Annotated in this window: 42 protein-coding genes and 1 pseudogene (1 of these 43 only partly in view); 23 read left to right on the forward strand and 20 right to left on the reverse strand. The window is 46.2% G+C overall.

The features are described from left to right. Nucleotides 1–7 precede the first annotated feature (7 nt). From rpe to rpsO, 5 genes are all read right to left on the reverse strand, one after another. The gene (gene rpe / locus BST85_RS01385) at nucleotides 8–682 is read right to left on the reverse strand and encodes a ribulose-phosphate 3-epimerase (RefSeq protein ID WP_104811625.1); all 675 of its coding nucleotides are present in this window, start codon (nucleotides 680–682) and stop codon (nucleotides 8–10) included. A 135-nt stretch (nucleotides 683–817) separates the two neighbouring features. After that, nucleotides 818–1,681: a sigma-70 family RNA polymerase sigma factor gene (locus tag BST85_RS01390; protein WP_104811626.1), complete on the reverse strand. Its 864-nt coding sequence runs from the start codon at nucleotides 1,679–1,681 to the stop codon at nucleotides 818–820. A 152-nt stretch (nucleotides 1,682–1,833) separates the two neighbouring features. Then, the gene (locus BST85_RS01395) at nucleotides 1,834–2,769 is read right to left on the reverse strand and encodes a hypothetical protein (protein ID WP_104811627.1); all 936 of its coding nucleotides are present in this window, start codon (nucleotides 2,767–2,769) and stop codon (nucleotides 1,834–1,836) included. 109 nt (nucleotides 2,770–2,878) lie between these two features. Continuing rightward, on the reverse strand, nucleotides 2,879–5,101 hold the full coding sequence (locus BST85_RS01400) for a polyribonucleotide nucleotidyltransferase (RefSeq protein WP_104811628.1): 2,223 nt from the start codon (nucleotides 5,099–5,101) through the stop codon (nucleotides 2,879–2,881). Between the two features lie 191 nt (nucleotides 5,102–5,292). Next, the gene (gene rpsO / locus BST85_RS01405; protein ID WP_104813850.1) at nucleotides 5,293–5,562 is read right to left on the reverse strand and encodes a 30S ribosomal protein S15; all 270 of its coding nucleotides are present in this window, start codon (nucleotides 5,560–5,562) and stop codon (nucleotides 5,293–5,295) included. 180 nt (nucleotides 5,563–5,742) lie between these two features. On the opposite strand from rpsO, the gene BST85_RS01410 reads away from it, so the two are divergent. Further along, complete coding sequence (locus BST85_RS01410; protein ID WP_146090618.1) at nucleotides 5,743–6,579, forward strand: hypothetical protein; 837 nt, start codon at nucleotides 5,743–5,745, stop codon at nucleotides 6,577–6,579. A gap of 52 nt (nucleotides 6,580–6,631) precedes the next feature. On the opposite strand, the gene accD is transcribed toward BST85_RS01410, so the two are convergent. The 3 genes from accD to tamL are packed head-to-tail and all read right to left on the reverse strand — an operon-like array spanning nucleotide 6,632 to nucleotide 11,203. After that, nucleotides 6,632–7,498, reverse strand: a complete 867-nt coding sequence (gene accD / locus BST85_RS01415) for an acetyl-CoA carboxylase, carboxyltransferase subunit beta (RefSeq protein WP_104811630.1) — start codon at nucleotides 7,496–7,498, stop codon at nucleotides 6,632–6,634. A 12-nt stretch (nucleotides 7,499–7,510) separates the two neighbouring features. Further along, the gene (fbaA, locus tag BST85_RS01420; protein ID WP_104811631.1) at nucleotides 7,511–8,584 is read right to left on the reverse strand and encodes a class II fructose-bisphosphate aldolase; all 1,074 of its coding nucleotides are present in this window, start codon (nucleotides 8,582–8,584) and stop codon (nucleotides 7,511–7,513) included. 42 nt (nucleotides 8,585–8,626) lie between these two features. Further along, nucleotides 8,627–11,203 (reverse strand): translocation and assembly module lipoprotein TamL, encoded by a 2,577-nt coding sequence (tamL, locus tag BST85_RS01425; protein ID WP_245917609.1) that lies wholly within the window; start codon nucleotides 11,201–11,203, stop codon nucleotides 8,627–8,629. Between the two features lie 12 nt (nucleotides 11,204–11,215). Between tamL and BST85_RS01430 the strand changes: the two genes are divergently transcribed. After that, nucleotides 11,216–11,944 carry a TrmH family RNA methyltransferase gene (locus tag BST85_RS01430; protein WP_181039933.1) on the forward strand — a complete coding sequence of 243 codons (729 nt, stop codon included), beginning with the start codon at nucleotides 11,216–11,218 and terminating at the stop codon, nucleotides 11,942–11,944. Here BST85_RS01430 and porT read toward each other — a convergent pair. Together porT and ubiE are read right to left on the reverse strand one after the other, a co-directional pair. Further along, nucleotides 11,931–12,641 (reverse strand): type IX secretion/gliding motility protein PorT/SprT, encoded by a 711-nt coding sequence (gene porT / locus BST85_RS01435; RefSeq protein WP_104811633.1) that lies wholly within the window; start codon nucleotides 12,639–12,641, stop codon nucleotides 11,931–11,933. The genes BST85_RS01430 and porT overlap by 14 nt on opposite strands. Nucleotide 12,642: 1 nt before the next feature. Then, nucleotides 12,643–13,374, reverse strand: a complete 732-nt coding sequence (ubiE, locus tag BST85_RS01440) for a bifunctional demethylmenaquinone methyltransferase/2-methoxy-6-polyprenyl-1,4-benzoquinol methylase UbiE (protein WP_104811634.1) — start codon at nucleotides 13,372–13,374, stop codon at nucleotides 12,643–12,645. 129 nt (nucleotides 13,375–13,503) lie between these two features. Here ubiE and trkA point away from each other — a divergent pair, with 129 nt between their 5' ends. Further along, nucleotides 13,504–14,853: a Trk system potassium transporter TrkA gene (trkA, locus tag BST85_RS01445; protein WP_104811635.1), complete on the forward strand. Its 1,350-nt coding sequence runs from the start codon at nucleotides 13,504–13,506 to the stop codon at nucleotides 14,851–14,853. After that, on the forward strand, nucleotides 14,853–16,358 hold the full coding sequence (locus tag BST85_RS01450; protein WP_104811636.1) for a TrkH family potassium uptake protein: 1,506 nt from the start codon (nucleotides 14,853–14,855) through the stop codon (nucleotides 16,356–16,358). Before trkA ends, BST85_RS01450 begins: the two co-directional genes overlap by 1 nt. 2 nt (nucleotides 16,359–16,360) lie before the next feature. On the opposite strand, the gene BST85_RS01455 is transcribed toward BST85_RS01450, so the two are convergent. From BST85_RS01455 to BST85_RS01470, 4 genes are read right to left on the reverse strand one after another with little or no spacing between them, the layout of a single operon-like run. Further along, nucleotides 16,361–16,687, reverse strand: a complete 327-nt coding sequence (locus BST85_RS01455) for a cupin domain-containing protein (RefSeq protein ID WP_104811637.1) — start codon at nucleotides 16,685–16,687, stop codon at nucleotides 16,361–16,363. Next, entirely contained in the window at nucleotides 16,684–17,844 is a 1,161-nt protein-coding gene (gene purT / locus BST85_RS01460; protein WP_104811638.1) for a formate-dependent phosphoribosylglycinamide formyltransferase, read from the reverse strand. The genes BST85_RS01455 and purT overlap by 4 nt, the downstream gene beginning before the upstream one ends. A 10-nt stretch (nucleotides 17,845–17,854) precedes the next feature. Then, the gene (locus BST85_RS01465; protein ID WP_104811639.1) at nucleotides 17,855–19,045 is read right to left on the reverse strand and encodes a pyridoxal phosphate-dependent aminotransferase; all 1,191 of its coding nucleotides are present in this window, start codon (nucleotides 19,043–19,045) and stop codon (nucleotides 17,855–17,857) included. A gap of 2 nt (nucleotides 19,046–19,047) precedes the next feature. Continuing rightward, nucleotides 19,048–20,154, reverse strand: coding sequence for a fatty acid desaturase family protein (locus BST85_RS01470; RefSeq protein ID WP_425427908.1), 1,107 nt, complete (start codon nucleotides 20,152–20,154; stop codon nucleotides 19,048–19,050). Nucleotides 20,155–20,252: 98 nt separating this feature from the next. On the opposite strand from BST85_RS01470, the gene rsmG reads away from it, so the two are divergent. Then, nucleotides 20,253–20,873, forward strand: coding sequence for a 16S rRNA (guanine(527)-N(7))-methyltransferase RsmG (gene rsmG, locus BST85_RS01475; protein WP_104811641.1), 621 nt, complete (start codon nucleotides 20,253–20,255; stop codon nucleotides 20,871–20,873). 45 nt (nucleotides 20,874–20,918) lie between these two features. On the opposite strand, the gene pruA is transcribed toward rsmG, so the two are convergent. Further along, nucleotides 20,919–22,544, reverse strand: coding sequence for an L-glutamate gamma-semialdehyde dehydrogenase (gene pruA / locus BST85_RS01480; protein WP_104811642.1), 1,626 nt, complete (start codon nucleotides 22,542–22,544; stop codon nucleotides 20,919–20,921). A gap of 205 nt (nucleotides 22,545–22,749) precedes the next feature. On the opposite strand from pruA, the gene BST85_RS01485 reads away from it, so the two are divergent. Next, nucleotides 22,750–23,772, forward strand: a complete 1,023-nt coding sequence (locus tag BST85_RS01485; protein ID WP_104811643.1) for a DUF6695 family protein — start codon at nucleotides 22,750–22,752, stop codon at nucleotides 23,770–23,772. On the opposite strand, the gene apaG is transcribed toward BST85_RS01485, so the two are convergent. The 3 genes from apaG to BST85_RS01500 are packed head-to-tail and all read right to left on the reverse strand — an operon-like array spanning nucleotide 23,735 to nucleotide 26,635. Then, entirely contained in the window at nucleotides 23,735–24,121 is a 387-nt protein-coding gene (apaG, locus tag BST85_RS01490) for a Co2+/Mg2+ efflux protein ApaG (protein ID WP_104811644.1), read from the reverse strand. The two genes, BST85_RS01485 and apaG, sit on opposite strands and share 38 nt — an antisense overlap. 1 nt (nucleotide 24,122) lies before the next feature. Next, the gene (locus BST85_RS01495) at nucleotides 24,123–25,328 is read right to left on the reverse strand and encodes a DUF3667 domain-containing protein (RefSeq protein WP_104811645.1); all 1,206 of its coding nucleotides are present in this window, start codon (nucleotides 25,326–25,328) and stop codon (nucleotides 24,123–24,125) included. Between the two features lie 53 nt (nucleotides 25,329–25,381). After that, nucleotides 25,382–26,635 carry a type IX secretion system plug protein gene (locus BST85_RS01500; RefSeq protein WP_104813852.1) on the reverse strand — a complete coding sequence of 418 codons (1,254 nt, stop codon included), beginning with the start codon at nucleotides 26,633–26,635 and terminating at the stop codon, nucleotides 25,382–25,384. A 192-nt stretch (nucleotides 26,636–26,827) separates the two neighbouring features. Here BST85_RS01500 and BST85_RS01505 point away from each other — a divergent pair, with 192 nt between their 5' ends. From BST85_RS01505 to BST85_RS01580, 17 genes and pseudogenes are all read left to right on the forward strand, one after another. Further along, entirely contained in the window at nucleotides 26,828–28,180 is a 1,353-nt protein-coding gene (locus tag BST85_RS01505; protein ID WP_104811646.1) for a Na(+)-translocating NADH-quinone reductase subunit A, read from the forward strand. Nucleotides 28,181–28,183: 3 nt separating this feature from the next. Next, nucleotides 28,184–29,393, forward strand: a pseudogene (locus tag BST85_RS01510) (NADH:ubiquinone reductase (Na(+)-transporting) subunit B). Between the two features lie 3 nt (nucleotides 29,394–29,396). Then, nucleotides 29,397–30,146, forward strand: coding sequence for a Na(+)-translocating NADH-quinone reductase subunit C (locus BST85_RS01515; RefSeq protein WP_104811647.1), 750 nt, complete (start codon nucleotides 29,397–29,399; stop codon nucleotides 30,144–30,146). 4 nt (nucleotides 30,147–30,150) lie between these two features. Continuing rightward, nucleotides 30,151–30,798, forward strand: coding sequence for an NADH:ubiquinone reductase (Na(+)-transporting) subunit D (locus BST85_RS01520; RefSeq protein WP_104811648.1), 648 nt, complete (start codon nucleotides 30,151–30,153; stop codon nucleotides 30,796–30,798). Between the two features lie 21 nt (nucleotides 30,799–30,819). Beyond that, the gene (gene nqrE / locus BST85_RS01525; RefSeq protein ID WP_104811649.1) at nucleotides 30,820–31,545 is read left to right on the forward strand and encodes an NADH:ubiquinone reductase (Na(+)-transporting) subunit E; all 726 of its coding nucleotides are present in this window, start codon (nucleotides 30,820–30,822) and stop codon (nucleotides 31,543–31,545) included. Between the two features lie 3 nt (nucleotides 31,546–31,548). Continuing rightward, complete coding sequence (gene nqrF, locus BST85_RS01530; protein WP_104811650.1) at nucleotides 31,549–32,856, forward strand: NADH:ubiquinone reductase (Na(+)-transporting) subunit F; 1,308 nt, start codon at nucleotides 31,549–31,551, stop codon at nucleotides 32,854–32,856. A gap of 162 nt (nucleotides 32,857–33,018) precedes the next feature. After that, nucleotides 33,019–34,035 carry a S8/S53 family peptidase gene (locus tag BST85_RS14375; RefSeq protein ID WP_219842107.1) on the forward strand — a complete coding sequence of 339 codons (1,017 nt, stop codon included), beginning with the start codon at nucleotides 33,019–33,021 and terminating at the stop codon, nucleotides 34,033–34,035. After that, entirely contained in the window at nucleotides 34,032–37,799 is a 3,768-nt protein-coding gene (locus BST85_RS14380) for a T9SS-dependent choice-of-anchor J family protein (RefSeq protein ID WP_219842108.1), read from the forward strand. Before BST85_RS14375 ends, BST85_RS14380 begins: the two co-directional genes overlap by 4 nt. A gap of 18 nt (nucleotides 37,800–37,817) precedes the next feature. Next, the gene (locus tag BST85_RS14220; protein WP_146090619.1) at nucleotides 37,818–38,012 is read left to right on the forward strand and encodes a hypothetical protein; all 195 of its coding nucleotides are present in this window, start codon (nucleotides 37,818–37,820) and stop codon (nucleotides 38,010–38,012) included. A gap of 239 nt (nucleotides 38,013–38,251) precedes the next feature. Then, the gene (locus BST85_RS01545; RefSeq protein WP_146090620.1) at nucleotides 38,252–39,496 is read left to right on the forward strand and encodes a hypothetical protein; all 1,245 of its coding nucleotides are present in this window, start codon (nucleotides 38,252–38,254) and stop codon (nucleotides 39,494–39,496) included. Between the two features lie 242 nt (nucleotides 39,497–39,738). Beyond that, complete coding sequence (locus tag BST85_RS01550; protein ID WP_104811652.1) at nucleotides 39,739–42,048, forward strand: hypothetical protein; 2,310 nt, start codon at nucleotides 39,739–39,741, stop codon at nucleotides 42,046–42,048. A 113-nt stretch (nucleotides 42,049–42,161) separates the two neighbouring features. Next, nucleotides 42,162–43,706: a beta propeller repeat protein gene (locus BST85_RS01555; protein WP_146090621.1), complete on the forward strand. Its 1,545-nt coding sequence runs from the start codon at nucleotides 42,162–42,164 to the stop codon at nucleotides 43,704–43,706. Between the two features lie 50 nt (nucleotides 43,707–43,756). Then, nucleotides 43,757–46,300 carry a T9SS type A sorting domain-containing protein gene (locus BST85_RS01560; protein WP_104811654.1) on the forward strand — a complete coding sequence of 848 codons (2,544 nt, stop codon included), beginning with the start codon at nucleotides 43,757–43,759 and terminating at the stop codon, nucleotides 46,298–46,300. Between the two features lie 163 nt (nucleotides 46,301–46,463). Beyond that, a complete protein-coding gene (locus BST85_RS01565) occupies nucleotides 46,464–50,480 on the forward strand; it encodes a T9SS-dependent M36 family metallopeptidase (RefSeq protein ID WP_104811655.1) in 4,017 nt (1,338 codons plus the stop codon). A 292-nt stretch (nucleotides 50,481–50,772) separates the two neighbouring features. Beyond that, complete coding sequence (locus BST85_RS01570; protein ID WP_181039934.1) at nucleotides 50,773–55,410, forward strand: T9SS-dependent choice-of-anchor J family protein; 4,638 nt, start codon at nucleotides 50,773–50,775, stop codon at nucleotides 55,408–55,410. A gap of 74 nt (nucleotides 55,411–55,484) precedes the next feature. Next, complete coding sequence (locus tag BST85_RS01575; protein ID WP_104813854.1) at nucleotides 55,485–55,844, forward strand: Na(+)-translocating NADH-quinone reductase subunit F; 360 nt, start codon at nucleotides 55,485–55,487, stop codon at nucleotides 55,842–55,844. A gap of 20 nt (nucleotides 55,845–55,864) precedes the next feature. After that, nucleotides 55,865–56,869, forward strand: a complete 1,005-nt coding sequence (locus BST85_RS01580; RefSeq protein ID WP_245917612.1) for an FAD:protein FMN transferase — start codon at nucleotides 55,865–55,867, stop codon at nucleotides 56,867–56,869. Here the strand turns inward: BST85_RS01580 and BST85_RS01585 are convergent. Both BST85_RS01585 and map read right to left on the reverse strand, forming a co-directional pair. Next, nucleotides 56,840–57,610, reverse strand: a complete 771-nt coding sequence (locus BST85_RS01585) for a class I SAM-dependent methyltransferase (protein WP_104811658.1) — start codon at nucleotides 57,608–57,610, stop codon at nucleotides 56,840–56,842. The two genes, BST85_RS01580 and BST85_RS01585, sit on opposite strands and share 30 nt — an antisense overlap. Nucleotides 57,611–57,613: 3 nt before the next feature. Continuing rightward, nucleotides 57,614–57,671, reverse strand: partial view of a type I methionyl aminopeptidase gene (map, locus tag BST85_RS01590; protein ID WP_104811659.1) — the 3' end only. Its footprint extends 761 nt past the window's final position; 58 of the gene's 819 nt are visible here — the last part of the coding sequence; its start codon lies off the right edge, out of view; the stop codon is at nucleotides 57,614–57,616.

Genomic DNA, 57,671 nt, shown 5'->3' on the forward strand with positions numbered 1-57,671 from the left:
TCTGTAATTAGTGGGTTCCCGAGGTGGCGTTGGTCAAGGCCTTCAAATTGGCAACCGTAGCTACAGGATCCTGGGCCCGGAATACAAAGCTACCGGCTACCAGCACATCGGCTCCCGCATCCACCAGGGCCTTTGCATTTTGATCGGTTACACCTCCGTCGATCTCGATTCGGGTAGAGGCTCCCTTGGCCTCGATCATTTGACGCAGTTCCCTAACCTTACTGTAAGTGTTTTCAATGAATTTTTGCCCACCAAAGCCGGGATTCACACTCATCAGACAGACCAGATCGATATCCTGGATCACGTCCTGTAGCAAATGCACAGGGGTATGGGGATTCATGGCTACACCAGCCTGCATGCCTTCGGCTTTTATAGCCTGAAGTGTTCGGTGTAAATGGGTACAGGCTTCGTAATGTACAGTCAACACATTTGCTCCCAGTTTGGCAAAGGTTTCTATGTATCGATCCGGGTCCACGATCATCAGGTGAACATCCATGGGTTTGGTCGCGTGCTTCACAATATCACGAAGAACCGGCATCCCGAACGAGATATTAGGAACAAAAACACCGTCCATAATGTCGATATGGAACCAATCTGCCTCACTGCGATTGATCATTTCTACATCGCGCTGAAGATTGGCAAAGTCCGCTGCAAGAACAGAGGGGGCTATAAGGGTTTGCATAGGGAAATGGATTAGTGTTGCAAAAATACGACCTTCCCTTGGATAAAGAAAAAACCTCCGGTAATCAGCCGGAGGTCATTCATCAATCAAAAAACGAACAGTTATCTTTTAACTGTTGTAGCCGTAATATAGGAATTATCCTAGATATGTCTTCAAAATTTTACTTCTTGAGGTATGTTTTAGCCTTCTGATGGCTTTTTCCTTGATCTGACGAACACGTTCCCGGGTCAGATCGAAGGTCTCCCCAATTTCTTCCAAGGTCATGGGGTGTTGATTACCTAAACCGAAATAAAGGCGGATCACATCGGCCTCCCTGGGAGTAAGTGTTTCTAACGCACGCTCGATCTCAGTACCTAGGGACTCGTGCAACAAGGTGCGATCCGGGTTTGGCGACTCTCCACTGTTCAGTACATCATATAGATTAGAATCCTCACCCTCTACCAAAGGTGCATCCATGGATACGTGACGTCCGGAATTCTTCATGGATTCCTTCACATCATTGATCGTCATATCTAATTCCTTGGCAATCTCTTCTGCAGATGGCGGACGTTCGTGTGCCTGCTCCAGGAAAGCATAGGTCTTGTTGATCTTATTGATGCTACCTATCTTATTGAGCGGAAGACGAACAATTCTGGATTGTTCTGCTAACGCCTGAAGGATAGACTGTCGGATCCACCAAACCGCATACGAAATGAACTTAAACCCACGGGTCTCGTCAAATCGTTGTGCAGCTTTGATCAATCCAAGATTTCCTTCATTGATCAGATCGGGCAAGGTCAAGCCTTGGTTCTGGTATTGTTTGGCCACAGAAACCACGAAACGAAGGTTAGCCTTGGTCAACTTCTCCAACGCGCGCTGATCTCCGGCTTTTATACGCTGAGCCAATTCCACCTCTTCTTCGGCGGTAATCAGATCAACTTTTCCTATTTCTTGAAGGTATTTGTCTAGCGAAGCAGTTTCCCGGTTGGTAACCTGCTTGGTGATTTTAAGTTGTCTCATTTACAGTAATGCGCTAAGTAAGTTAATGTTCTGCCTGTGATTTATTATACGCAGTTAATAACCCAAATGTTACAAAATGGTCAAAAAAATATTATCCGGACCGAGTTTGACTTCATCATTAGCCAATCGATCCGGATAATAAAATGTCTTGATTATTGCTTGGTCAACCTGTAAGTGGTGTCTTCTGGAGGTGCACAATCTGATTGAACATCATTCTCAAAAGTCAACAGGAATACTGAATCGTCAGTTAGATCGTAGCTCGCCGGATTGTCAGATGGGCCAAAATAATCAGCTCCGGACCCGCAGGCACAGTTACTCTCCTGGATAGGTACAACGACAGTTCCACAGACCAAGGTAAAGCGGAAGTCGTTTGGAGTGGTACAATAGTCCGGGTAGTTAGAGGTCAGGAAGTAACGCTCTGTACTGAAGTCTCCAACAAACACCTCGGTTACTGAACCGTCATCGAAGGTAGGACCATCAACATATGGAGTGATCTCCTCTAACAAATACATACCGGTTAAGTAGGTATCCGGGATTGGACAAATAACTGTAGCAGTATATTGGAAAGGAGAGTTAAAGAATCCTCCCGTAATGATACCTCCGGCGTTATCAACGCTAAAAGTACGTCCATCCGTCAAATTCAATGCCAATCGCACGGTGAAGGCATCACCACCAAAAAGATCTCCTTGCTGAAGCCCTAGAGCACCTAGAATTTCATCCAAGGAAGCATCGATCACACCTCTTGGCAATCCGAAGGGTCCTTCAGTAAAGGCATCTCGACCAACGGTTTTCAGCGCAACTTCAGATTTGGAAGCATCACCATTCTCTGGCGAGTTATCTGTAAAGGCCACGAATACGTCAACGTTATCCAGCAAGGCACCATCCTGACTATCTTGTTCCTCGACCTCGACTGCAAATCCGGCTCCTTCAGTCCCTAGTGGAACTTCACCCGAGATAATGGAGAGCGTACGAAGGACAGCCCCACTGTCTACTCCGTCCAGTACGGCATCAATAGTATTGTCTTTCTCTGTACATGCCTGAAAGCCAACGGTTAAGGCAACAAGTAATAGAACGTAAAGTTTTTTCATAGGGACTGTTTATTGGTTCGGTTATATTAAATCAGTGTTAAAAATAAACTAAATTTCCAAACAAAAAAAAAGCCGCGGATTTCCGCGGCTCTTTTATATGCAAGGAAGACTACTCTTCTCTTCTTCTTTCTCTAGGTCGGTTATCGCGATTATCGCGACGTCTGTTATCCCTTCCTCGGTTGTTGCCACCGTCTCTTCGGGGAGGACGTTCTTTGTACCCTTCTGGCTTCGGAAGAAGCGCCTTACGGGAAACCTTGTCCTTCTTGGTACGACTATCAACACCCAGATATTTGATATCTAAGACATCACCCATATTCACGATATCGGTAACATTTTCAGTTCGTTTCCAATCCAATTCTGAAACGTGAAGCAGAACTTCGTTCCCCGGAGCTTCCAGGTATTCCACGACCGCACCAAATTCAAGGATCTTGATCACTTTGACCTCGTAAACACTGCCTAATTCTGGCTTGAAGGTCAGGGCCTCAACGGCTTTGATCACATCTTCTATACCTTGTTGGTTGGTTCCGAGGATCTCCACGATTCCTTTACCATCCTCCTCGTTTATTACGATGGTGGTCTCGGTTCGTTTCTGCAGTTCCTGGATGTTCTTACCACCAGGGCCGATAAGTGCTCCAATATAATCTTCAGGAATTGTCGTAGTAACGATCTTCGGTGCATGAGGCTTAACAGACTCATTAGGCTGAGCAATGGTGTCGGTTAATTTCTCCATAATATGAAGACGTCCATCTCTCGCTTGCTTCAGGGCCTTGACCAGGATCTCATAACTAAGACCTTTGATCTTGATATCCATCTGGCAGGCTGTGATACCGTTTGCAGTTCCGGTCACTTTAAAGTCCATGTCTCCAAGGTGATCCTCATCTCCAAGAATATCACTTAAGACTGCGTAGTTCTCTCCGTCACTGATCAGTCCCATAGCTATTCCGCTAACAGGAGCTTTCAGTTGGATACCAGCGTCCATCAGGGCCATGGTACCACTACAAACGGTCGCCATGGAAGAGGAACCGTTAGACTCAAGTACTTCACTAACTACACGAACAGTATAAGGACAATCGTCTGGGATCATACCTTTAAGGGCTCGCTGGGCCAGGTTTCCGTGTCCAATCTCACGTCGGGAAGTACCGCGCAATGGGCGGGCTTCACCAGTTGAGAAAGGAGGGAAGTTGTAGTGCAGGTAGAAGGTCTCTTCGCCTTGAATTGTTGGCAGGTCAATGATGTTGGCCTCTCTGGAAGTTCCCAAGGTAACCGTTGCCAATGCCTGAGTTTCTCCCCGGGTAAAGATGGAAGAACCATGAGTAGACGGCAGATAATCCACCTCGCACCAGATCGGTCTCACATCTGTCGTCTGACGTCCGTCCAATCGGATACCTTCTTTCAAGACTACATCCCTTACGGCATCTTTGTGAGCTGCAGAGAAATATTTCTTGATCATGGCTCCGCGTTCTTCAAGGGTTTCCTCGTCAAACATAGCCAGGACCTCATCCTTTACAGCAGAAAAGGCCTCACCTCGCTCTTGCTTTCCAAGACCTTGTTTGGCGATGGCATAACACTTATCGTATACGGCATCGTGAATCTTTTTCTGAAGATCTTCATCTTCTTCACTTCCTTCGTAGTCTCTGGTTTCTTTTTTACCAACAGCGGCTACCAAGCGTTCCTGAGCAGCAACCTGCACTTTGATCGCTTCGTGAGCGAAGCGGATAGCATCTGCCATTTCTTCCTCAGATACCTCGTCCATTTCACCTTCAACCATGGCAACACTGTCTGCAGAGGCACCGACCATCAGGTCAATATCTGCATTGGCTACTTGTTCAAAGCTTGGATTGATGACGAACTCACCATCAATACGGGCCACTCGGACCTCTGAGATAGGACACTCAAAAGGAATGTCACTCAATTGGATCACTGTAGAAGCGGCAAGTCCGGCCAAGGCATCCGGCATGACATTTTCGTCATGGGACATCAATTGGATCATTACCTGGATCTCGTAGCGGTAATCTTTAGGAAATAAAGGTCTGAGCACACGGTCAACAAGACGCATGGTCAGAATTTCGTCTGTACTTGGTCGTGCTTCCCGTTTAAAGAAACCTCCAGGGTATCGCCCAGCTGAGGCGAATTTTTCACGATAATCTACTGTTAATGGCAGGAAGTCGAAAGGACTTTTGTCTCGGGACGAAACCACCGTCGCTAACAGCATGGTGTTACCCATCTGGATAACTGCAGATCCGTCAGCTTGCTTGGCCAATTTTCCGGTTTCGATAGAGATCTCCCTACCGTCACCCAGGTCTATGACCTCTTTGTACGTTTTTGGAATCATTTGTTTTTCATTTGTCCCTTCTAAGCCGGGACGTTTGTCTGATCATTATCCGGTTTTCAGATAACGGTTGTGTTGTGTGTGATCGACCAATGAAAAACTAAAAAGTAGCTTTTTTGATTGTTCCTTTAAGGAAACAAATTACAAAAAGTGAAGATCAAATAAAAAAGGGGCTAAATGCCCCTTTTTTCATATTATTTACGCAGTCCAAGCTCTTTAACGATCGCACGGTAGCGCATGATGTCCTTTTTCATAAGGTAATCAAGCAACGCACGACGCTTACCTACCAGCTTAACCAAAGAACGCTCAGTGTTGAAGTCCTTGTGGTTTTGCTTCAGGTGCTTGGTCAGGTGTTCGATACGGTGAGTGAATAGTGCGATTTGACCCTCGGCCGAACCAGTATCCGATTCTCCCTTACCGTGTTTTTTAAAGATCTCCTTTTTTACTTCTGGTGATAAATACATGCCAATATTATTTAAATGATTTTTATGTATCCGATAACCCTCGTGGTAATCGAGCGGCAAAGATACGTAAAATTCATTATTGAGCCGCTCGAGGATCAAAAAATTAAATATCCGCATACGTATTAAACCATTGATTGTTAAGGGTGTCTTAAAGACATGAACCTATAAAACAATTCAATTATGAGATCACATGTAATGAAATTAGCTATGGTGTCCCTGGTCTTTGCGACCCTCTTGGCTTCCTGCTCGGAGGATGATGGAGCAACCGACCCGGTTCAGGATGAGCAATCGGCCCAGCTGACCGCGGAAGATTCTCAACTATCCGCTGAAGCAGATGAAGCGTCCGATATGGCTCTGGATATGATCGACATCGCCTATGCTGAACGGGAGGAGTGGGCAGCACAGCAGGAGAGTTTCTTCTCAGACTGTGTGACTGTGATCGTAAGTTCAGAGAATGATGTAACCTTTGTCACCCTGGATTTTGGACTTGGTTGCGAACTCAGGAACGGTGCAATTATCTCCGGGAAGATCAATTTTTCCTATGGGCCACTTGTGGCTGAAACACGAAGCATCACCTATCAATTTGAAGATTTCGTCTACAACGACAAGACAGTCGCAGGGGGAGGTTCTATCTTCCGCGAGCGCGGCAATTTAAACGGTAACCCCCAATCTACCGCCAATAAGGATCTGGAAGTAACATTATCTGACGGGATAATTGCCCAAGTCCGGGGTACCCGTGTCCTGGAATGGATAGAAGGAGTTGGTAGCGGAGTATGGAGAGACAATGTCTACCTGATCACCGGAAACAGAAATGTAGAGGTGTCTACAGGTTTCACTCACCAAGCTGAAGTCATTGTCCCCTTGCGCAAGGAGGCAAGCTGTCCGTTTATTGTCAGTGGTGAGGTCTCCTTGCTTCGCAACCAGAAGGAGGGAACCTTGAATTTTGGCGACGGAACTTGTGATCGCCGCGCCACATTAAGTGTTAACGGAGAAGATTTTGTTATTATCCTGAGGTAAGCAAGCAGGATAAGTTTTCTCGATGGTTGAGGCCGCCCGTAAGGGCGGTTTTTTATGCTGTCATCTCCCGGATAGGCCGGTTAAGGATCAGATCCAGGTACAGGTTGATCTGTCGCTTCAGGTCTTTCCGGTGGCTGATAAAATCCAGGAATCCATGATCCAGGACAAATTCGGCTGTTTGGAATCCTTCAGGCAATTCTTTCCCGGTAGTGTCACGAACAACTCGAGGGCCTGCAAAACCGATCAGTGCTCCGGGTTCGGAAACATTGATATCTCCCAGCATGGCGAAAGAAGCTGTAGTTCCTCCGGTAGTTGGATCGGTGCACAACGAAATGTATGGAATACCAGCCTTGGCGAGTTGGGCAAGTTTTGCACTGGTCTTGGCCAACTGCATCAGTGAGAGTGCGGCTTCCATCATTCGGGCGCCACCACTTTTAGAGATGATCATAAAAGGGGTGTTATTCTTAAGCGCATAATCGGCTGCACGAGCAATCTTTTCTCCAACCACACTACCCATAGAGCCACCGATGAACTTGAAATCCATACAGGCGACAACCAGGTCTTCTCCCATAGACTTTCCCACTGCGGTTCTTACCGCATCTTTAAGTCCTGTCTTCTCAATGGCGGTTTTTAGCCTGTCCGAGTATTTCTTGCTGTCCTCAAATTTCAACGGATCCTTGGAGACCATATTCTTGTCCAATTCCTTGAAGGTATTGTCGTCAAACAGGATCTCAAAGTATTCTTTACTCCCTATTCGGACGTGATATCCGTCCTCTGGGCTCACATAGAAATTCTTCTCCAACTCGTCGGCATCGACGATCTTACCGGTTGGGGATTTATACCACAGTCCTTTGGGTACATCCTTCTTTTGTTCGGTGGGAGTTTGAATTCCCTTTTTTGTTCGTTTAAACCAAGCCATGAGGATAGTTGTTTAGTTAGCCAGGGTGTTGATATTATTCAGGTCTTCGAAGGCCTTTTTCAATCTGGCCTTAAAGGTGAGTTCACCTTCCCTCAACCATTTTCGTGGGTCGTAATATTTCTTGTTTGGAATATCGTCCCCCTCCGGGTTACCGATCTGGGTCTTTAAATACTCCACATTGTTCACCATATAATCCCTGATACCTTCATTGAAGGCGAATTGCAAATCTGTATCGATGTTCATCTTTACAACTCCATAGCCAATGGCTTCTCGGATCTCTTCTACGGTCGATCCACTTCCGCCATGGAAAACAAAATCGATGGGATTGTGTCCCGTTCCGTGTTTCTCCTGCACATAGGTTTGCGAATTGAGCAGAATCTTTGGGGTCAATTGCACATTTCCTGGTTTGTATACCCCGTGAACATTTCCAAAAGCGGCTGCAATGGTGAATTGATCACTTACGCTCTTAAGTTGCTGGTATGCGAAATCAACCTCTTCAGGCTGGGTATAGAGGCGGGAAGAATCCACATCGGTGTTATCTACCCCGTCTTCTTCACCCCCGGTGATCCCTAATTCGATCTCGAGTGTCATGCCCATCTTGCTCATGCGCGTCAAATAGCGATGACAGATCTCCAGGTTCTCTTCTATCGGTTCTTCCGACAGGTCGATCATATGAGAGCTAAACAAAGGAGAGCCAGTCTTTTCAAAATGAGCCTCACTCGCGTCTAGTAAACCGTCAATCCAAGGAAGCAATTTCTTGGCACAGTGGTCGGTATGTAAGATGACCACAGCTCCGTACGCCTTCGCCAATTCATGCACATGCAACGCTCCTGCAACAGCTCCTGCGATTGCTGCTTTTTGATCTTCATTGGACAATCCCTTCCCGGCATTGAATTGGGCTCCTCCATTGGAGAACTGTATGATGACCGGAGAGTTCAACTCGACCGCTGTCTCCAGGACTGCATTGATACTGTTGGATCCCACCACGTTGACAGCGGGCATGGCAAAACCTTTTTCCTTGGCTAGTTGATGGATACGTTGAACATCTTGTCCGGTGGCTACCCCCGGTTTAAATTGGTGGCTCATAATGCGTAAGATTAGAAGGCAAAAATAATAAAATAATACAGCCTAAAATGGATAATTGATACCGATGTTATAGACGGCATTTCCGAAATTATAGTCCTTGAACCATCGGGCTCCTTCTGGTAATCCCGGATCATAAGTCTTAAACCCGATATCCAGTCTGAAAACGAAGAATCCGAAATCATATCTCAAGCCGAAGCCGGTCGCAAGTGCGAGTTCTGTCAAGTCTTCTATACCTGTAAACCGGAAGGATTCTACCTGCACGTCGTCAAGCACGTTCCAGATGTTACCGGCATCAGCAAAGATTGCTCCTTTCAGATCCCGAATGAGTGGAAAACGTAGTTCGGCATTGAATGCCAATTTAAAGTTGGCTTCATTGAAGTCCAAGATACTACCACTGCTTCCGGGACCTAGATCGTAAGCTCTCCAACCTCTGTTGTCGTTTGCACCCCCAGCAAAGTAATTACGGGTAAACGGCATACTTCCACTGTTTCCGTAAGGTAGTGCTAAGCCTATAAATGCCCTTGTCGCAAAGACAGAACGATTGGCAACTTGCCAGTGTTTTTGGTATTCGATCTCTCCTTTGGCATATTGAGAGAAAGCAACGCCGAAGATCTTCTCACGCCCTTGCTCGTCCTCTTCCAGGTTGAAGTAACTGGTGACCAACGATAAAAAGTTCCCTGCGAACTCCACTTTCCAACGCAGCCTGGAGAAACTTCTGTCTGCCAATCCCTGCCTGGTATCTCGGATCCATTGGAAGTTGGTGGCAAAGATCAGATTGTCCTCACTCAAACGAACCTGTCTTTCGGCTATTCCCAAAACCTCCTGTTGCTGGCTGCTATTTAGGTCCAGAGGATTATTTGGGTCCAGCGATTCCTGAATGAACATATTGACCTCCTCCGGAATGCCCAGTTCCATACTGATAGGATCTTCAAAGGGGTAATTCACATCCTCGGCAATATCGTTCAGCAGATCGTAAGAGCTTGTATATACATTGTAGTAATTGTCCGGGTTGAGGTTCCTAACGTACTGCAGATTGAAAAGGTCAAACTGATAGGACTTAATGTTGGTCGGTTTCCAGCGATAACTAAAGATGGAACTGATGTTCCTTCGATCCAGACCGATATTGTTTTGAGCATTCACCCCTACACTGGCACTGGTTACCGGAGACATATATTTAGGAATCCAATTGTCAGTATTACCAGGGAACAGGATTTTTGGAATGGATAATTTGGCATTTACTCCTACATCGGAAATGTTGAAGAATTTACTTTCACTATCTGCCGCATCCTTGGAAGATCCAACACTTCCGCTACCGGAGATCTCCAGTAATTCGGCACCACGGAAAACATTACGGATACCCAGGGTTGCACTAAAACCAATCCCGAATTGTTGGATGGTCGAAGTAAATGCATCAAAGTCCAATCCAAGGGTATACTTTTTCTGAGGACTGAGTAAGATGGTGGTGATCAGACCTGTTCCCGTGCTGTCCGAAGGATCTTCCCGATAATCGATATTAGGGTACTTAAATGTTCTCAGATCCCTCACCTGATTGTAGGTCAGGCGACGGTCAATATCTTTAAAGATGGAATTGGGAGCGATGGAAATAGCATCTGTAATAGCCTTGGGCCTGTATTTTATCTCGTCATAGCCGTAAAGCTTGTATCCGTTGTATACAATCGAATCCGTATATGGACGGCCCCTGTTGGAGTAGCTATAATCGGTCACTATCCTGACATCGGAGATATGATGGACCTTAAAGGGTTCTGTGTAGACCGAATCCTGGGTGGTGATCCGTCGGTCCGGTATGATGTAATCCACCAATACTTTGTGCCCGGTATTTACCGTATCGGCATCGAACTCGATATATTCCTGGGAGAAGTAATACAATCCATTATTTCTAAACAATATGTTGAGGCGATCCCGCTCATTGATAAAATCGTCCACATCGTATTGTTTGCCTGATTTTATAAATGTTCGGGCCTCGGTCGCCCGGAAAAGTGAATCTATAGCTGGTGAACTGATCTGGGTAGTGATTGAATCCAATATATAAGGTGTGTAGCGAGTCACGTCGTACACTACACTTCCTCTATTCTCTTTGGTTGAATCCTGAACCACGCGTGCGCTGGCCTTTACATTGAACCAGCCTTTGGAAAAGTAATACTCCTCCAATCTGTCAATGGATTTATTGGTCTTGGATTCCTCAATGATCACCGGGGCATTTCCGGTATCTTGTAACCACTTGTTGAAACCAGAATAGAATCTTCCCAATTGAACGACCTGCTTGCGGGAATGGAATTTGACCATTCGCTCTTCTCTTTTGGGTTTCTTGCCGAGCCAATTCTGGTAGGTAGAATCAGGATTTTGATCGGCCAGATTGTAGATATGCAGTCCAACTGGCATTCCCAGGGTCTTGGGATTCGGTTTTTGATTTAACAGGCTGTAGGGTTCTGGATTTTTGGTTACTTCACCGTCTACCACGATGGAGTTCTCAGTGAGGAGCAGATCGTCCTCTTCCAGATGTTTAACTGCATTACAGGAGAAAAGAGAGGTAATGACTACTAAAAATATTGATATTTTTATGCTGGAGTTGGACAAGTATGCTACATTACCTTCGTTCAAAAATAAACTATTTTGCTCAGCAAGGCTCAAATTAAACTAATAACCGGATTGCATCAAAAAAAGTACCGAAACAAAACCGGACTTTTTCTTGCCGAAGGCCCAAAAGTAGTCCGCGAACTGTTAAACTCCGGATTGCAACTTCACAGCCTACTGACCACAGATGATATTTCGAAATGGCCCAATGGGACCCTTCAAGTAAGCGATACAGAGCTTAAAAAGCTCAGCGCATTGAAAAATCCAGGCACTACTTTAGGCATTTTTTATATCCCAGATCCTGTTGAAGCTCGAGTGGATGGCTTAGTTCTGGCATTGGATGCTGTGCGTGATCCCGGCAACCTGGGGACCCTCATCCGCCTGGCCGATTGGTATGGGATTTCATCTATTGTTTGCAGTGAAGACACGGCAGATTGCTTCAATCCCAAAGTAGTCCAGGCCACCATGGGTTCTATCGCCCGGGTCAGACTACATTATCTGAATTTGCGAGAGTTTCTCAATCATTGTCCAAATCCGGTATACGGTGGTTATATGGATAGCGATTCGGTTTACTCGACAACCTTATCGGAAAATGCTGTACTGGTTTTGGGAAATGAAGGTCAGGGCATTTCAGACGAAGTGAGTCAAGTCATCGATCACCGAATTAGTATTCCCCGGTTTGGTGAGAACGGAACAACCGAAAGCCTGAACGTGGCCACGGCTGGAGCCATCCTGATCAATGAGTTCAGACGGCCTACTGGAAGGTGAAGTTTATGAATATTCCGCGCGTAGCCATGGAGGCAATGTTTCCGGTCCAAGGGCTGTTTGGGTCGACATCCGGGACCAACTCGTCACTCATAGCAAATACACCACGTATAGAAGGCGTAAACTTGAAGTAATAGAGGTAGAGGTCCACTCCAATTCCCATTTCGTAATAATAGGTTGAACTAGTCATCCGAAACTGCCCGGCACTGTTATCCTGTGGGTTTGACTCGTTACTGGAGAGGTTGATGCTGGTAGATACTCCTCCAATTATGAATGGCTTAAAGTTATTCATTCGTTTGGTCGAGAATTTGACCAGTAAAGGAATATGTATATAAGTAGACTTTACTTCTCTCAATTCGTCCCTTTCTTCGGCAAAACCTGGAAAGCGTAAATTTCGTTGCGCAAAGACCATTCCCGGTTCAAGCCTAAGGTTGATGTAGTTATTGATCCGCAAATCTCCGATCAATCCTACATTAAATCCTACCTGACTTTCCACCTGAACGTCTGTGTTGCTAACATCATTTCGGTCCTGGTCATAACGGAATTTGAAGTCCAAGCTATTAAAGCCAAGAAAGTATCCCCAGGTATAACGGCGCTTGTCAAAATTCTCCATATTGGATAGCCGTTCCTTACGAAAGAGTTGAGCAGAGGCCGAATAACTGAGGCCAAAGACGAACAAGATCAATAGAAATCGTTTCATGTTACTTGGTAGCCGAATAAATTGTTGCCGAACCAAAGGTCTGGGGCAAATTGATCACCTCTTTAAACCCGATTTTCCTCAAAATATTGTTGAGTGCTTCTCCGTGAGGAAAAACGGATGCACTTTCGCTGAGGTAGCTATAGGCCACTTTATCCCGTGCAAAGATCCGACCGATCAATGGCAGGATCGCCTTGGTATAAACATTGTAGCCTTGTTTCCATGGGAATTTGGTTGGGACGGAGGTTTCCAGTATCACTAATTGTCCACCTGGCTGGATAACCCTTAAAATTTCTGAAAGACCCTGTTCCAGATTTTCAAAATTTCGTATCCCGAAGGACACGGTAGCCGCGTGGAAATGATTGTTCTCAAATGGCAAGGATTCGCCGTCACCACGCACAAATTGAACCCGATCGCTCCAAGATTGACCTATGCTCTTCTTACGTGCTTCGCTAAGCATCCCTTCCGAGATATCCAGGCCAACGATCTCCGGGATTTCAGTTTTAGTGGCAAAGCTTACCGCCAGGTCTCCGGTTCCTGTAGCAATATCGAGCACATTAGTGGGGTTTTCCTTAGCGATCATCGCAATCACTTTCTTTCTCCACTTGACATCGGTACCCAGTGAAATAACTCGATTTAGCCCATCATAGCGACCAGAAATGGTATCGAACATTTGTTCGACCTGTTTCTTCTTATTTAGCTCGGAGTCTTTGTAAGGTTTAACGTTCACAACCATTGGAAATCAGGCGTGCAAATCTACATATTTTTATGCAGTCCACTGAGTGAAAAGGACAACAAGAAAAGACCAAATTGAAGCGGATAGACTAAATTTTGGTAACTTTGCCCCGCATTTGCCCTTATTCTTATGAAAATTATCATAGCCGGTGCCGGTGAGGTAGGATTTCATTTAGCCAAACTCCTTTCTTTCGAATCTCAAGATATTACGCTGATCGATACCAACAGGGAATCGCTAGCCTATGCCGATACTCATTTGGATATCCGGGTCATCAAAGGCGATGCTACTTCCATCTCTATTCTTCGGGATGCCCAGGTAGAAAGGACCGATCTGGTTATTGGGGTTACTTCCAGCGAAACCACCAACATTACAGCCTGTGTCCTGGCCAAACAGTTGGGAGCCAAACGGACCATTGCCCGTATTGCCAATACCGAATTTATCGAGAATAAGGAGACGGTAGGCTTTACCAAATTTGGTATTGACGAATTGATCTCTCCAGAGGCGCTTGCCGCTAGTGAGATCGAACTTTTGCTCAATCAAAGCGGGTTCAATGACACCTATGAATTTGAAGATGGCGCTCTGATCATGATCGGACTGACCCTTTCACGTACTGCTGCCTTTGTGGGCAATTCGGTAAAACAGGTTACACAGGACAATCCGCAACTCAAGTGCGTACCTATTGCTATCCAACGATTTGGAACACAGTACACCTTGATCCCCAGGGGAGACACCATTTTTAAAGAAGGGGATCAGGTATATTTCATAACGACCAAGGATGGGGTAGAGCAGATTTATCAACTGACCGGAAAGGTGAGGGAAGAGATCAAGAATGTCATGATACTGGGCGGCAGTAATATCGGTTACAAGGCTGCGAAAGACCTCTGTAGTTCGCGCTTCAATGTAAAGTTGATCGAGAATAACAAGGAGAAGGCCTTCGAGATCGCCGACGAACTTTCGTCTGTCCTGGTCATTCAGGGCGATGGAAGGAATGTGGAGTTGCTGGAGGAGGAGTCCATTCAGGATATGGACGCCTTTATTTCCGTGACAGGAAACAGCGAGACCAATATTATGTCTTGCCTGGTTGCCCGCTCCAAAGGAGTCAGGAAGACCATTGCCCTTGTAGAGAATATGGATTACTTCAGGCTCTCTCAGTCTATCGGGATAGATACCCTGATCAATAAAAAGCTATTGGCGGCCAACAATATCTTTCGCTACGTTAGAAAAGGTGAGATCGTTGCCATGACCAAGCTCAACAATATGAACGCCGAGCTGCTGGAATTTGTGGTTTCAGGTTCTTCCAAGGTCTGTAACAAGTTGGTTAGGGATATTGATTTTCCTCGTTCCGCCATAATCGGTGGGGTCGTTCGCGATGATGAAGGTTTGATCGCACTTGGAGATTTCAAAATACAACGAGGGGATAGGATCGTGGTCTGTTGCTTGCCGCAATCCATTAAGAAGGTAGAGAAACTCTTTGTCTGATGGGTTCTCTGTCCAAACTGAATTACCGGATCATATTCTACCTAATGGGCCTCTTGTTGCTGGTCAACGGTGGTTTTATGTGGTTGGCAGCACTGTTCAGCCTAAGTTATGGAGATGGCGCCACCACACCCATCTCACTGGCCGGTGCAACCACCATGCTGATCGGAGCTGCCCTGATGCTTGCTACCCGGCAGCATAGAAAGGAAATTCAAAAAAGGGAAGGCTATATCATCGTCACCTTTGGCTGGTTGTTCATGTCCTTAACGGGGACCCTGCCCTATATCTATTCCGGGGCCATTCCCAGTTTTACCAATGCCTTTTTTGAGACCATGAGTGGGTACACCACCACAGGATCCTCTATACTTTCTGATATCGAAGCACTTCCGGAGGGCATACTATTCTGGCGAAGTATCACCCATTGGATAGGAGGAATGGGAATCATAGTATTGGCCATTGCCATCCTGCCACTGCTGGGAATAGGAGGGATGCAGCTGTTCGCAGCCGAAGCGCCGGGTCCTGGTGGTGACAAGCTGCACCCAAGGATCACAGATACCGCCAAGCGCTTATGGCTCATTTATGTGGGATACACCCTGGCCGAGACCCTCTTGCTGTCACTGGCGGGAATGAGTTTTTTCGATGCAATAAACCATTCCCTGAGTACACTGAGTACAGGAGGCTTTAGTACAAAAAATGCCAGTATGGCCCATTGGAATGGCAGTCCTTTGATCCAGTACATAACTATGATCTTTATGTTCCTGGCTGGAACCAATTTTGTCCTGAGCTATTTTGCCTTTAAGACCAAATTTTCCAAGATTTTCCAGGATGAAGAATTCAAACTCTATGTCGCACTGATCTTCGGTTTTACCGTCTTGACCGGATTGATCATCTACTTTTGGGCGGATCCTAGCCAGTCCAGCATTGATCACCCTATGGTATGGGGCAAGTTTGAAAGTGCCATTCGCCACGGTATGTTCCAGGTGCTTGCTGTGATCACAACAACCGGTTTTGTCACTGCCGATTTTACCGCATGGACCTCCTTTCTGACCATTTTCTTCCTGGGGCTGATGTTCCTGGGCGGATCTGCGGGGTCTACGTCGGGTGGGATCAAGATCGTCCGCCACTTGATCATGATCAAAAATGGGATGTTGGAGTTCAAACGCACACTACATCCTAATGCTATCTTACCTGTGCGCTACAACCAGCGCGCAGTGCAGCAACCTATTGTGTTCAACATTCTGGCCTTTTTCATCCTGTATATGTTGTCCTTTATTGTTGGGGTCTTGGTCTTCTCTTGGATCGGCCTGGATTTCAAAACTGCCTTGGGTGGCGCGGCTAGTTCCCTGGGTAACGTCGGTCCGGCACTAGGGGCACTGGGGCCAACTGAGAACTTCGGTAACCTGCCTGAAGCCGGTAAACTATGGGCGTCTTTCCTGATGTTGATCGGACGTTTGGAGCTCTTTACTGTTCTGATCCTTTTTACGCCTTTCTTCTGGCGTAATCGATAAGCTTATTGATAATCTTCCCGAACCGGGGTAAAGGTGTCCAGGATGATACAATCGGTCAGGGATCGTCCGGAGTGGACTGCATTGGAAGGAATCACCACCACATCTCCCTTTCCGCACACTTTTGTTTGTCCTTCGACCGTCATCTCGAATTCACCTTCCATGACCATAGAGATCTGTTCGTGGAAATGGTGGTGCTGTGGTAAGTGACTTCCCGCCTTGGTTTTTACCAGGGATAAGGTTTGCTTATCAGTATGGATCAAATGGGCGTCAAATCCCGGAATGATCTCTCTGGCAGGTACGGTTTCAAATTTTTGAAATAGATCGTTCATTCCACGCTGAGTTGAGTGGCTAAATGCTTGGCTCGCCGGACAGTTTGATCCAGGTCAGAATCCAGTTCATCATAGGTTAGCACCACCGCCATACGCCGGTTGGGCCTGGCATCTGGTTTTCCAAATATGCGTACGTCCGATTTTGGTTCCGAAACCACATTTTCCAGTCCTTTGATCTGGGGATCATCCAAATGGCCCTGGGCCAAGACAACGGCAGAGGCACCTTGTCTTTCCAGAAATATTCCCGGTAAATTATGCCCCAGGATCGCTCTGAGGTGTAATTCGAATTCATTGTAGTTTTGGGTTCCGGCCAGTGTAACCATGCCCGTATCATGTGGCCTGGGGGATAGCTCAGAGAAATATACTCCGTCATCTGCTATAAAGAATTCAACTCCCCAGATCCCGGCACCGCCTAAGGCAGTGGTGACCTGTTTAGCCATTTGCTGGGCGTCCTGTAAATCCATCTCGTCCATTGGCATGGGTTGCCAACTCTCCCTGTAGTCTCCACCTTCCTGTCGGTGTCCAATAGGTGGGCAAAATAGGGTCGGACCATCGATTTGTGTCAAGGTGAGTAGTGTGATCTCGTAGTTGAAGTGGACAAAAGCCTCTACAATTACCTCGGCCACATCACCTCTGGAGCCTTCCTGGGAGTAATTCCAGGACTTTTCTATATCCTCTTCCCGGTGGATCGTACTTTGCCCCTTACCGCTGGAAGACATTAATGGTTTCACCACACAAGGCATCCCAATTGCGGCTACAGCCTCCTGTAATTCTTCGGCTGAGGTTGCATAGCGGTAATCCGCTGTCTGAATTTGGAGATCCTTAGCCGCAAGGTCCCGAATGGCCTTGCGGTTCATGGTATAATTGGCAGCCTTAGCCGACGGAACTACGGAGATTCCATTCTGTTCATAGTGGTATAGCCTTTCCGTGCGGATGGCTTCAATTTCCGGTACAATATAATCTGGTCTGTGCTTTTCTACGATCCCATCCAGAGCTTTCCCATCCAGCATATTGATGATCTCATATTCCTGGGCTACCTGCATGGCAGGCGCATTGGGATAACGGTCAGCTGCTATCACCCAATGTCCCAATCGCTGCGCGGCAATGACAAACTCTTTGCCAAGTTCACCACTACCGAGAAGTAAGAATCGGGCCATGAATCAGATATTAAGAAAGTGCGTTCTTGATCCGGGACATGGCTTCTTTGATATCTTCCTCAGATGCTGCATAAGAGATTCGAATACAATTGGGGTCACCAAAAGCAGCTCCTGTTACGGTCGCCACTCCAGCTTCCTCCAGAAGGTACATCGCAAAATCTGAAGAATCAAAGATGGTTGTCCCATTGATGGTCTTGCCAAAATAGTGAGATACATCCGGAAACACATAAAATGCTCCTTCCGGTTCGTTGCATTTAAAGCCAGGGATATCGGCCAATAGTCCAAGGATGAGTTCCCTCCTGGATTGGAAGGCGTCGATCATGTACTGAATGGCAGAAGGAGGGCTTTCCAGGGCAGCAATCGTTGCTCGCTGAGCGATACAGTTGGCCCCGCTGGTCACTTGTCCCTGCATCTTGTTACAAGCACGAGCGATCCAATCCGGTGCACCGATATACCCTATCCTCCAACCAGTCATGCTGAAAGCCTTGGATACACCATTAACGGTAACCGTTCTGTCATACATATCCTCAAATTGCGCCATGGAGGCATGTCCGCCAACAAAATTGATGTGTTCGTATATCTCGTCACTGACCACTATGATCTGTGGGTGATCCACCAAAACATCGGCCAGGGCCCGCAATTCTTCTTTGCTGTAGACCGAGCCACTTGGATTACAGGGAGACGAATAGATCATCATCTTTGTCCTGGGGCTAATGGCAGCTCTTAGTGACTCTGGAGTGATCTTGAAATCGGTTTCAATACTTGTATCAATGGGCACAGGAACTCCTCCGGCTACCTTACTGATATCGCTATAACTGACCCAGTATGGAGCAGGCAAGAGCACCTCGTCTCCTTCATTCAACAGGACCTGGGCCAGGTTGGCCAAAGACTGCTTGGCTCCCGTGGATACTACGATCTGGGTCGGATTGTAGCTCAGTCCGTTATCTCGTTTGAACTTCTCGATGATCGCAGTCTTGAGATCCGCATATCCATCTACGGGGGTATAGGAATGGTAATCGTCATTGATGGCCTGAACAGCGGCTTCTTTAACAAACTCAGGTACCGTAAAATCGGGTTCTCCTAGACTCAGGCCAATGATGTCTTTACCTTGACCTCGAAGTTCGCGTGCCTTGGCTGCCATAGCCAAGGTGGCCGAAGTAGCCATTTCGTTGACACGCTTCGATAATTGTGGGTTGCTCATGATCAGATACTCAAAGCGGGATTAGCGCCTAACTGCTTCAAATGCTGGAAGTGGGCGATCACTGCTTTTCGTGTGGTTTTATATTCGTTATAAGGTAGATTGAATTCGATGGCTGTAGACTTCACGATCTGAGAGATCTTGGTGTAGTGAATATGACTGATGTTGGGAAAGATGTGATGTTCTACCTGGTGGTTAAGCCCACCTGTGAACCAATTGACGATCCGGTTTTTAGTGGAGAAATTGACAGTGGTAAATAACTGGTGAATGGCCCAGGTATTCTTCATATTTCCAGCTTCGTCCGGTACAGGCATCTCGGCGTCTTCCACTACATGAGCTAGTTGGAATACTACACTCAAAATAAGTCCGGCTGTGTAGTGCATCACAAAGAATCCGATCAGTATCTTCCACCAAACAATATTGAAAAACAAGATCGGGATCACCAACCAGACGATGGCATAGACCACTTTGAACAATATGAGGGTACTCCATTGCTTGAGAGGTGAAGGAAGCTTCCCGTAGGACAATTTACGGTCCAAATATCTTTTGGTTTGTTTGAAGTCCGCTGTCAGCACCCAATTGATGGTCAGCAGTCCATAGAGGAATATGCTGTAAATATGCTGAAATCGGTGAAACCATTTCCAATTGTGATGTTCTGAAAATCGCATGATGGACCCAGTTTCCATATCCTCATCGTGTCCGTGAATGTTGGTATACGTATGGTGGAGTACATTATGCTGTACTTGCCAATTGTAAACATTACCGGCAAGGATATAGATACTTCCTCCCATTAGTTTGTTCACCCATTTCTTGGACGAATAAGAACCGTGATTAGCGTCGTGCATCACATTCATACCCACTCCGGCCATACCAACACCCATAACAACAGCTAGAATAAGCTGCAGCCAGCCGGGCATATCGATCAGCATGATCAGGAAGTAGGGCGCCAGGTAAAGCAGGAACATCACAACTGTTTTCAGATGCAATTTCCAGTTACCGGACCGGGCAACATTATTTTCTTTAAAATATTGATTTACACGCTTGTTCAGAGTCCTGAAAAAATTAGAGGAATCCGTGCGTGAGAATTTGACTTGATTTTCCAAGAGAGCAATTTTTGGTAAAAACACAAAAATACGTATTCTTGACGCAATACGAGAGGGCATATCATAAAGTTATCCCAAGAATAATTAAATTCGCTGCCTCTTCTGCTATGGATCGAATTCAACATTATTTTCCGGATCTTACCATAAACCAAACGGGTCAGTTCTCGCTGATGCGTGAACTCTACGAGGACTGGAACAGTAAAATCAATGTGGTCTCCAGGAAGGATGTAGACGAACTTTATTTACGGCATGTCTTACATTCCCTGGGGATTGCCAAAGTGCAACCATTTCTACCTGGAACAGAGGTCATGGATGTTGGAACGGGAGGAGGATTCCCAGGTATTCCCCTGGCAGTTTTATTTCCTCAGACCCAATTTCACCTGGTGGACAGTATCGGGAAGAAGATCAAGGTGGTAGAGGAGGTTGTCAAGGGATTGCAGTTGGAAAATGTTCGTTTTACCCATGGTCGTGCGGAAGATGTGAACAAGGAGTATGACTTCATAGTCAGTCGTGCCGTCGCCCGAATGGATGCATTCCATCGATGGGTTAAAGGCAAAGTGAAAGCAGAAAGTCGTCATCAGTTAAGCAATGGGATCCTCTATCTAAAAGGTGGAGATCTGGTCGAAGAACTCGCGCCCTTTCCCAATGCCCGGATCTATCCGTTGTCCGCCTATTTTCAGGAGGAATTCTTCGAGACCAAGTCCGTCGTTCATCTTCCCGTGAAATAAAAAACCCACCGCGATGGGTGGGTTCTGGATTTTAGTTCACTTAAACTATCCCAGGAAAGGATATCTGTAATCCGTTGGTGTTACAAAGGTCTCTTTCACCATACGGGGAGAGATCCAGCGATACAAATTCAGCTTACTTCCCGCTTTGTCGTTGGTTCCGCTTCCTCTGGCGCCTCCAAATGGTTGCTGACCAACAACTGCACCTGTTGGCTTGTCGTTGATGTAGAAGTTACCGGCAGCATTTTCCAAGGCTTGAACCGCCTCTTCCAAAGCGTATCTGTCTTCGCTGAAAACAGCTCCGGTCAATGCATACTCTCCAGTCTCATCAACCAGTTGCAGGGTTTCTGACCATTGGTTGTCCGGATAGACGTAAATGGTGACCACAGGCCCAAAGAGCTCGGTACACATGGTGGTGTACTTCGGATTATCGGTCTTGATCACCGTCGGCTCAATGAAGTATCCCTTGGACTTGTCGTAATTACCCCCTGCAATGATCTGCGCATCGCTATCAGACTTGGCTTGATCAATAAAGCTGGCCAGTTTGTCAAACGACCCCTCGTGGATCACCGCAGTGACAAAATTGTTAAGATCTTCTGGAGACCCCATACTAATGGAAGCCAAGTCAGCTTTAAGATAGCCTTCCACCTCGTTCCACATAGAGGCGGGGATGTAGCATCGGCTTGCAGCACTACACTTTTGTCCCTGGAATTCGAAGGCACCTCGAGTAATTGCCGTGGCCACTTGTTTAGGATTAGAAGTGGGGTGTGCCACAATGAAATCCTTACCTCCGGTTTCCCCTACGATACGAGGATAAGTCTTGTAGGTGTGGATCTGAGTTCCGATCTTTTTCCAGAGGTCCTTAAATACGTTGGTGGAACCAGTGAAATGCAGCCCACTAAAATCAGGACTGGCTAGCACTGTTTCTGTGATCATCACCGGATCTCCCATTACCATATTGATGACCCCGGCGGGAACGCCTGCTTCACGGAAAACATCCATGATCACTTTGGCAGAATAGACCTGGCTATCCGATGGCTTCCAGACAACTACATTTCCCATTAGGGCTGCACTGGCGGGTAGATTCCCGGAAATCGCCGTGAAATTAAACGGAGTGATGGCGTAGATAAAACCTTCTAATGGACGGTATTCCAGTCTGTTCCATGCACCCGAGGTAGACTCTGGCTGCTCGGCATAGATCTCCGTCATGAATTGTACATTGAATCTAAGGAAATCGATCAATTCGCAGGCAGCGTCGATCTCGGCCTGGTGCACAGTTTTGGATTGAGCCAACATAGTGGCCGCGTTGATCTTAGCGCGGTAAGGTCCAGCGATCAATTCAGCAGCGCGGAGGAAGATGCCAGCTCGCTGTTCCCAAGGCATTTTTGACCATTTCTTTCGAGCTTCCAGGGCCGTATCGATCGCTTCCTGCACCAGTGACTGGTCGGCTTTGTGATAAACACCCAGACTGTGCTGGTGGTCGTGTGGAGGAGCCATGTTACCGGTATCTCCCGTTTCCACCTCTTTTCCATTGATGAACATAGGCACATCGATCCGGCTATGATACATTTTTTTATAGGTAGCCAGAACTTCTTCGCGTTCTGCACTACCAGGGGCATAGCCCATGACCGGTTCGTTTACGGCAACCGGAACTTCATAAAATCCTTTTCCCATTTCAGTAAAAATTATCCTTGGGTTAAACTGCGCACAAAGGTACGATTTTAAGGTCGAATTCTCAGGCTGTCCGAAGCTTGAATTTGGTATGATCTGACCTTGGTATTACAATCCAAAAAGTGACTCATTTCTGGTCGAATCTGTAAGTTTCCCGCTCATTTTGCTACTTTTAACTAGTTATCCCCAACAAACGGGTTTGCAATCTATGAGTAAGACCACCGAAATAATTGTACTGGCCTATCCGGACACCTTTGTGACCATGAGTGACGAATGGATCTGCAAGGTCCTGCCCCTAGTTGGACTTGGGACTCGTCATTATATCAAAGCAGGTCATGCAGCCATGCTGCTGGTTGATCCTTCAAGGGAACTACACTATTTTGACTTTGGTCGTTATATCACGCCCAAGGGATATGGCCGTGTGAGAAGTAAGGAAACAGATGCCGAATTAAAGATCCCGATCCTTGCTAGTTATGATGCCCACGGAGAGATCACTAATTTGGACGACATTCTCCTGTGGCTGGATAAACATCCGGACCGCACCCATGGTGAAGGACGATTACTGGCCTCGGTCTGCAAAGCGGTAGACCACCAAAAAGCCTGTGATTATATCTTGGGCTTACAAAAAAGAGGAAGTATTCCTTATGGTGCTTTCCACAAGAATGGAAGCAATTGTTCTCGTTTTGTGGCCGATACCCTTTTAGCTTCGACCTCTAGCGGTCGGATCAGGAGAAGGCTTCAATGGAACAAACTTTTTACTCCCAGTACAGTGGGTAATGTTGAGATCGCCTCAAGCCAGAGAGAAATGTACCTGGTGGAGAATGGAGAAGTGAGCAGCTACAACGGGTCCGCATTTAGGGAAAACCTCAAAAATTACTTTGATAAGAGGCCAAAAGGCGAGAATAATGAACGTTCTCTGGCAGAATGTGCCATCCCCTTGCAAGCACAGTTTCTGGATGGAATTGGGAGTCAGGCTTGGTTTTACATCGATCCGGACCCCCTGGGTGATGACCTCTTCCGGATCATGCGGTATTCATCTTCCGGACAACTGGATTATGACGGGGTTTTTAAGTCCTCAGAATTCGATCTCAGCCGTCCATATCGCTTTACTTACGATTCGCATTGCGGATTCTGCCATATCTGGCAAGGACAAAAAAAGATACGAATGGAAGGCAAAGGGAGTTACGGCCAATTCAATTCATGGCAAAGCCAGCGTGCAGTTGGAATGTAGGGATTCCTACTTTCATTTCTTCGTTTTCCGGAAGATCCCTCATCCGGTAATGTCCCTTCATAGAACCAACAGGTGCCAGTAATACACATCCACTACTGTAGGTATGAGATTGACCTGGGTTCAGTAACGGTTGTTCGCCGATCACACCTTCCCCGATCACGATCTCTGTATCGTTCAAGGCATCGTGGATCTTCCAGAATCTTGAAAATAACTTGACCGATCGCTTGCGTTGGTTGTGAATACGTATGGTATAACTGAAGGAATAATGCAACTGGTATCCCCGTTGAAAACAACCTTCGTAGGCTGTTTCCACCGAAACCTTAATCCCATCTGTGACTTGTTGTACCATTTTAATACAGTGCAGCTGTTATCGCAAAGAAGATCAGGGCGGCTATAGTTGCGCTAACAAAGAAGACCCAGTTTAAAAATACAAATTTTATCAAAGTGATCAGCCGGTTTTGCTTGTAAAAGTTCCGCATGGCTTTATAGAAATAGAAGGGGCCAATCAGACCGAAGAGCACACTGGAAAAAATATCATAACCGATCAGGGTATCCGGTAATATGCTGATCAGCATGGCCAGGAAAATAAAGCTGAATATATGGAAGATAAAGACCAAATGGGCCATGTAGGTATGTTTCTTCTTGGAGTAGATCAACCAGAAGAAGAGGGCGTAGATGGGTGCAAAGAAAAAGACAAAGAAAGGTGTCTTTTCCAATAAGTATTGTGCGAACTCGCCTGGTTTTTCTTCTATCCTTTCCAGGGCCTGGTTCTTGTCATAGGCCCATCGGTGATAGCGCGTGTTATCGTGTTTCAGGCTATCCAGGGCGACCGTAGAATTCACAATTCCTGTGGCCTGATAGAAATTGCGATACAGCCAGAACCGTTTGAAATTGCGTTCGAAGAACCCGAGGGAATCCAGTGATTGTTCAGAATAGTAGGTGTAGCTATCTACAGAATCCTTACCGATGGTGAAGGGATTAATGTTGATGTCCTTACCGTTGAGATTGGTGTTGACGGGAATGTTATTGGCCCGCAATATGGAATCCACATCGGCCACTTGGGTGCGGAGCACAGAATCCAATTTGACAGAATCCTGAACATCTTTTGCAGCCAACTCAAAGTTACCGTCTTCGGTAGGTGTAATGGTTATTCCTTGAAAATTTGGATCCGCCTGGTCATTAAAAAGTTGATTTTCTCCCGTGATCAGGGTGATCAGGCTCTGCACCAGGAAATAGATTATGGATACACTTAGAAAAAATCGAAATGGGTTTGCGTATTTAAGCCTCGATCCATCCACGTAATTTCTGCTGATGGTTCCTGGCTTCAGTAAAAGGTCCTTGAGCGTATACCTGAATCGGGAATCGTAGGTGATGATACTGCCTATAAATTCACCGAAGAAATCACTCAGTGTCAGTGGCTTGGTGGTGTTCATCTGAGAACAATATGAACAGTAGCGATCCGTCAGGTCCAGAGGGTGACCACAATTCAGGCATTCGGCTCCTCGGAACTTCTCAGCTTTCCGACTATTCTTTATGACGGATTTGTTCTCGCTCACTCCATAAAGATAGAAGAAACGGTCAAACTAAACGCGTTTCGGCTGCGCGGTGACTAATTGTTATTGATAGTGGTTGAGTTGGCCTGACCCCAGCCAATAATGCGATCATATCGGGCTCCCAGATCGCGAAAATAAACCAGTACGGTATATTGGTTCTCGGTTTGCCAGTAATTTCCGCTAACACCACCGGGGTCGATGCTACCATCTGGGTTTAGGAGAACATATTTGTAGTTGTAGAACCCTTGTTTCATCAACACACTTGTTTTATAAGATCCACTTTCAGAGTCGTATCTCAGGCGGTTTTCTTCGCTCAGGTTCCAATTGTTGAAATTTCCATAGAGATAGATCTCCTTACCATCCAGGTCGTCATAATACTGCAAGGCAAAATGAACCCAAACATATTCGGCTTCCAGATTTTGATTCCGCTGAGAATTGATGTTATTGATCACAAAGTTTCCATTGATGTCCGGGTTGTAAGTATAAACCTGTTCTTTCCGAGGCACATCCGTAAAGAGATAGTGTTCGTACAATTCGTTCCTGTCAACCCTTCTTACTCCATTGCTGGCTGCCCGTACGTCCTTATTGTCAAAGGAGTTGAATTCGTTTCCACCCTTAAAGGTCGCCTCCTTGTCGTAACGGTAGACCAGTTCATTTCCCAAAGTGTATTGAGGTATAAGATTGGTTATGGCCGTATTGTGATCGCTGTTTTGCAGAACCAGTGTTTTAACGGTCTGTTTGGGATTAACCAGCAAAAGCGTTGGCGAGTTGATGGTAAACTGGACAACCTGGCTAGTTTCTATTCGGTTTAGGTCCCTGGCCCTTTTGATACCGACTTGGACACCAGCTAACTGCTCCACGATCATAAATTTTCTGGAGAAGATCAGTTCTCGGTCGTAGTTGTAGATGTGAATCATATAATTTCCACTCTTGGTCAGTCTTCGCGTTTCCCGGTTGGGAATGGTCAGCATATAGTGTGAGAACATCTGCAAGGTGAGCAAAGAATTCTCATAGGTCTCTATCCGAACGTCGTCAAATCCTTCCAGGTATTCATTCTTGGAAAGATCACTAGCCGTCCAGTCGAAGTCGTGATGGGTGATGGTATAATAATAGTCGGATTCGTCCCCAATTATATCGTCAAATGTCAAACGGATACTTTCACCCAATCGAATGATCGGCAATTGCGCCTGTTCCGTATTCCCGTTAAACTGTATTGTCTTAATGTAATCGGGTTCGGCTTGTTCAATGGCCTGCCCCCAAGACAGGGAGTAGATCAGGCTAAAGCCACATAGTAGAAGGAGTTTTCGCACCTTGATAGTTCTTTGAAAGCCAAAGATAATCAAATTTCGTACCCAAGGTGGCAGCCCCGTTATCGCTACGATCGTTAAACAAAAATAATTTTCGATTCGTTAGGGGAAGCCCTATTTAATACTTAAATTTGCAGCCGCCTTTAGCACCGTTTTAAGGCTAGCTAAGGAACCGACATAAATGACACAGTAAATATGTCTCGAGATTTTAAGATTAAAAAGGGACTGGACATTCGGCTAATAGGTGAAGCCGAGAAGGTCACAGCCAATGCTCCAAGGTCACGCACCTTTGCCATCCGGCCGAAAGATTTCCACCTCATTACTCCAAAAATGTTGATAAAAGAAGGTGAACGCGTTCAAGCGGGTCAGCCGGTCTTTTACGCCAAGGCACGTCCGGAAATTCAGTTTGTATCTCCGGTCAGTGGAAAATTGAGCCAGATCGAAAGAGGAGCTAAACGTGTGATCACCAGAATCCTGATCGAAGCAGATTCACAGGATGAATACAAAGATTACGGTAGTATGAATGTCAGTACCGCAGATGCCCAGGCGATCAAAGATCGTTTGCTGGAATCTGGTTGCTGGCCATTCATCATTCAACGTCCTTATGATGTGATAGCCAGTCCGGATAGTGAGCCGCGGGATATTTTTGTCTCGGGTTTTTCTACGGCACCAATGGCTGCTGATGTGGATTTTATCCTGGCAGACAAGAAGAAAGAACTTCAGGCCGCTTTGACGGCTTTGAGCAGATTGACTAAAGGGAAGGTTCATGTGTCTGTCCAAAAGGGTGGGCAGTCCGTATTTGCGGGTATGACCGACATCGAGCTTCACGGCTTTAGCGGTCCTCACCCAGCTGGTAATGTTGGGACCCAGATAGCTAAGATCGCCCCGATCAATAAGGGGGAAACAGTTTGGACACTGGCTGCGGCAGATCTGGCTATTATCGGAGAATTGCTGCTAACCGGAAAGTACACGGCCGAGCGGACAGTTGCATTAGCGGGATCCTGTGTAAATACCCCGAAATATTACAAGACCATCCAAGGAGCTGAGGTGTCAACCTTTGTTTACGACTCCGGTCTGAACAATGAGCATGCCCGCGTGATCAGTGGGAATGTGCTCACTGGGACCCAGATCAAGCACGATGGGCATTTAGGGTTTTATGATACCACGGTAAGTATAATCCCAGAGGGAGACGACTATGATTTCTTCGGTTGGAACAAACCTGTTTTCAACAAGATCTCCTCCTCCAGGGCTTTGACCTTCTCTTGGATGTTCCCCAATAAAAAATATGACCTCGATACCAATACCAACGGAGAGCACAGGGCATTTGTCGTTACCGGGAGTTATGAAGAAGTATTCCCGCTGGACATCTATCCCATGCAACTGCTGAAAGCTTGTATGGTGAATGATCTGGACGCTATGGAGGCCATGGGCATGTACGAGGTAGCCCCGGAAGATTTTTCGTTGACAGAATTTATTTGTGTATCCAAACAACCCCATCAGCAGATCATTCGCGATGGGTTGGATTTAATGTATAAGGAAATAGGATAAGCTATGGGAATGAAGCAAAATTTACATCGGCTTAAGGAAAAGTATAAAGGCAAGAAAATGGCTCCGGCCTTTAATGCCTTGCATACCTTTCTATACATGCCTAATGAGACCACGCATGGTGGTACTCATATCAAGGTAGTAGACGACCTGAAGCGGACCATGAACATTGTGATCATGGCCCTGGTCCCTTGTTTGATCTTCGGTATGTTCAATGCAGGCTATCAGCATTATGCTGCGGTTGCCGCTGCGGAAGGCACCCCTTGGACGCCCTCCTTGTTTGAGAATTTCCTGACCTGGGACAATTTCGCAATGGGGCTTGGACAGTCCTCCCACTGGTTATTGTATCCTATGGTGTTGGATTGGCAGTAGAGTTTGTATTCGCGGTCATCAAAGGTCATGAAGTAGAAGAAGGATATCTGGTTACTGGAATGCTTGTTCCGCTGATCGTGCCGATAGACATTCCACTATGGATGCTGGCTATCGCGGTCATCTTTGGTGTTGTAATTGGTAAAGAAGTATTTGGGGTACCGGGATGAACATCCTGAACCCTGCACTTACCATCCGTGCTTTCTTGTTCTTCGCATATCCGACCTGGATGAGTGGAGACAAGGTGTGGGTCCACCAGGCTGTAGACAGAGCTGGTACTGCGGATGCTATTTCAGGAGAGACTATTCTGGGTAGCTATGCCCAGAATCAAGATGTGGCTTACAGCTTACAGGATATGTTCTACGGTTTCATTCCTGGATCGGTTGGTGAGACTTCAAAACTGCTCATCATCATCGGGGCCTTGATCTTGATCTACACCAAGATCGGAAGTTGGAGAATTATTGTGTCCACACTAATTGGGGCCCTAACCATGGGATTGATCTTCAATGGAGTGGTAGATGCCGGATGGATAACGGACTCCTCCAAGTTCTTCGGATTGATGAGCGTTCCGTTCTGGCAACATCTGGTTATAGGAAGTATACTTTTCGGTGCCGTCTACATGGCCACCGATCCTGTTACCGCCTCTCAGACCAACAAAGGAAAATGGATCTACGGTTTCCTGATCGGGTTTATTTCTATCATGATCCGTGTATTCAACCCGGCATACCCAGAAGGGGTATTCCTGGCTATCTTGCTTATGAATGTGTTTGCTCCGACTATCGATCACTACGTGATTCAGGGGAATATCAAGCGCAGAGCTAAACGTTTAAAAGTTAAAACAGCTTAGACTATGGCGATCAACACTGAAAAGAACAGCTATACGATCTTATTTGCCGTGATCATGGTGGTCGTGGTTGGATCTCTTTTGGCCAGTTTTGCATCGGGTCTAAAGCCCATGATCAAGGCCAACGAACGCTTTGAAAAGCAACAGAACATCCTTTATGCCATGGGTGTTAACAACAATACTGGAGCCAATGACGTCGAGTTTATAACGACTGATGTAGTCGAGGCTGAATTTGGCAAGTACATCACCAGTCAGATCGTTATTCAGGGTGACGATGTTACCGAGGATGATCAGGCATACCTGATCGACATAAAAAAAGAAGAGTCTCTGGCAAAGGATCCGGAATACTCGAGACGTTTACCCTTGTTCAAAGGGGAGAAAGACGGTACAGAGGTTTACGTGATTCCGGTAAGAGGAAAAGGTCTTTGGGATGCGATCTGGGGCTTTGTAGCTGTAGACAGCGAAATGACCGTTCAGGGAGTTTACTTTGACCACAAAGGGGAAACTCCAGGTCTGGGTGCCGAGATCAAACAACGCTATTTTATGGACGACTTTGCGGGTGAGTCCTTCCTGCAGGACGGAAGCTTCAGTACAATAAAAGTCGCCAAGGGAAATAACGATCCCAAGAACGAACGCAAAGGGGACGGACAGGTCGATGCCCTGGCCGGAGCTACCATTACTGGTGATGGTGTAACAGCCATGCTGCGTAAAGACATCCAGATGTATGTACCATACTTTAAATCCTTAAACCAATAGTGCTATGGGATTGTTATCAAAAAAAGACAGTAAGTTAATTCTTGATCCGCTAGCGGATAACAACCCCATCACCATCCAGGTATTGGGTATTTGTTCTGCACTTGCGATCACCGCACAACTGAAGCCTTCTATTGTGATGGCCATCTCGGTGATCTTCGTTTTGGGTGTGGGAAACGTTGTTATCTCATTGATGAGAAACGTGATCCCGTCCAAGATCAGGATCATCGTTCAGTTAGTCGTAGTCGCCACCTTGGTTATTATCGTGGACCAGGTGCTTAAAGCCTTTGCATACAGTTTGAGTAAGGAGCTGTCGGTATTTATCGGTCTGATTATTACCAACTGTATCATCATGGGACGCTTTGAAGCATTTGCTTTAGGTAATGGCCCTTGGAAATCATTCCTGGATGGAGTGGGCAACGCTCTGGGTTATGGTGTCATCCTGATCATAGTTGGTTTCTTCCGTGAGCTTTTTGGTTCCGGAACCCTATTTGGGATCAAGGTACTGGGAGATTCAGTCGAAAAGACTGGTCTCTATGCCATCGGATACGAGAATAATGGTTTTATGGTTCTGCCTCCAATGGCCTTGATCGTTGTAGGGATCATCATTTGGGTACAGCGCAGCCGAAATAAAGCCCTGATAGAAGAAAATTAATAGCCGTCAAACGTATTTGTTATGGAACATGTAGAATTGTTTTTTAAATCGGTCTTTGTAGACAACATGGTCTTTGCTTACTTCCTGGGTATGTGTTCTTACCTGGCAGTATCTAAGAAAGTGAGTACGGCTGTTGGTCTTGGGGCCGCCGTTATTTTTGTCCTGACGGTTACAGTACCTCTGAACTGGTTACTGGACCAATACATCCTGCAAGAAGGTGCCCTGACCTGGTTAGGTCCTGAATATGCAGATTACGATCTGAGTTTCCTCTCTTTTATTTTATTTATTGCAACCATTGCGACCATGGTACAACTGGTAGAGATCGTCGTAGAGCGTTTCTCGCCTTCCCTATACAATTCGTTGGGGATCTTCCTACCACTGATCGCGGTAAACTGTGCGATCCTGGGAGGTTCACTATTTATGCAATCCAGAGAGATCGAAACTTTCGGTCTTGCCCTGAACTACGGCTTCAGTTCCGGAATCGGTTGGTTCCTGGCCATCCTGGCCATTGCAGCTATCCGGGAAAAGATCCGATACTCCAATGTTCCTGCTCCTCTAAGAGGGCTAGGGATCACTTTTATCATCACCGGCCTTATGGCAATCGGTTTTATGAGTTTCGGTGGTATGCTGACAGGAGGTGACGATGCTGCTTCTGCAGCCCAGGAAGTTGAGACTACGAGCATAGAAGAAGGAATAGACCAGGAAGAAACTGCTCAGGCAGCTAACCTGACAACTTTAAAAAATTAAGCTATGATATTGGCAACTGTATTTGGTGTTGTAACAGCGACGGTCATTGCCTTTTTGGTTTTGGTGTTGTTGTTGGTCGGACTGTTGATCTTTACAAAAGAGAAACTTTCACCTTCTGGCCCCGTTAAGATTACCATCAACGACGAAAAAGTGATCGAAGTACCCTCAGGTGGGACCTTGTTATCCACCCTGGGTAATCAGAAAGTATTTCTTCCTTCTGCCTGTGGTGGAGGTGGAACTTGTATCCAATGTGAATGTCATGTGATGGAAGGTGGAGGTGAGGCCCTGCCGACTGAGACCCCTCACTTTACCAGAAAAGAACTTCAGTCCGGAGCTAGATTGGCTTGCCAGGTGAAGGTAAAGCAGGATATGAATATCCACATTCCGGAAGAGATCTTCGGAATTAAGAAATGGGAAGCTACTGTAGTAAGAAATTACAACGTTGCCAGCTTCATCAAGGAGTTTGTAGTTGAGATCCCTGAGGATATGAACTACAAGGCAGGGGGGTACATTCAGATTGAGATTCCTCCATGCGAGATCAAATATGCCGACATAGATATCACGGCTCACCCAGAAGAACACGAAACCCCGGACAAGTTCCAGGATGAGTGGGATAAATTCGGTTTGTGGCCATTGGTCATGAAGAATACCGAGACCGTAGAGCGAGCCTACTCCATGGCTTCTTATCCGGCTGAAGGGAGGGAGATCATGTTGAACGTACGTGTGGCTACTCCACCTTGGGACAGAGCTAAGAACCAGTGGATGCAAGTCAATCCAGGTATTGCGTCGTCCTATATTTTTGCTGCTAAACCAGGAGATAAGGTAACGATCTCAGGACCTTATGGAGAGTTCTTCATCAACCATTCAGAGGCTGAAATGCTGTATGTGGGAGGTGGTGCCGGAATGGCTCCAATGCGATCGCATCTCTATCACCTTTTCAAGACCCTAGAGACAGGTCGTACAGTAACCTATTGGTATGGTGGTCGATCCAAGCGTGAATTGTTCTATATCGAACACTTCCGTGAGCTTGAAAGAAACTTCCCCAACTTTAAATTCTACATGGCCCTGTCTGAGCCATTGGAAGAAGACAATTGGAAGGTCAAGAAAGACCTGCAGGATGAAGAGGGAGATGGTTTTGTAGGATTCATACACCAGGTTGTTATTGACAACTACCTCAATCATCATGAAGCTCCGGAGGACATTGAACTTTATTTCTGTGGACCTCCGCTTATGAACCAAGCGGTTCAGAAAATGGGAGAGGATTTCGGTATACCAGATGAGAATATCCGATTCGACGATTTTGGGGGTTAATCCAAAAGAATAATCAAAAACCGGCCTATATGGCCGGTTTTTTTTGTTTAAAGAATTTTCAAAATGTAGGAAAAAATTATACAAAAAAGTTTTTTATCGGTAAAAAATTGCATTTTATCGATAATTCCTTATTTTGCAAGCACTTAACCTAAATTATTACTTGTGAAAACTCAACGCCCCTTCGACTTTTCATGCGTAAATCGTGTATTGGTCGTCATTTGTTTGATGGCATTTAACCTAAGCTTATTTGCCCAGGATCAATTAACCACTAAACCTGTTTCGACCAAAGCGGCTATTCAAGCTAAATCTTCTAACCGATTTAGTCAGGAGTACAACCGAATTGTCAACTCTTATGATCAAGACAAACTCACTGCTCTAAGTGAGAAATACAGGGCCTGGGAGAACCAGACAAAAAAGGAAGCTGAGACTTTTGCCAAGGCAAACGGAATTCCTTTGAAGAAATTTAACAGTGACGGCTCATTTGATGAACTTCAGCGAATAACTTCGGATGGGAAACTGCTTTACTATTCCTTGGACAATGTTGATGCGGCCGTTTCTACTCGGGCTAATTTCCTGAATTCAGGAGGTGGTCTTTCGCTTAACCTGGATGGAAATGGAATGACAGCCTATGTTTGGGATGGAGGACCTTCTCGTCCAACTCACGTAGAGTTTGACGGAGCTGGAGGGACTAACCGAGTCAGTATTTATGATGGGGTAACGACTCTGAATGCCAACAGTTTTCACGCTCAACACGTTACCGGAACTATAGTGGCCTCTGGACTGGACCCTGATGCTAAGGGGATGGCCTGGCAGGCCGATGCCCAGACCAGCGACTGGAACAATGACCTTTCTGAAGCAACCACAGCCGCTTCCGGAGGAATGTTGATCTCTAACCACTCCTATGGTTTCCGTGCCTCCAATATTGATGCCGCGAATGCCTGGGATATGTTTGGTCAGTATGGTACAGATGCCCGGGACTGGGACAATCTCTTGTACAATGCCCCATATTATTTGCAGGTTGCCTCTGCCGGAAACGATGGGAAGGATAATTCGAGTAACCAATTTCCCCTGGATGGCGAAATAAACTACGACAAGTTGAGTGGTGATAAAACGGCAAAAAATAACTTGGTGGTAGCCAACGGTACGGATGCCAGTATCAATTCTGGTACCGGGCTTTGATCTCAGTAAGCAGAAATTCGAGTAGTAGTGAAGGCCCTACCGACGACTATCGTATCAAACCGGATATCATGGGTAATGGTACGGGGCTGTATTCAACTTATGATGATAATGACTCGGACTACGCCACCATTTCCGGTACTTCCATGGCCTCGCCCAATGTGGCCGGAACCCTCTTGCTTTTACAAGAACACTACAATGATCTAAACGCCAGTTTTATGCGGGCAGCTACCCTCAAAGGTTTAGCTTTACACACAGCCGATGATGTCGCTCCAGCGGGACCTGATGCCCAATCGGGATGGGGACTGTTAAACGCGAAATTTGCTGCGGAAACAATTACCACAGCTGCCGCGGCAAGCGGTTCTGCCATTATTGATGAACTTAGTCTGTCACAGGGTGGAACTTACCAGATCACAGTCCAATCTAACGGTATTGATCCTTTACAAGCTTCAATTTCCTGGACCGATCCGGCCGGTACGGCCAATGGGGGTATGAATAGTAATACTCCTGCGTTGGTCAATGACCTCGACATCCGACTGGACAATGGATCTTCTTTTACGCCCTGGAAATTGACCGGTGTTACGACCAACGGAACAGGAGACAATGTTGTTGACCCATACGAACGAATTGACATTAATGCTGCCTCTGGAAGCTATATCCTGACTGTATCCCACAAGGGTACGCTTAGCGGTGGTTCTCAAAATTTTAGTTTGATCGTTACCGGGGTTGTTGTTGCGGCAACACCATCCATTGGTTACGCGTCAACCAACAAGTCCATGACGGAGAATAGTAATTGTAGTTTCAGCGACGCGTACATACCACTGAATATCGGCCAAGCTCCTTCCGAGGACGCCGACGTGAACTTCTCCATCAATCCTGGCGGTACGGCTACAAGCGGGCTAGATTTCGATCTGATGACGTCTTCTGTAACCTTTGACCAAGGTGCAACAGATGATAAGATGATGACCCTGCGGATCTATCATGACGGTTTTGTGGAGACAACCGAAACCATAGTGATCGATTTCACCGTCAATGCCAATGGCGGGGACGCCATAGCCGATCTGGCCAAGGATTCATTTACCCTCACCCTGAACAACGACGATACGGTGCCGACGGCCTCTAATTCATTTACATTGATAGATGAAGATTTCGAAACAGCACCCGCAGGATGGATGATTGCAGATCGGGACGGAGACGGGAATAACTGGACCATAGGAACGGTACCTGCGGGTCATTTGTCTACCAATCAACTTTATTCCAGGTCCTGGAATGGGGTGGCCCTGACTCCAGATAACTACATAATTTCTAGTGAGGTGACCATTCCGGCTGGAGCAACTAGTGTGAACCTGACCTATCAGGTGGCACCTTCGACACTGACCAATTCTTGGTATCAGGAATATTACACGGTATATTGGGCAACTGATATTTCTACCTATACAGCCATAGACGCAAGTCCACAGGTAAGACCCGGTGGGATCATTGCGCAGGCGGTGGTCAACGAAAATATAGACATGAGTGCTTATGCCGGTCAGACTGGTCACCTGGTCTTCCGTCATCACAACTGTACGAACGAGGAGTATATCGCCATAGATAACCTATTGCTGAGTGGATCTGTAGATACAGGCGTTCAAACTGCTGTAAATACAGGAACCACTGATCCTGAAGTTGATCTTCCAGGTTCGGGTTCAGTTTATCTGTCCGATACCTCTACCGGAGATCGACTTGCCGATGTGACCTCATCGGATGGTTTTGATTATGGATGTGTTGGTATTTCAGTAGATCGGGCAGGGACATCTGTTCAGCCTTATCAAGGTAGTAGTGGAATTGATCAGGTAATGGATAAATCCTTCCTTGCAACTGCCACTAAAAATCCTTCAGGCTCTGTGGATCTAACATTCTATTTCACTTCCGCTGAGATCAGTGGTTGGGAAGCCGCGACAGGTCAATCAAGAAACAACCTGGTAGCAGCTCGAAATAACGGGACAGATGTAGAAACCGCCGCTCTGTCCGTTGGGTCTTTTGGCTCTCACATTACACTTACAGGTAGTTTCACGTCCATCGATGGAAGCTATTTCTTTGGTCTGAACAGTGCTTTCGGTCCTTGTCCGGACTATACCAGATTTAGCGGAACTTGGAGTAATGGAATGCCACTTACCGATCAGAAGATCGATATCAGCTCCAATTATAATGCGGTGAGCGACCTGGATGGGTGCGAGATAGTGGTTAAGAACAATTCGACCTTGACCATTTCTGCTTCAAATTATCTGAGAGTAGCCCATAATATAACCGTAGAATCAGGATCTACTTTGATCGTAGAGCACCAGGGAGTCGTTGTTCAAACCGATGGAACCGCATCGGTTGTTAACAACGGCACGATCAATGTAGAGATCACCACGCCTAATCTTCTGCGAGATGATTTCATGGCTGTTGGAAGCCCTATGAGTGCGGAAACAGTTGCTGGTGTCTTTGGTGGAGTCAGGAATGTACAATATCACACTCCGGAAAACTTCATTCCCAACACACCTGGTTCCGGAGTGACCAACTTCTCAGATGATAATGGAAACTTCTGGAGACGTTATAACAGTGGGTCTTTGACGGCAGGGGAGGGCTATTTGATCTTCCCTCAGGACAATCCAAGCGGTACTACAGACCTGACCTTTAGCCTGGGGACCCTAAACAACGGTGATGTTAGCCGTCCAATGGTTTTCAACGGCGATGGAGTCAATGAGTATGGAACGCCTAACGTCTATGCTAATCCGTATGCATCACCGATCTCGGCAGATGATTTCTTATCGGCCAATGGGTTAACGGATGTTTACTTTTGGGAGCATATTACAGCACCTAGTTCAATTATTCCAGGCCCATATGCAAGAAATTATTCTATGGACGATATTTCGATCTATAACGACATATCCGGTGGATTGGCAGCGGCCAATGATGGTGGTGGGACCACCCAGCCCAATGGGATCATCTCGACGGCTCAAGGTTTTGGTGTACTAGCCACCTCTGGAGGTAATGTGACCTTTACCAACAGCATGCGCCGTACAACAGGTAATACCACCCTGAGGACTCAAGACTTAGAATTAGACCGAATGTGGTTTAGGGTAAGCAGTGATGCCTATGAGTACCCCTTGGGTAGTAATACGCTGATCGCCTATAGTCCTGAGGCCACCGATGGTCTGGATGGTGGAGACACCAACAGGCTGGATACCTCGGTATCGCTCTACAGTAGCATCAGTGGAACCAACAAGCATCTGACCATTCAGTCTTTAGAGGAATTCAATGAGGAGGATAAGATCTCCATGGGCTTCTCGACCTTGGTGGAGGCAGACCTGGAATACACCATCACACTGACCCAAGTACAAGGGACACAGCTTGGAGATCGTTCGATCTACCTGATCGATAACCTGCTTGGAAGGATCACGGACCTGACCCAGGAGAGCTATAGTTTCAGATCAGGACCAGGAGACCAACCCGGAAGGTTTACCCTTCAGTTTGAGTATGAGGTCCTTGCCACTGCTCAAAACGAGTTGGAGAGTATTGGTCTGTATCCAAACCCCACCGATGGTCTGCTCAATGTTGTATCACCGAGGGCTGCAATCCATGAAGTAGTGATTTACGATCTACAAGGAAGGGTGGTACTTTATCAACAATTGGAGGGGATAACTCAATATCAGCTAGAGGTTGATAAACTGGAATCTTCTTTATATTTGATCGAGTTGACTACTGTTAATGGTAAAATAATTCAACGCTTTACCAAAAGGTAGTTTAATAAAAATATCCCCATGAAGAATTTGAACCCATATGGTCTATCCCTTTGTTTGATTTCTGTTATATGCTGGTCATCCTTGATCGTCTATTTCAATCGAGACACACTTTTCTCTGAAGTAGATCAGGTATCGGAAGATTTACTGCATATGAATTTAGAAGAAGCTAAGAACGTCGAATTGAGTTCGAGCGAAGATATAGAAGACGTTTAATAATTTACATATTATAACTATAAATGGCCCGCTATGGGCCATTTTTTTTGGTTAAGAGCGAAAATTAGTTAGGGAGATTTCTGCGGATTCTGGTAAAATCTAAACGTACACTACGTATTTATACTTAGGACAAATGTTAAAAAACATGCATGATTCTTAAAAAAAAGCGCATTTCAACGAATAAAAAAGTATTACAACGATATTTTTACTAAAATTGAGGGTACCCCAAATACACAGTTATGAGCTCAATATTTACTCTCAGATTGAAATTGCTAACACTGATTACCTGGTCAGTTTGCTATTGTTCTATGGCTCAGGTCGGTATCAATACTACCTCTCCCGCCGATGGAGCCATGTTAGATATTACCGCATCAGACAAAGGTGTACTGATCCCAAGAGTGGCTCTGACATCAACATTGTTGAGTGCTCCTGTTACTCCAGAACCTGTAACGGGTGTCTTGGTATTCAATACCAGTACGGCCGGTACAGTCCCTAATGATGTCGAACCAGGTTTCTATTGGTGGGACGGTGTGCAGTGGGTAGCTCTAGAGGCAGAGGCAGAAGTGACCACAGACGATCTGGATGATAAATGGGATCTGCTTGGGAATGCAGGTACGGATCAGTCCGTCAATTTTGTGGGTACGACGGACAATACTGGTCTAACCATGCGAACCAATAACGTTCAACGATTCCGAGTCACTACGCAGGGTGGAGGCCAGGTGCAAGCCATGCAAGATGGAAGTCCAGGAAGTCCATTCTACTCCTTTAATAGTGACCCAACAGCAGGAATATGGACCAATGCGGTTGGAGAACTCGATTTTTCGATAAACAGCTATCGCTACATCAATATTAATGGTAATGCCACTGGAAGTCAGCGGGGAGAAACCACTATGAATCCTGGTAGTTTTGATATAGACTTCATTGTCCAAACACAGAGCAGTAATTCCTCTCTCGTCGTTAACGGTGAAAATGATAATGTGGGATTGGGTACTACGAGTCCTGATGAAAGTTCTCAATTACAAATGGCCGATCCAGATAAGGGACTGCTCATTAACCGGGTCGTGCTATCCGCGACCAACAACGCGTCCCCTATCACCTCTCCGGCTACAGGGCTGCTGGTGTACAATCAAGTGAGTGCCGGTTCTGGATCTACTGCGGTTTCACCGGGATTCTACTATTGGAACGGAAGTTCATGGAGGGCCCTGGATGGGACTAATGGTAGTGATTGGTCACTTGCGGGTAATGCAGGTACCAATGCGGCAACTAACTATGTAGGGACTTCAGACAGTAACGCTTTCGTGTTAAAAGCCAATGATACGGAGGGTGCTCGTATAGAGACAGATGGGCATGTGACCATTCAGACCTTGATCAACATAAAACCCGGTACGGCACCGGGAAGTCCGGAAGAAGGAGATGTATACTACGATGCTGCTGCCAAAAAGCTGCGGGTCTATACAGGTTCAGTCTGGGAGGATCTCAATTAGAGAGAAAACTAATTATGTGAATATCAGGTTAGATAAATAATAGTCTCGGACCAATTATGTGATAAAATTTCAACAAAAAAGTAGTCTAAAGACTACAAAATTAATGAAATAATGTATTTCATCGAATAAATTTGCACTTTATGGATTACAATACTTAATATTGTTATCCCGAATCAAATTTGTTAAAGATGAACCTTATTCTTATTTGTGCGTTACGCCAAATTTCTATTTTGGCTGTTTTCATGACAATTACATCGCTCTCTGCCCAGGTTGGTATTAATACTACGACACCTGCAGATGGAGCTATGCTTGACATTACGGCTAACGACAAAGGGATTTTGATTCCTAAAGTAGCCCTCACCTCACGAGCAGTTAGTGCTCCTGTTACCCCAGAACCTGTTGTAGGAGTATTGGTATTCAATACCGATACAGCTGGAACCGCCCCAAATGATGTAGAGCCAGGATTCTACTGGTGGGATGGAGTTCAGTGGGTAGCCCTTGAAGCCCTGGATGAAAATGACCTGGACGATAAATGGGATATACTTGGAAATACCGGTACGGATCAGGATGTTAACTACGTAGGTACTACCGACAATACAGGTTTGACCATGCGTACAAACGATGTAGAGCGTTTCCGTGTTACCACCCAGGGAGGTGGACAGGTAGTGGGAATGCAAGATGGTGCACCTGGTGCTCCATTCTACTCCTTTGCTAGTGATCCCTCCGCTGGAATCTGGACGAATGCTGTTGGAGAATTAGATTTTTCGATCAATAGTTTTCGATATATCAATATTAACGGGAACGCTACAGGAAGTCAACGAGGAGAGACTACATTGAACCCAGGTAGCTTTGATATTGACTTCATTGTTCAGACACAGAGTAGTAATTCTTCATTAGTAGTAAACGGAGAAAACGACAATGTCGGTTTAGGAACTACTAGTCCTGATGAAAGTTCTCAATTACAAATGGCAGATCCAGATAAGGGGCTGCTTATAAACAGAGTAACACTAACTGCAACGGACAATGCCTCACCGATCACATCGCCTGCCACAGGACTACTCGTGTACAACTTGGTATCTTCTGGGAGTGGAGCTACAGCTGTCTCACCAGGATTCTACTACTGGGATGGTTCGGCATGGGTAGCCTTAGACGGAACCAATGGTAATGATTGGTCTGTAGAGGGTAATGCTGGTACAACTGCAGGTACCAATTACATCGGTACATCTGACGATGAGGATGTTGTAATAGCTCGAAACGGAACAGAAGAGCTTAGAATATTGGATGATCAAGTTTCTATTAACGACAATACACCCAATGCCGGTGAACGATTTACGGTGGTGGGTGATTCGAATGAATTTGCCATGAGTACCTATGCCAGTGGTTCAACTTCGGGAGTTGGACTTTATGCACTAAGTCAGAATCTTGATGCTGTTGTTGGTATCGGTGCGCGATACGGATTATATGGATCCGGAACCTACGGAGTTCGAGGGATCTCCTCATCAGCCACTGGATTTGGTGAGATAATTTCGAATTCTTCTGGTGCAGCTTCTCTAATCTCTGGTCAAGGAACAACCTTGGTGTATTGGAACAATGTTGGTACTACTTCCAATGGAACTTCAGGTTTAGCTGGTGGTGCGCAAGGTGCAACAGGTACAGGGATTATTGGTGTAGGAAATGGTGGAAATACTTCTGTGACTAATGTAAATGGCTCCGGTGTAGCTGGAAGTGGATCCGTTTTGGGCGTTTTTGGTTATGTAGGAGATGGAACAGTTGCTAATGCTAACCGAGGGAATGCTGGGGGTCGATTCACACTTGATTCTGACAATGATGCTACGACCACCAACTCCAGAGCTACGAGTATCCTTGCCGGCTTCAATCGATTAGACCCGGGACCGGGTGGAAACCAGGATAGTTACTACGGAGGATATTTCAGTGGAGGAGCAGAAGACTCTGGTACTCCAAGTTATGCATATGTTGGTTTAAGACATAACACAAGCTCAGATGGTACATCCGGAACGGACTATAAGATTGTAGGTAGTGGTTCCAATTCGACCATAGTTAAAGACGCTCAAGGAACATCGCGAATTATGTTTTCCCCTGAAGCACCGGAGATCGTTTTCCAGGACTTCGGCGTAGGCAAATTAGTCAATGGTGAAGCGAGGATCGAATTGGATCCGATTTTGTCCGATGTTATTTACGTGGACGAATCACATCCGCTTAAGGTATATGTAACCTTGGAAGGAGAGTGTAACGGTGTGTATGTGAGTAAAAAATCCATAAAAGGTTTTACAGTCAAGGAACTGGCCAATGGTAACAGCAATGCCTCATTCTCCTGGCAGATCGTGGCCAACAGAGCTGACACGCGTTCCTCAGGTGGTCGTGTCCAATCGAAACATGTTGGACTGAGATTTCCAGAAGCTCCAGGACCTATGGATATGAACGATGCCAAACTAAGGGCCCAAGGAGATGTAGCCAAAAAGGCTAACACTTCATTCACCAATAGCAATCCAAGGTATTCCCTTCAAGGAGCAAGCTCCTCGAAACAAAATTAATCGACTTAAAAAATAGCAGTTAAGGTGCCCATTATCCCACATGGGCGCTTTTAACTGAGTCTTTGATGCAACCCAACCATCTAACTATTTGATTAACTTCAAAATCAACTGCATTGAAAAAACTACTAATTAAACCCCAAGTATTGGCAGCTGTTGCTACGCTGGGAATCTGCGTAAGCTTAGCCTTATTTAAAACAGGCCAGCTAGAAATTCTTCCTAGACCCATTACTGAACAGGACAATCTAAGCAAACAGTATGGCGAGTTTTTGATGGAACACCCGTTTAGGAAATCGATGAGTTTAACCAAGGCCGAACGACTTGATCTGGGAATTCCTCCAAACAAGTATTATGAGCAGGAGTATCTATATACGTCCGATCCACAGTTGCTCCGTCCAGCGCCAGAACGGTTGAGTGAACTTATGGAAGAGCTCAGCGTCAACTCCAATTTAAAAGCCCCTCCTGGAACTAATGGGAATAATTGGACCGAGCGCGGACCGGATAATGTTGGCGGACGTACTCATGCCCTGATGTTTGCTCCTGGTAGCAATCAGCGAGTCTTTGCGGGTGGAGTTAGTGGTGGTCTATGGATCAATGATAATATCACCAGCAGTTCGACAGTTTGGAGACGTGTAGAAGGGGTCCCTGGCAATTTGGCCATTACCTCTATCACAGTCGATCCACAAGATAGTAATGTCATGTACATAGGAACCGGTGAAGTGTACACCTGGGGAGCTGTGAACGGTAATGGAATTTACAAGTCTACCGATGGGGGAGAGAATTGGGTGAATATTTATAGTGGGGGAACTACGGCAGAGGACAAACTGACATATGTTCAGGATATCGTTGCATGGGTTAATCCATCAACGGGCCTGACCGAGGTATACTTTGGAGCCGATTCTATGGCCTACACTGAAGAAGTGGACGCCAACTCAGGAGGAGCAGGATTTACTTTTCTAGGTTCAAACACCATAGGTTTGTATAGAAGTACAGATGGACAAACGTTCTCGCGTCTTACAGGATCCCTTTATGAAAGTTCTGCCGGTAGTTACTACGCGCCAAATGACTTCGACATTGGTGCAGATGGTAAATTATGGATGGGAACAAAATACAGTTATTATACCGGTGAAGGCGGTGGTCGCGTTTTTTCCAACGACGGAACCGGATGGACTTTGGTCAGAAACCTAGGGGACAATGGTCGTATAGAATTGGCCTGTTCACAACAGAACGCGAATAAAATATATGTTCTTGCCGAGGACAGAACCGACAGTGGAAATCCCGTCAAAATTTACCGAACCAATAATGGTTTCAGTACATTTCCAAATTCATTGAATCAACCGAATGATGCCGATACAGGTATCGATTCCACCGACTTTACTCGTGGTCAAAGCTTTTACGATCTGCTGATCGGAGTTGATCCTAACGATGATACCACACTATATGTTGGAGGAATTGATCTGTTCAAATCGACCAATAGTGGTAATTCCTGGAATCAATTTTCACATTGGTACGGGGGATTCGGATATCAGGAAGTACACGCTGACCATCATGGAATCGCTTTTTCTTCCAGCAGCAGAATTATCTTCGGAAATGACGGAGGTGTTTACTATACCAACAATGGGGGGGCAATACTTTTGCCCGCAATAATGGTTATAACGTAACCCAATTCTATCGGGCGTCCATTAATCAAAGTTCGGCTACAGACGTATTATTGGCTGGAGCACAGGACAATGGTTCTCACTTGGTCATGAGCGCAGGACCAGGGATTAATTCGACTGTTGAGATCACGGGAGGTGATGGTTGCTACACCTTCATCGATCAGGATTTTCAATACATGATCTCGTCTTATGTGTACAACAATTATCGATACATAACCAACGGAGGTGTTTACCTGGGTAATTTTACATCTTACAATGATGGTGATTTTGTGAATCAGACCGGATTAGATAGTGATACCAATGTCATGCTCAGTAACGCCACAAGTGGTTCTACATATCGTATAAGAAGGTGGGCAATCGATCCTTCGGGGCCGTCCTTTACCACTGCTACACTCACTAATCCTGCCTTGGATGCCACACCAATAGCGTTCACACCCTCTCCACATACTAGTGATAGATGGTTGATCGGAACAGCATTAGGTAAGATTCTCCGATTTGACAATATGAGCACTGGATCTCCTTCTGCCACCGATATTTCTATTCCCGGTGCTATAGGAGCCATTTCGGATATTCGATATGGATCCAGTGAAAGTGATATCATGGTCACCTTCCACAACTACGGAGTTACCAGTGTCTGGTATACCAGTAACGGTAATACAGCGAGTCCGAATTGGGTGAGCAAAGAAGGAACACTCCCTGATATGCCTGTTAAATGTATTCTTCAAAATCCACTGGACGCTGATGAGGTGATAATCGGTACGGAGCTGGGTGTGTGGAAGACCAACGACTTCAGCAGTAACTCGCCAACATGGGTTCAATCTCAAAATGGAATGAGTGATGTAAAAGTACTTTCATTCGATTATCGAAGTTCAGATCGGACCATACTGGCATCTACTTTTGGACGAGGAATGTTTACTGGCCAATTTGAGTCCAATAGCTGTACGGCAACCACTGTGTTCAGTAGTAACTGGGACAATGGAACACCGACCAGCTCTAGAGCGGCAATTATTGACACCAATTATGATACTGCTGTTCGTGGAAGTATAGATGCATGCACACTGATTGTACGATCGGGTACTACATTAACGGTAAGAGCCGGCGATTATCTTAATATTGAAGGAGAAATAATAATAGATGGTAACCTCGTTGTAGAGCATCAAGGAGCTGTTGTTCAAAATAGTAAAGATGCTATTGTAACCAAGAACGGAACGATCAATGTAGAGATCACCACGCCTAATCTTCTGCGAGATGATTTCATGGCTATGGGAAGTCCGATGAGTGGAGAGACCATTGCTGATGCCTTTGGTGTTGGTAGGAAGGTGATGCAGCATACCTCTGCTAATTTTATAGCTAATCCAGGAGTTGCTGGCGCCACTAATTTTTCGGACGATAACCGGAACTTTTGGAACAACTATACCGGTTCAATTGCACCGGGAGAAGGCTATTTGGTCTTTCCACAGACCGGTGCTAGCGGTACGGTCGATATGACCTTTAGCCAGGGGACCCTAAACAACGGTGATGTTGTTAGACCGATAGTCTACAACGGGGCCGGAGTTAACCCTGCTGGTACGCCCAACATCTATGCTAACCCCTATGCATCACCGATCTCGGCGGTAGACTTCCTGACCGACAATGGTTTGGACGATGTCTACTTCTGGGAACATCTTACGGCTCCAAGTAATGGAATCCCAGGACCCTACAACCGCAATTATGACATGGATGATATCTCGGTCTACAATCGCTTATCGGGTGGAGTAGCTGCGGCCAATGATGTTGGTACATCGACCCAGCCCAATGGGATCATTTCGACGGCTCAAGGTTTTGGTGTACTAGCCACCTCTGGAGGTAATGTGACCTTTACCAACAGTATGCGCCGTACAACAGGTAATACCACCCTGAGGACTCAAGACTTAGAATTAGACCGAATGTGGTTTAGGGTAAGCAGTGATGCCTATGAGTACCCCTTGGGTAGTAATACGCTGATCGCCTATAGTCCTGAGGCCACCGATGGTCTGGATGGTGGAGACACCAACAGGCTGGATACCTCGGTATCGATTTACAGTACCATCAGTGGAACCAACAAGCATCTGACCATTCAGTCTTTAGAGGAATTCAATGAGGAGGATAAGATCTCCATGGGCTTCTCGACCTTGGTGGAGGCAGACCTGGAATACACCATCACACTGACCCAAGTACAAGGGACACAGCTTGGAGATCGTTCGATCTACCTGATCGACAATCTGCTGGGTACGATCACGGACCTGACCGAGGAGCAATACCGCTTCAGATCAGGACCAGGAGACCAACCCGGAAGGTTTACCCTTCAGTTTGAGTACCGGACACTTTCAACTCCAGAGAGCGAGTTAGAGCGTATAGGTATGTATCCGAATCCAACGGCTGGTATTTTAAATATCACTTCTCCGATATCACCCATTACCCAAGTCACTATTTACGACCTACAGGGTAGAGTGGTCAAGCGTATGTCGCATTCCGATAACATGCTGCAATTGGATCTAAGCGAATTGAATACGGCAATGTATATGGTTCAAATCAAAACCGAAACTGGTCAGATAACCAAAAGATTAATCAAGAATTAAGGTTGACATCATAGACTCTGATTTAAAGGTGGCTCGAGAGAGCCACTTTTTCTAATTTTTAAAATTTTTCATTCGTCCTATAAATGGGTATTTGGTCGACTAACTATTTGAATACTAGTAGTGAATACTTACTTTTAAGGGCCTAATTTGTGAAGCTAATTCTATGAAAATTACATTACTCTCCCGTTCATCTTTATCTTGCTTTCTGCTGTCCGCGTTCATGTTTGTCGGATTAAGTTCCGCATTGGGCCAGAATAATATCGATATAGTCTCGGCTATACAGTCTGGGGATTCCAATCAAATGGTTGTTACCTCGGAGCATATCAGTTCTATTTCTGGCATTCATCATATCTATGTCAGACAAGCACTATCAGGTATTGAGATAGTTGGAACCGAATCAAGCGTTCACCTTGGAAAAGATGGTGAAGCTTTGGTTGTTCACAATTCTTTTGTTCCTTCACCGGCTTCGTTGGTGAGAAATGCATCGGCCAACCTGAGTGCCGAAGAAGCAATTTTGTCCGTCGCACGAGAACGCCAATACGGAGAACCGAATCTCCGCGTAAAAGGCGTTTCTGATGACAGTGATCGGTTGATGTATGACAAATCGATAATCTCTACAGAGGATATACCTGTGCGTCAGGTTTATTTGCTTCACGACGAGCAATTGTACCTGGTTTGGGAATTGTCAATAGCAGAAGTAAACAGCAGTGACTGGCTGGATTTTTTCGTTGACGCAAGTACGGGTAAAATTCTTCGGACGGACAATTGGACCAACTATTGTGAGGTTGGTACATTTAATAACCTATCACGAGCAGAGAGGGCATTAACTTTTGATACAAGATTAGATCAATCGGAAGCCAATGCTTTCAATTTTTCAGCTGTTTCAGGGGGTGATTACACGGTTTATCCAGTTCCATTGGAATCTCCAAACCACGGTAGCCGTTCTACGATTAACGATGCTGAAGATGCCATTGCTTCTCCGTTTGGATGGCACGATACAAACGGGACTGCGGGAGTAGAATACACCATAACCCGGGGAAATAATGTCTACGCTTATGAGGACCGGGATGCAAACAATATTGCAGGTTATAGCCCAGATGGTGGAGGTTCTTTAGATTTTGACTTTCCACTGGATTTCAATCAGGCTCCCTCTGGGTACCAAGATGCGGCTATTACCAACCTGTTCTTCTGGAATAACGTGATCCACGATATGTGGTATCACTATGGGTTTACCGAATCTGCCGGAAATTTCCAACAGAACAACTATGGAAACGGAGGAAGTGGATCAGACTACGTAAGAGCCGAAGCACAGGACGGTTCAGGTACGAATAACGCCAATTTCGCAACCCCATCAGATGGAAGTAGACCCAGAATGCAGATGTATGTGTGGGATCCCGCATCGGTTTCAGACCTGTTAACCATAAATTCTCCCGCGGGAATTGCAGGTGATTACTCAGGTGTGGAGGCTGGATTTGGGCCCGGCATTACTGCAGTGATCACTGCAGACTTGGCGCTGATCGAGGACGATAACTCTGGCGCTTCGACAGATACAAGTGATGGCTGTGATAATGTGATTAACGGCGCAGATTTGTCTGGTAAAATTGTAGTGATCAGACGCGGTTCCTGTGAATTTGGAACTAAGGTGTTAGCAGCCGAAAACGCCGGAGCTACAGCTGTCATTATGGTAAATAATGTTGCTACAGATCCCATTGTCATGGGAGCGGGTGCGGTTGGTGGCAGTGTAACTATACCATCCATCATGGTTAGTCAAGCAGATGGTCAATCACTAATTGATCAACTAGAGCTATCCAATACCGTCAACGGTACTTTACAGCCAGGAGGATTCCAAATAGATGGAGATTTTGATAACGGAATTATCGCCCACGAATACGGTCACGGTGTTTCCAATCGACTAACCAACGGTCCTTCAAGTGTTAATTGTCTTGGAAACGCTGAACAAATGGGAGAAGGATGGTCCGATTATATCGGTTTGATGATGACCATAGAACCCGGTGATTCTCGTGAGGATATTCGCGGAATAGGAACTTTTGCCCTGGGACAGTCAACTACAGGAGACGGAATACGTCCGGCGCCGTATAGCACAGATACGGCGATCAATAATTATACCTATGGTAACTCCAACAGTGGCGTAAGTCAGCCACATGGTATTGGATTTGTTTGGGCAACCATATTATGGGAAATGACCTGGGACCTGATAGACAAGTATGGCTTTGACAACGATTTTTACCAAGGAACAGGAGGAAATAACATAGCCATGGCTTTGGTTACCGAGGGTATGAAACTGCAGCCTTGTAGCCCCGGATTCGTAGACGGTCGCGACGCTATATTGGCAGCGGATCAGGCCCTTTATGATGGTGCAAATAAATGTTTACTGTGGAAGGCATTCGCCAGACGAGGGTTGGGTGCCAGTGCTTCTCAGGGATCCTCCAATAACAGGTCAGACCAAACTGAAGCATTTGATCTGCCTGGGGCAACATGGAACGGATCTGCCTGGGCAGGAAATATTGTTCCGGATCGAGGTTATTCGCTTAACATCCAGGGCGATTTTGATTCCTCAGTGGATGGAGAGCTTATTCCTACCACGACCATCAGAAAAATCGAAGCCTGTAGTTGTACTATTTCGAATAACAGTACGGTTCGTATAAAGGCTGAGGACTACATGTTGATCGATGAGAACATCACCGTCGAATCAGGTTCTACCTTGATCGTAGAGCATCAGGGTGTAGTTGTTCAGACAGACGGAACCGCATCGGTTGTTAACAACGGCACGATCAATGTAGAGATCACCACGCCTAATCTTCTGCGAGATGATTTCATGGCTGTTGGAAGCCCTATGAGTGCGGAAACAGTTGCTGGTGTCTTTGGTGGAGTCAGGAATGTACAATATCACACTCCGGAAAACTTCATTCCCAACACACCTGGTTCCGGAGTGACCAACTTCTCAGATGATAATGGAAACTTCTGGAGACGTTATAACAGTGGGTCTTTGACGGCAGGGGAGGGCTATTTGATCTTCCCTCAGGACAATCCAAGCGGTACTACAGACCTGACCTTTAGCCTGGGGACCCTAAACAACGGTGATGTTAGCCGTCCAATGGTTTTCAACGGCGATGGAGTCAATGAGTATGGAACGCCTAACGTCTATGCTAATCCGTATGCATCACCGATCTCGGCAGATGATTTCTTATCGGCCAATGGGTTAACGGATGTTTACTTTTGGGAGCATATTACAGCACCTAGTTCAATTATTCCAGGCCCATATGCAAGAAATTATTCTATGGACGATATTTCGATCTATAACGACATATCCGGTGGATTGGCAGCGGCCAATGATGGTGGTGGGACCACCCAGCCCAATGGGATCATCTCGACGGCTCAAGGTTTTGGTGTACTAGCCACTTCTGGAGGTAATGTGACCTTTACCAACAGCATGCGTCGCACCTCGGGTAATACGACCCTAAGGACTCAAGACCTGGAATTGGATAGGATGTGGTTTAGGGTAAGCAGTGACGCCTATGAGTACCCGTTGGGTAGTAATACGCTGATCGCCTATAGTCCTGAGGCCACCGATGGTCTGGATGGTGGAGACACCAACAGGCTGGATACCTCGGTATCGCTATACAGCACCATCAATGGTACTAATAAGAATTTGACCATTCAATCCCTGGAGCAATTTGACCAGGAGGATAAGATCTCCTTGGGCTTCTCGACCTTGGTGGAGGCAGACCTGGAATACACCATCGCACTGACCCAGGTACAGGGGACACAGCTTGGAGATCGTTCGATCTACCTGATCGACAACCTGCTTGGAAGGATCACGGACCTGACCCAGGAGAGCTATAGTTTCAGATCAGGAGCAGGGGATCAACCTGGACGCTTCACCCTTCAGTTTGAGTACCAGACCCTGGCTACGGTTCAGAATAAGTTGGAAGCAATCGGTCTGTACCCGAACCCCACCGATGGGGTCTTGAATATTGTATCACCGCGATCACCGATTACCCAGGTTACCATCTATGACCTGCAGGGTAGGGTTGTCAAGCGAATCGATTCAGATCAGAGTAATTTGCAGTTAAACCTGGATCAATTGAATTCTGGAATCTATCTGGTCCAGATCAAAACTGATGCTGGAATGATCGCTAAAAAATTAGTCAAGGAATAATTTCCAAGAACCCAAGTAAAAAAGGTAGTCCAGACGGGCTACCTTTTTTGTTACTAACTACTTATCAAAACTAACCCGCGACATATCGAACCAAAATAACCATTCATCAGATAGAATGTTCCATTCGTCGAGGAACTAGTTGATAATCAGAAGTAAAGACTTATTTTAATAACTTAAACTCGCTAAAGACATTACCATGAGATCCTCCCGACTATCTCGTAAGAAAATTATTCTACCCTTAATTTCTTCAGTTCTCTTATTTTGTTTTCAACTAGATGGAATCGCTCAGGAAATGGGATCCAAGGGCCCGACCTTGATCGATAGATCGGACGGTATGCGGTATGTCCCTTCCTTGACCACCCGTACCGCTCAGTTGATTCCGCATACTGACGTACCGGGTGAGGCCAAAGACGGCAGATCCAAAAGAAATGTTCCTGTTCCTGGCAAAGGGAGTACCGGAGATGACCCTTTGGCGATCAATCCTCACCCTTCCTCTCAGTCCAGGCAGGGAAGAGCACCATCCCTGGTGTTCGATGCCTACACATCGAGCTCTAACCCAACGGACCCTTCTGGGGCATTAGGTCCAAATCATTACTTCGTTGTATTCAATACGGGATTCATCATATATGACAAGAGCGGAAATGACTTGACAGGACAATTGGCCGTAGAGAATATTTTCTCGGCTGGTGGTTGTTGTGATCTGACTGTCTCTTATGACAATGCAGCAGATCGGTGGGTGTTGAGTTATTTGATGGGTGCAGGAGCCGGAGCTGAGATCGCCGTTTCGGATGGACCAAATCCGATAACCGCCGGGTGGTACGTCTATACCTTGTCTGCCATAAATGACTACCAGAAATTGTCTGTTTGGAGTGATGGATACTACATGACGGACAATACCACGGCTACCAATAGGATCTATGCCCTGGAGCGGGATGAGATGCTCTTAGGTAGCGCATCGATCCAGATTATTGGATTTCCCTTACCCGATATAGCCACCAGTGGGTTTTATTCACCCCAGGCCTTTAACGTTTCAAACGATGATCTACCAGCTACCGGAAGTTTACCCATAGTGTATTTGCAAGACGATGCGTGGGCTGGGGTCAGTGATGACCATATTAAGCTCTGGGAAGTGGATGTAGATTGGGTAACTCCAGGAAATTCTACTATTTCGGATCCTCCCCAGGAGATCACCACTGCCGACTTTACATCTGTGTTTGACAATGGAAGTTTTTCCAACCTGGCTCAACCGCAACCTGGAGGTGGGGGTTCCATAGACGCCTTACAGGCTACCATCATGAATCAGGCTCAATTCAGGAGGTTTACTAATCACAACTCTGCTGTCTTCAATTTTGTAGTAGATGCCGATGGCGGCTCCGGAGAGCTTGCTGCCATAAGATGGATGGAACTTCGGCAGGATGCCGATGGCGACCCGTGGTCCTTGTATCAGCAGGGTACTTATACGGCCCCAGACGGACGGCACGCCTGGAATGCCAGTCTGATCATGGACGATGATGGTAACATTGGGATGGGATATACGTCCATGTCTGGACCGAGTACCCCTTCGACGGTCCGCGTTAGTTCATATTATACAGGGCGATTAGCGGGAGATACTCCTGGTTCAATGACGGTGGCCGAACAACTGATCGCGAATGGCGATGGCAACTTCACTACCTCTACCCGCTATGGAGACTACAGTAAGATCGACGTTGATCCCTGTAACGACAAGACCTTTTGGTTTATCACCGAATATATAAGTTCACAGAGAAAGGGAGTTGTGGGAGCCTTTCAAATTGCGCCTCCAGAACCTGAGGTTCGTTTTACCAACAATTCCACTACCGTAGCTGAGGATCCAGATCTCTGCTTTACCGATGTGGCCATTTCTTTGGAAATAGGTGCAGCAGCCACAGCAAATACGGATTTGAACTTTAATATCGACATGACCAGTACGGCAACAAGCGGATTGGATTTTGAGCTACTCAATAGTAACTTAACCTTCCCATCGGGAAGTACGGCCAATCAAGATCTGATGGTCCGGGTATATCACGACGGGCTGGTCGAAGCAGATGAGACCGTCATTATCGATTTCAGTTTAAATGCTAATGGAGGAAACGCTTCCAAGAACACGTGCTCATTAGCACATACCTTGACAATAACCAGCAGTGATACGGCACCGGTCACTGACCAGACCATTACCGTCTTCTCCGATGGTTTTGAGTCCTATTCCGATTTTGCCATCACCCCGGTTGGGGGCTGGACCATGTTAGACAATGATGGGGACAATAGTTTTGGTTCTAACACCTATGATTTTCCCAATGAGAATTATATTGGGACATTTATCATTTTTAATCCAAGTGCCACCACTCCCAGTTCAACCGGAACAGCTTTTGACACCCGCACGGGTAGTAAAGGTTACTACAGTTTCGCATCCACGGGGAACAACAGCGGCACCGTTCAGAATGATGACTATATTTTTACCCCTCAGATATCCTTGAGTGGAACCAGTAGCGAACTTCGGTTTTGGGCAAGATCCGTAACCGATGCATTTGGATTGGATCGATTTAGGGTCGGAATATCAACTACCGACACCAATCCGGCAAGTTTTACATTTATATCCTCCGCTCCTTATGAACAGGCTCCAATTGCCTGGACGGAATATGTTTACGACCTGTCGGCCTATGATGGCAGTGATATCTATATCGCCATTCAGAATGTTTCGGCAGATTCCTTTGTACTAATGCTAGATGATTTCTCGGTAACCACCTTTGTCACCACAGCTATTCAGACCGCGGTTAATATGCCTACGGCGGATGAAATTCAGCTCAATGGTCCTGGAACGGTTTATACCTCAGATAGAATTAGCGGCAATGTGATGATGGACATTGCCAACAAGGACCAGACAGATTACGACTGTATCGATGTATATGTCTCTAGAAGTGGTTCTGGTGCCCAAGCGTATGCCGGTAGTGCCTCTCCTAATCTGGTCACTGATAAGACCTTTGAAATCAGCTCTTCTAATGGGACAAATGAAGGGTTCCTGGACATTAGCTTCTATTTTACCGAAGCGGAGGTTTCCGGCTGGGAAGCAGCTACAGGATTGAATAGGACGGATCTGGTAGCGGCAAGAGGCAGTTCGAGCTCGGCAGAGGAAACCTCGGCCTTGACCATTGGATCTTTTGGTGCCAGTGGCGTAACATTTACCGGATCATTCACAGGAGCAAATGGTACTTTTTATTTCGGTCCCCTGGCTACTTTTCAGTGCAATGGCGTTTTAAAGACGTGGGACGGTACCAGTTGGAGTCCTCCTGGTGCTCCAGACCTCAGGAATTCCGTTGTGATCCAGGGCAATTACGATACGAATTCACACGGTGATATCAAGGCTTGCTCCGTAAGTATCGATCCAGGATCCACTTTGCAAGTGGATGCCGGTGGTTTTATGGATGTAGTTGGGAATATTACTGTCAATGGAAGTCTGATCGTAGAACATCAAGGATCTGTGGTCCAGCGAGAATCCGGCGCGATCGTAACAAATAACGGCACGATCAATGTAGAGATCACTACGCCTAATCTTCTGCGAGATGATTTCATGGCTGTTGGAAGCCCTATGAGTGCGGAAACAGTTGCTGGTGTCTTTGGTGGAGTCAGGAATGTACAATATCACACTCCGGAAAACTTCATTCCCAACACACCTGGTCCCGGAGTGACCAACTTCTCAGATGATAATGGAAACTTCTGGAGACGCTATAACAGTGGGTCTTTGACGGCAGGGGAGGGCTATTTGATCTTCCCTCAGGACAATCCAAGTGGTACCACAGACCTGACCTTTAGCCTGGGGACACTCAATAGTGGTGATATCGTGGTGGATAGAACCTTTAACGGTGCGGGAGTTAATCCCGACGGAACGCCGAACATCTATGCCAACCCATACCCCTCGCCCATCTCCACATCGGAATTTCTCTCTTCCAATGGTTTGACCAATGCTTATTTCTGGGAGCATATCACAGCACCTAGTTCAATTATTCCAGGCCCATATGCAAGAAATTATTCTATGGACGATATTTCGATCTATAACGACATATCCGGTGGATTGGCAGCGGCCAGCGATGGTGGTGGTACCACTCAGCCCAATGGGATCATTTCGACGGCACAGGGCTTTGGTGTACTAGCCACCTCTGGTGGTAATGTGACCTTTACCAACAGTATGCGCCGTACAACAGGTAATACCACCCTTAGGACTCAAGACCTGGAACTGGATAGGATGTGGTTTAGGGTAAGCAGTGATGCCTATGATTATCCGTTAGGTAGTAATACGCTGATCGCTTACAACCCGGAGGCCACTGATGGTTTGGATACGGGAGATGCCAACAGGCTTGATACCTCTGTTTCTTTGTATAGCCAAATAAGTGGTACCAATAAGGCGCTGAGTATTCAATCCTTGGAAGAGTTCAACGAGGAGGATAAGATCTCCTTGGGCTTCTCTACCTTGGTTGAGGCAGATCTGGAATACAACATCAAACTATCTGAGGTTCAGGGAACACAGATCGGAGATCGGTCTATCTACCTGATCGATAACCTGCTTGGAAGGATCACGGATCTGACCCAGGATAGCTATAGCTTCAGATCGGGTGCAGGGGATCAGCCGGGACGATTTACCCTTCAGTTTGAGTATGAGGTCCTTGCCACTGCACAAAACGAGTTGGAGAGTATTGGTCTTTATCCAAACCCGACGGACGGCTTACTGAATATTGTATCACCTCAATCACCGATCACTAGGGTAACAGTCACCGATCTTCAAGGTCGGCAGATCTTGCAGTGGGCCGGTAAGGAGCACGAACAGGTAACGCTTGATCTAACCTACTTGACCGAAGCCGTTTATCTGATCACTGTTCAGACCAGAACCAATCAGCTTAACACCAAGTTGATCAAACAATAATTTTTGTTGGGAAATACCAAATGAAGCAGCCTCTCTCGGGGCTGTTTCTTATTTTTGATATCAAAATAAGCGTGATGGCTCAACCCCTTACCGAACAGGAATTACACAATCTGGCTATGAATATAGTCGGTAAGGAACTGGAGGAATCTGGTTACGAATTCCTGGGTGTGAATTCCAAATTACGGAAGGATCCTCAATTTGTTGCTTTGAAGGATAAGACCTTGCATTTTATCATTGTGCGGGCCATCCGTTATCCTCAGGATGCGCATACCTATGACCCCGTGTTTATGCAGACCATGAAAGAACACGCGCTTAAATTCGAGGCACGGACCTTCTATGCCGGGGTCGGATTAGGTCATGGTTCGGATTATGCTAAGCCAGTAATCAAGGACCAGGCATACAGTATGGTCTATAAAGGATTACAAGAAATATGAAGCGATTAATTCTAATATGTTTGACGGTTTTCGTCCTATGGGGATGTAGCCAACCCACTCCTAGTCTTTATACCTTAAAAGGGGAGGCTTTTGGTACCACTTATGCTATCCAATATTACAGTTTGGAACCTACTGTTTCCATGACCGGGGTCGATTCTGTTATCCAGATGGTAAACAACTCGGTCAGCACATATATTCCGGATAGCGATATCAGCCGTATCAATGCCGGAGACAGCACGGTAGTAGCAGACCAGATTTTTGCAGAAGTCTTTCAGCTTTCAGAACAGGTCTTTAAGGAATCGAATGGTTATTTTGACCCCACTATTGGTGTGCTGAGAAATGCCTATGGTTTTGGAGATGTAAGCCCCTTGGAAGTTATCGATGAAAGCGTATTGGATTCATTGATGGTTATGGTAGGTTTTGATAAAGTAAAACTCTTGCCAGACGGCCAGGTGATCAAAGAGCATCCTGGAATTTACTTCGACTTCAATGCGGTGGCAAAGGGATACGGAATCGATCTGCTCGGAAAGTATCTCGATACACAGGGGGCTACCGATTACCTGATCGAACTAGGTGGAGAGATCGTTGCAAAAGGTATGAACCTGAACCGGCAAGGGCCTTGGGTAGTTGGGATAGAAGCCATTAACTCTCCCTTGGAGGACCGTAGTTTTCAAGCCAGCTTGCAGATATCGGACAGGGGCATGGCCTCCTCCGGGAATTATCGGAAATATCGAATTGATGAAGTGACTGGTAAAAGATATGTCCATACCATCAATCCCCTGAACGGAGCCGCCCAACAGAGTGATCTGACCAGTGCCACGGTCTTGGCTCCCACTTGTGCACAGGCGGATGCCTATGCCACCGCATTTATGGCAATGGGCTATCAGCGATCACTGGAGTTACTTTCTGAATTGAATGGTATAGAAGTCTATCTGACCTATCAGGAAGGAGATGAGGTAAAGGTATTTGCTAGTCCTGGCTTAGGGCAGCAACTGTTAAGCGGGTTTCCTGCAGACGGGCAATAATTCTCCCTTTGCCAGACGATATCGATCAATCTGTTCCGCGCTGAATTGATTGGTATAATCAATTGCTTCAACTTCGAAGCCGACTTTGGCCAAACGCTCAAAGTAGTCCATGCCGTACACGCGTACATGGTCATATTGCCCGAATATCCTGCTACGCTCCTCAGGATCTGTTATGCTATCGTCCTGAAAAGTTTGCTTCCTATCCGCTTCGTATGGTACCTGAAGAATAGCCGTTCCTCCAGGAGCGAGTACTCGAAATAACTCCTTCATGGCCTGGATATCGTCTGGAATATGCTCCAGTACATGGTTACAGATGATGAAATCGTATTCATTATCGGCAAAGGGCAGTTGGCAAATGTCGGCCTTGACATCGGCCAGGGGAGAGTTGAGGTCTGTGGTGGTATAGTCCAGATTCTTTAGTTTACGGAATCGCTTGTAGAAAGCTTGCTCCGGTGCAAAATGGAGCACTTTTGTAGGGCTTTCAAAAAAACTGGTCTCCAGTTTCAGATATAGCCAAAATAATCGATGTCTTTCCAGCGAAAGGGTTCCGGGAGACAGCACATTGGATCTGATCCGTGTATAACCGTAATCCAGAAATCGCTTGTAAGACCTGCCATCGATAGGGTCGGTGTATCGACTTCCGCGATAGAAAAGAGCAAGAACCGGTCTCACCCAATGACTGATGCGAATCAGCCACGGTCTTGGAATGCGGTTTAGAAAGAAGTTAAACACAGATCTCATCCCTTAGAGGACCAACTTCTCTTTACGAAACTCGTCTTCCTCATCACTTTCAATACCCAAT

The sequence above is a fragment of the Aureitalea marina genome, from assembly GCF_002943755.1.
In the GTDB taxonomy this organism is placed as follows: Bacteria; Bacteroidota; Bacteroidia; order Flavobacteriales; family Flavobacteriaceae; genus Aureitalea; species Aureitalea marina.

Excerpts from the sequence above, each read along its gene's own strand:
- rpe (WP_104811625.1), bottom strand. The coding sequence starts at position 682 with ATGCAAACCCTTATAGCCCCCTCTGTTCTTGCAGCGGACTTTGCCAAT.
- BST85_RS01390 (WP_104811626.1), bottom strand. The coding sequence starts at position 1,681 with ATGAGACAACTTAAAATCACCAAGCAGGTTACCAACCGGGAAACTGCT.
- BST85_RS01395 (WP_104811627.1), bottom strand. The coding sequence starts at position 2,769 with ATGAAAAAACTTTACGTTCTATTACTTGTTGCCTTAACCGTTGGCTTT.
- BST85_RS01400 (WP_104811628.1), bottom strand. The coding sequence starts at position 5,101 with ATGATTCCAAAAACGTACAAAGAGGTCATAGACCTGGGTGACGGTAGG.
- rpsO (WP_104813850.1), bottom strand. The coding sequence starts at position 5,562 with ATGTATTTATCACCAGAAGTAAAAAAGGAGATCTTTAAAAAACACGGT.
- BST85_RS01410 (WP_146090618.1), top strand. The coding sequence starts at position 5,743 with ATGAGATCACATGTAATGAAATTAGCTATGGTGTCCCTGGTCTTTGCG.
- accD (WP_104811630.1), bottom strand. The coding sequence starts at position 7,498 with ATGGCTTGGTTTAAACGAACAAAAAAGGGAATTCAAACTCCCACCGAA.
- fbaA (WP_104811631.1), bottom strand. The coding sequence starts at position 8,584 with ATGAGCCACCAATTTAAACCGGGGGTAGCCACCGGACAAGATGTTCAA.
- porT (WP_104811633.1), bottom strand. The coding sequence starts at position 12,641 with ATGAAACGATTTCTATTGATCTTGTTCGTCTTTGGCCTCAGTTATTCG.
- ubiE (WP_104811634.1), bottom strand. The coding sequence starts at position 13,374 with ATGGTTGTGAACGTTAAACCTTACAAAGACTCCGAGCTAAATAAGAAG.
- trkA (WP_104811635.1), top strand. The coding sequence starts at position 13,504 with ATGAAAATTATCATAGCCGGTGCCGGTGAGGTAGGATTTCATTTAGCC.
- BST85_RS01450 (WP_104811636.1), top strand. The coding sequence starts at position 14,853 with ATGGGTTCTCTGTCCAAACTGAATTACCGGATCATATTCTACCTAATG.
- BST85_RS01455 (WP_104811637.1), bottom strand. The coding sequence starts at position 16,687 with ATGAACGATCTATTTCAAAAATTTGAAACCGTACCTGCCAGAGAGATC.
- purT (WP_104811638.1), bottom strand. The coding sequence starts at position 17,844 with ATGGCCCGATTCTTACTTCTCGGTAGTGGTGAACTTGGCAAAGAGTTT.
- BST85_RS01465 (WP_104811639.1), bottom strand. The coding sequence starts at position 19,045 with ATGAGCAACCCACAATTATCGAAGCGTGTCAACGAAATGGCTACTTCG.
- rsmG (WP_104811641.1), top strand. The coding sequence starts at position 20,253 with ATGGATCGAATTCAACATTATTTTCCGGATCTTACCATAAACCAAACG.
- pruA (WP_104811642.1), bottom strand. The coding sequence starts at position 22,544 with ATGGGAAAAGGATTTTATGAAGTTCCGGTTGCCGTAAACGAACCGGTC.
- BST85_RS01485 (WP_104811643.1), top strand. The coding sequence starts at position 22,750 with ATGAGTAAGACCACCGAAATAATTGTACTGGCCTATCCGGACACCTTT.
- apaG (WP_104811644.1), bottom strand. The coding sequence starts at position 24,121 with ATGGTACAACAAGTCACAGATGGGATTAAGGTTTCGGTGGAAACAGCC.
- BST85_RS01505 (WP_104811646.1), top strand. The coding sequence starts at position 26,828 with ATGTCTCGAGATTTTAAGATTAAAAAGGGACTGGACATTCGGCTAATA.
- BST85_RS01515 (WP_104811647.1), top strand. The coding sequence starts at position 29,397 with ATGGCGATCAACACTGAAAAGAACAGCTATACGATCTTATTTGCCGTG.
- BST85_RS01520 (WP_104811648.1), top strand. The coding sequence starts at position 30,151 with ATGGGATTGTTATCAAAAAAAGACAGTAAGTTAATTCTTGATCCGCTA.
- nqrE (WP_104811649.1), top strand. The coding sequence starts at position 30,820 with ATGGAACATGTAGAATTGTTTTTTAAATCGGTCTTTGTAGACAACATG.
- nqrF (WP_104811650.1), top strand. The coding sequence starts at position 31,549 with ATGATATTGGCAACTGTATTTGGTGTTGTAACAGCGACGGTCATTGCC.
- BST85_RS14220 (WP_146090619.1), top strand. The coding sequence starts at position 37,818 with ATGAAGAATTTGAACCCATATGGTCTATCCCTTTGTTTGATTTCTGTT.
- BST85_RS01545 (WP_146090620.1), top strand. The coding sequence starts at position 38,252 with ATGAGCTCAATATTTACTCTCAGATTGAAATTGCTAACACTGATTACC.
- BST85_RS01550 (WP_104811652.1), top strand. The coding sequence starts at position 39,739 with ATGACAATTACATCGCTCTCTGCCCAGGTTGGTATTAATACTACGACA.
- BST85_RS01565 (WP_104811655.1), top strand. The coding sequence starts at position 46,464 with ATGAAAATTACATTACTCTCCCGTTCATCTTTATCTTGCTTTCTGCTG.
- BST85_RS01570 (WP_181039934.1), top strand. The coding sequence starts at position 50,773 with ATGGGATCCAAGGGCCCGACCTTGATCGATAGATCGGACGGTATGCGG.
- BST85_RS01575 (WP_104813854.1), top strand. The coding sequence starts at position 55,485 with ATGGCTCAACCCCTTACCGAACAGGAATTACACAATCTGGCTATGAAT.
- BST85_RS01585 (WP_104811658.1), bottom strand. The coding sequence starts at position 57,610 with ATGAGATCTGTGTTTAACTTCTTTCTAAACCGCATTCCAAGACCGTGG.